The sequence below is a fragment of the Lentzea sp. NPDC036955 genome (genome assembly GCF_055608005.1).
In genome coordinates, this window is record NZ_JBVJRC010000001.1 from 447,354 (window position 1) to 502,529 (window position 55,176).

Genomic DNA, 55,176 nt, shown 5'->3' on the forward strand with positions numbered 1-55,176 from the left:
GCCGGTCGGCTCAGGAGTCGTCGGCTCAGTTTCGGCGGCCTCGGGACCAGCGGACTCGGCTTCGGCGGCTTCGGGGCCAGCGGACTCGGCTTCGGCGGCTTCGGGGCCAGCGGACTCGGCTTCGGCGGCTTCGGGGCCAGCGGACTCGGCTTCGGCGGCCTCGGACTGGATGGGCTGGGAGCCGACGGTCGCGGAGCCCGCGTCCTCGGAGCCGGCGGCCTCGGAGCCGGCGGGGCGCTCGCCGGTGGCGTCAGCGGCAGCCGCCTCGGGGCCGTCGGGCTGATCGCCTTCAGCGACCGTCCCCACCCACGCCGGGTCCTGCGGCAACGGTGCCGGTTCGCCGGACGGCGCTGCCTCCGCGCGGGCGTGCCGGGGCGGGATCGCGAGCCGCAGCACGTCGATCATGCCGCCCGCGTACCGGTCGGCGACGGCGCGGGCCAGCGCCGCGATCTCGGGCGCCAGCACCGGTTCCGACGAGATGACCTTCTCGATGAAGGCGAGCTTCTTCTCGTACTCGGTGCTGTCGACCCGCTCCAGCAGGTACCCGTCGACCACCTGCCCGGCGAACCGCACGCGCACACGACAGCCGGGGACCGCGGTGGTGTCCAGATCGGACGGAACCGCGTAGTCGAAGGGGCGGTCGAGGTGCGCCAGCGGCACGTCCACGACGATGCGCGCAACCGGCAGCGTGTCGGCGGGGACGCGCTCCCCGCGGCGTGCTCCGGTCTTCGTGCTCATGTCCACTGGTGTATCAGACGGGTCCGACACTCACGAACAGGGTGGCGAACGCCCAGGCGAGGACCGGCGCCGACCTCAGCCGGAGATCGACTCCTGGCCGTTCTCGATGTGACCGCACAGCCGCCGGCGGAACCGCGGCTCCTCCTCCACCGCGACGGTCAGGTCGTACCAGCCGGAGTTCAGCGCGGTCAGCCACGGGATCACGTGCCGGTGACCGGGGCGCACGACGACCCGCCGCCGGCCCAGCACGAACGTCAGCCGCGAGCGCCCGGTGTTCTCGAACGTCAGCGTGAGCACACGGCTGTACCCGCGCACCGACGACGACACGCGCGCGGTGTCGGACGCGGCACCGGTGAACTCGCGGCGGAACCCGTTCGGGCCCAGCAGCACCAGGTCGTGGTCTCCCGCCAGCTCCACCGACTCCGAGCGGGCGACGTCGAAGTGCTGCGGCAGCGCGAACTGGCCGGAGTACGGGTACAGCGCGAAGTGCACCGACGCCGTGCCCGCGTTCGACATCTCCAGCCGTGACCCGCGCAGTGATGCATCGGGCTGATACGGCAACGCGCGCGCACGGCGACGTCCTGCCTCCTGTTCCGGCATCTTCTGCTCGGACGGCGGCGCCGGCCGCCAGCGCGGTGTCGCGGGCGGGACCGGCGCGGGTTCGCCGACCTCCGGCCACGTCCGCCACCGGTCGAAGTCGAACGCCGAGGTCAGGTCACCGGTCACGGTCCGGCGCCAGGCGGAGACCTCCTCCGAGCGCACCCCGGTCCACTTCTCCAGGAACTGCGTCATCGAGGTGTGGTCGAACACCTGCGAGCACACGTACCCGCCGACCGACCACGGCGAGACGACGGTCATCGGCACACGGGCGCCCAGTCCGAGCGGTTTGTCGCCCACGTACTCGTCGGTGACCGACAACGGCGGGCGCGGCGGCGGCACGTGGTCGAAGAAGCCGTCGTTCTCGTCGTAGGTGATGAACAGCACCGTCGACTCCCACACGTCCTGGTTCGACGCCAGCGCGTCCAGGACCTGGTAGGTGATCGAGGCCGACGCGGCGGGCGAGGACGCGCCGGGGTGTTCGGAGTCCACTGAGGACGGCACCAGGTACGACACCGCGGGCAACCGGCCGGAGCTCACGTCCGCGCGGAACGCCTCCCCCAGCCCGCCGGGCCGCACCCGCCGCAGTCCCCTGTCGTACAACGACTTCTCCGCCGGGGTCAGCTTCGACAGGTCGATCGCGCCGATCAGCGCGGGGTCGCCGGTGCCGTAGAGCTTGTCGAGCGACTTGAACCCCGCGGGCAGCACCTTGCGCGCGATCTCCTTGAACCGCGCGAAGAACTCCAGGTTGTTGTCCTGGAAGTTGTCGTGCTCCTGGTACACCCGCCACGACTTCCCCGCCGCCTCCAGGCGTTCCGGGTAGGTCGTCCACGTGTAGCCGGCGTGCGTGTCCTCGCTGTAGGCCGCGTTCCCGGTGGCGCGCGTGCCGTTCGGCTCGAAGCCGGTGTAGCCGGACATCCAGTAGTTGCGGTTCGGCGAGGTCGAGGACGGCACCGAGCAGTGGTAGGCGTCGCACAGCGTGAACGTGTCGGCGAGCTCGTAGTGGAACGGGATGTCCTGGCGCGTGTAGAACGCCATGGTGGCGCCGGTCTTGGCGGGCACCCAGTTGTCGTTCCAGCCGCCGCGCAGCGCCGAGTGGCCGCCGTTCCAGCTGTGGTCGAGGTCGCCGATGTACTGGACGTCGCGCCCGGAGGCGGCCTCGCGGACCGGGAACGGCAGCACCCCGCTCTGGTCGAACACGCCCTTCAGCGCGTTGCGGTCGGAGAACCCGCGCACGCCCCGCAGCGACCCGTAGTAGTGGTCGAACGAGCGGTTCTCCTGCATGAGCAGGACGACGTGCTTGATCGCCCGCAGCCCTCCCGACCGGGGTTCGCGGGCGAGCGCGGCGTACACCGACGGCGGCAGCAGCGTTCCGGAGGCGGCGGCGACGGCGGCGGCCATGAACCCGCGACGAGAGAGCGACATGAACGCAGTTTGTAGCTTCCCGACGTGAAGCGGAACCGTCCCGTACATGAACAACGCCGCCGCGGCCGCCGGTCACCACGCCGAGGCAGCCCGGCCGGGAGGCGGAAGTGTGCCCGAACGGGAACGGCCCGCTTCCCCTGAGGGCAGCGGGCCGTGCTCCGTTGGACGGCTCAGGCGCCGGCGGCGGCGCGCAGGGCCTCGGCGCGGTCGGTCGACTCCCAGGGGAGGTCGACGTCGGTGCGGCCGAAGTGGCCGTACGCGGCGGTCGGGGCGTAGATCGGGCGCAGCAGGTCGAGGTCGCGGATGATCGCGGCCGGGCGCAGGTCGAAGACCTCGGTGATGGCCTGCTGGATCTTCTGCGGGTCGACGGTCTCGGTGCCGAAGGTCTCCACGAACAGGCCCACCGGGGCGGCCTTGCCGATCGCGTAGGCGACCTGGACCTCCACGCGCGTGGCCAGGCCCGCGGCGACGGTGTTCTTCGCGACCCAGCGCATGGCGTAGGCGGCGGAGCGGTCGACCTTCGACGGGTCCTTGCCGGAGAACGCGCCACCACCGTGCCGCGCCATGCCGCCGTAGGTGTCGACGATGATCTTGCGGCCGGTCAGGCCCGCGTCACCCATCGGGCCGCCGATGACGAAGCGACCGGTCGGGTTCGTCAGCAGCCGCACGTCGGCGGTGTCGATGCCCAGCTCGGCGACCTCCGGCGCGACCACGTGCGTGCGCAGGTCGACACCCAGCAGCTTCTCCAGGTCGATGCCGTCGGCGTGCTGCGTGGAGATGACCACCGTGTCCAGGCGCACCGGCTGGTCACCGGCGTACTCGATGGTGACCTGCGTCTTGCCGTCCGGGCGCAGGTACGGAACCGTGCCGTCCTTGCGGACCGCGGTCAGCCGGCGCGACAGGCGGTGCGCCAGCGCGATCGGCAGCGGCATCAGCTCGGGGGTGTCGGTGCAGGCGTAGCCGAACATCAGGCCCTGGTCGCCCGCGCCCTGCTTGTCGATCTCGTCCGCGGCGCCCTCGACGCGCTCCTCGAACGCCGTGTCCACGCCCTGCGCGATGTCCGGGGACTGCGCGCCGATCGCCACGTTCACACCGCACGAGTGGCCGTCGAAGCCCTTCGCCGACGAGTCGTAGCCGATCTCCAGGATCTTCTCCCGCACGATCGTCGGGATGTCCGCGTAAGCCTCGGTCGTGACCTCACCCGCGACGTGCACCTGACCCGTCGTCACCAGCGTCTCCACCGCGACGCGGGACCGGGGGTCCTTGGCCAGCAACGCGTCCAGGATCGAGTCGCTGATCGCGTCGCAGATCTTGTCGGGGTGTCCCTCGGTCACCGACTCACTCGTGAACAGCCTGCTGCTGTGCTGGCTCACGGACACTCCTTCGTTGCGGGTTCGACTCCGGGAAATACTACTGAGACTCAGTCAAGCGAGCGCTAACCGCGTCCCACACCGTGGCAGCCACTTGCGCTTTCGGCCCATGCGGGATAGGCGTCTCCGCGCCCTCGGCGGAGAGCAGCCACCCGGCGTTGTCGTCCTGCTCGAACGCCTTGCCGTCGCCGACCGCGTTCACCACCAGCAGGTCGCAGCCCTTGCGCCGCAGCTTGGCCCGGCCGTAGTCGAGCACGGACGTCGTCCCGTCACCGGTCTCCGCGGCGAACCCGACGATCACCTGGCCGTCCCGACGTGCGGAAACGAGCTCCACGAGGATGTCGGGGTTCTTCGCCAGCGAGATCGGGTCCGGGTCCGCGTCGGTTTTCTTGATCTTGTGTCCGGTCAGCGCGGCCGGGCGGAAATCGGCGACCGCGGCGGCCATGACGACCACGTCCGCGTCACCGGCGATCTTGTGCATGGCGTCGCGCAGCTCCACGGCGGAGCCGACCCGGACCAGGTCGACACCGGCCGGGGTGGTCAGGTCCGCGGTGTTGCCGGCGACCAACGTCACTCGCGCACCGCGTTGCGCCGCCACCCGTGCGAGCGCGTAGCCCTGCTTGCCCGACGAGCGGTTGCCGATGAACCGCACCGGGTCGAGTGGTTCGCGGGTGCCACCGGCCGAGATCGCGACGTGCACGCCCTCCAGCGTCCGCCGCAGGGCGTCGCGCCGGGTGAGCAGCAGGCGGGCCAGCTCGACGATCTCCGCGGGGTCGGGCAGCCGGCCCTTGCCGGTGTCCTTGCCGGTGAGGCGGCCGCTCGCCGGTTCCGCGACGACGACACCGCGGCTGCGCAGCAGCGCCACGTTGTGCTGGGTGGCCGGGTGCTCCCACATCTCGGTGTGCATCGCGGGCACCAACAGGACCGGGCAGCGCGCGGTCAGCAGGGTGTTCGTCAGCAGGTCGTCGGCCAGGCCGTGGGCTGCCTTCGCGATCAGGTTCGCCGTGGCGGGGGCCACGACCACCAGGTCGGCGTTCTGGCCGAGCTTGACGTGCGGCACCTCGTGCACGTCGTCGAACGGGTCCGCGGACACGACCTGCCCGGACAGCGCCTCGAACGTGGCGGCGCCGACGAACTTCAGCGCCCCCTCGGTGGGCACCACGCGCACGGAGTGCCCCGACTCGGTGAGCCGGCGCAGCACCTCACAGGCCTTGTACGCAGCGATGCCCCCGCCAACCCCGAGAACGATCCGGGGCTTTGCGGGGGCATCAGAGCCATTCACAGCGGAAGTCAAAAGCTCTCCTGAGAGGAACGACCGAGGAGGTCACGCCTCACGACGGAGGGACCCCGCTGGGGGTCCGGGGCGCAGCCCCGGCTGGGGTGTGGGGGCTCGGCCCCCACAAGACACTTCGAAGCGCGACGGCCTGCGCTTTCCGCAGGCACGCATCACCCCAGCGTCTTCGAACTCACTCGCCTTCGGTGTGCTCGAGCAAGCCGGCGTGGATCTCGCGGAGCGCGATCGACAGCGGCTTCTCACGCGGGCCCGGCTCGACGAGCGGGCCGACGTACTCGAGCAGGCCCTCGCCGAGCTGCGCGTAGTAGTCGTTGATCTGGCGGGCACGCTTCGCTGCGTAGATCACCAACGCGTACTTCGAGCTCACCTGCTCCAGCAGGTCGTCGATCGGCGGGTTGGTGATGCCCTCCGGGGAACCGGTCAGGTGACCGAGCTCGGTGTGGGTGATCACTCGTCAAACTCCTGAGATTCGTGGTCCGACCATCAAGGATAGCAAGTCGGCCGCGGCCGATTGCACGTCGGCGTTCACGACGACCTCGTCGAACTCTTTTTCGGCCGCCAGCTCCTCGCGGGCGATGGCCAGCCTGCGCTCGACGACCTCCGGGTGCTCGGTGCCCCGGCCGGTGAGCCGGTCCACCAGGTGCTCCCACGAAGGCGGGGCGAGCATCACGAGCTGGGCTTCCGGCATGGCCACGCGGACCTGCCGCGCGCCCTGCAGTTCGATCTCCAGCAGGGCCGGTCGTCCGGCGGCCAGGGCCTCCTCGACCGGCTTGCGAAGCGTTCCGTAGCAGTTGCCGGCGAACTCCGCGTGTTCGAGGAACTCACCCGCGTCGACCATCTGCTGGAACTTCTCGCGGTCGACGAAGTGGTAGTGCACCCCGTCGGTCTCGCCCGGCCTCGGCTTCCTGGTGGTCGCCGAGACGCTGAAGTAGATGTCGGGCTGCTGCCTGCGCAGCTCCGCCAAGACGCTGGACTTGCCGACGCCCGACGGCCCGGACAAGACGGTGAGCCGGGGACGGGCAACGCCCGTCCCCGGCTCGAGGCCACTCACTCGCCGCTGAACTCGGTGAGGAGCGCCTTGCGCTGGCGGTCGCCCAGGCCACGCAGACGACGGCTCGGAGCGATCTCGAGACGCTCCATGATCTGCTGCGCACGCACCTTGCCGACGCCCGGGAGGGCCTCCAGCAGGGCGGACACCTTCATCTTGCCCAGGACCTCGTCGCTCTCGGCGGCCTTGAGCACGTCCGTCAGGGTCGTGCCGCCGCGCTTGAGGCGCTCCTTGAGCTCAGCCCGAGCGCGACGAGCGGCAGCAGCCTTCTCCAGCGCTGCGGCCCGCTGCTCCTCGGTAAGCTGGGGAAGAGCCACGATTTCCTCCGTGGTGTGGATTCTTTTCGGATCGGTGCCGCGACCGTACCGACCGCAATTGCCTGAGTACAACGTGACCCAGTCAGGTAAATCTTCAGCGGCCATCTGTGATGCGGCGGGTGGTAGTAGTACCAACACCCCCCGGCCGCCTGATCACCGCCACCGGCAACTCGTCGCACACCCACAGTGTGCTATGAGGCCGGTGACCAGCGGGGCAGCCGGTGGGCTGGACCCTACCAACACAAGTTTCCCCAGGTGAGCGCGCCACACCCCAAAAGACGTGGCGCGCCCCTCCTCAGAGGCTGTCCTGGACCCTCCGTACGGCGCTGACCAGCGACGATACGTCGGGTCCATGCTTGAGAACATCTCGTGAAGAAGTCGGCAGAACGCCGCGCATGTCGGACCCGAAGAGCCGTTTTAGATCAGCGACCGAGCCGCCCTGAGCACCGAAACCGGGTGCCAGAACCGGGCCGTTGAACCCGGAGAGGTCCACGTCCGTTTCACCGATCGTGGCACCCACGACGAGACCCACATCGCCGCACGGAGAAATGCCGGAATTCCGAGCCGTGGCGAAATCGATGATCGTCTGCGCCACCGTTCGCCCGTCCGGAGCAACCGCGCGCTGGACCTGTGCACCCTCCGGGTTCGAGGTGAGCGCCAGCACGAACACGCCCCGGTCGTTCGCCCGTGCCGTGTCGAGCGCCGGCTGCAGCGAGCCGAAGCCGAGGAACGGCGACACCGTCACCGCGTCCCCGGCCAGCGGCGAGCCCTCGGCCAGGTACGCCTCGGCGTACGCGGCCATGGTGGAGCCGATGTCGCCGCGCTTGGCGTCGACGAGCACCAGCGTGCCCGAGTCGCGCAGCTCGGCGATCACGCGCTCCAGCACGGCCACCCCGCGCGACCCGCAGGCCTCGAAGAACGCCGCCTGGGGCTTGACCACCGCCACCCGCCCGCCGAAGGCCTCGACGGCCGTCAGGGCGAACCGTTCGAGGCCCTCCGCCGACCGCGAGAGGCCCCACGCGTCGAGCAGCGCCGGGTGCGGGTCGATGCCCACGCACAGCGGCCCGTGCGCCTCGACGGCCTTCGTGAGCCGTTCGCCGAAGGTCATTTCCCACCCCGCAGCGACGCCTGGAGCGCCTGCAGGGGCTGGACCCCGATGTCACCGCGGATGAGCGCCTCGATGCCGTGCACGGCCGCGGCGGCGCCCTGGATCGTGGTGACGCACGGGATGTCCTTGGCCACGGCGGCGGTGCGGATCTCGTAGCCGTCGACGCGGGGACCGCTGTTGCCGTACGGCGTGTTGAAGATCATGTCGATCTCGCCGTTGAGGATCATGTCGACGACGTTGCCCTCGCCCTCGAAGTGCTTGCGCACCTCGGTGCACGGGATTCCGTTGCGCTTCAGCACCTCCGCGGTGCCGGCCGTGGCGAGGATCTGGAAGCCCAGGTCCGCCAGGCGCTTCACCGGGAAGATCATCGCGCGCTTGTCGCGGTTGGCGAACGACACGAAGACCTTGCCCGCGGTGGGGAGGGAGCCGTAGGAGGCCGTCTGCGACTTCGCGAACGCCTTGCCGAACGACGAGTCGATGCCCATGACCTCGCCGGTGGACTTCATCTCCGGGCCCAGCAACGAGTCCACGCCGTGGCCCTCGGGGGTGCGGAAGCGGTGGAACTGCATGACCGCCTCCTTCACCGCGACCGGTGCGTGCTCGGGCAGCCGGGCGCCGTCACCGGTGGCCGGCAGGATGCCCTCCTCGCGCAGCTCCGCGATCGTGGCGCCGAGCATGACCCGTGACGCGGCCTTGGCCATCGACACGGCGGTCGCCTTGGACACGAACGGCACCGTGCGCGACGCGCGCGGGTTCGCCTCCAGCACGTACAGCACGTCGTCCTTGAGCGCGTACTGGACGTTCAGCAGGCCGCGCACGCCGATGCCGCGGGCGATGGCCTCGGTGGAGCGGCGGACGTTCTCGATGTCGGAGGCGCCCAGGGTGATCGGCGGCAGCGCGCAGGAGGAGTCACCGGAGTGCACGCCGGCCTCCTCGATGTGCTCCATCACACCGCCGATGAACACCTCGTCGCCGTCGCACAGCGCGTCGACGTCGATCTCGATGGCGTCGTCGAGGAACCGGTCGACCAGCACCGGGTGCTCTGGCGTCACCTCGGTCGCGCGGGCGATGTAGCCCGACAGCGACTCCTCGTCGTAGACGATCTCCATGCCGCGGCCGCCGAGCACGTAGGAGGGGCGCACGAGGACCGGGTAGCCGATCTCGTCCGCGATCTCCTTGGCCTCGGCGAACGACGTGGCGGTGCCGAACTTCGGCGCGGGCAGGCCGGCCTCGGTCAGCACCTTGCCGAACTGGCCGCGGTCCTCCGCGAGGTGGATCGCCTCCGGCGTGGTGCCCACGACCGGCACACCGGCGTCGGCCAGGCGCTTCGCGAGGCCCAGCGGCGTCTGGCCGCCCAGCTGCACGATCACGCCGGCGACCTCGCCGGAGCGCTGCTCGGAGTGCACGACCTCCAGCACGTCCTCGAACGTCAGCGGCTCGAAGTAGAGGCGGTCGGAGGTGTCGTAGTCGGTCGACACCGTCTCCGGGTTGCAGTTGACCATCACGGTCTCGTACCCGGCCGCCCGCAGCGCCATCGCCGCGTGCACGCAGGAGTAGTCGAACTCGATGCCCTGGCCGATGCGGTTCGGGCCGGAGCCCAGGATCAGCACCTTGGGCTTCTCGCGCTGCTCGGCGACCTCGGACTCGGCGTCCGGGTCCAGCTCGTAGGCGCTGTAGTGGTACGGCGTCTCCGACTTGAACTCGGCCGCGCACGTGTCGACCGTCTTGTAGACCGGGCGCACGCCCAGACGGTGCCGCAGCGCGCGCACGCCGTCCTCACCGGCCAGCTCCGGCCGCAGCACGGAGATCTGCCGGTCCGACAGACCGGCGCGCTTCGCCTTGCGCAGCAACGACTCGTCGAGCACCGGTGCGTCGAGCAGCTCCTGGCGCAGCGTGCCGAGCCACGCGATCTGCTCGACGAACCAGGGGTCGATGCCCGAAGCCCTGTGCACGTCCTCAATGGACGCACCGAGCCGCAGCGCGCGTTCGACGGTGTAGAGCCGGCCGTCGTGACCGCGCTCCAGCTGCTTGAGCGTGGAGTCGAGCGTGACGCCCTCGGGGTCGGGCTGCGTCCAGAAACCGACGGACTTGGTCTCCAGCGACCGCAGCGCCTTGCCCAGCGCCTCCACGAAGTTCCGGCCGATCGACATGGCCTCGCCGACGGACTTCATCGTCGTGGTCAGCGTCGGGTCGGCGCCGGGGAACTTCTCGAAGGCGAACCGCGGCGCCTTGACGACGACGTAGTCGAGCGTGGGCTCGAACGACGCCGGGGTCTCGCCGGTGATGTCGTTGGTGATCTCGTCGAGGGTGTAGCCGATGGCGAGCTTCGCGGCGATCTTGGCGATCGGGAAGCCGGTCGCCTTCGACGCCAGCGCCGAGGACCGCGACACGCGCGGGTTCATCTCGATGACGACCATGCGGCCGTTCTCGGGGTGGATGGCGAACTGGATGTTGCAGCCGCCGGTGTCGACGCCGACCTCGCGGATGACCTGGATGCCGACGTCGCGCATGTGCTGGTACTCGCGGTCGGTCAGCGTCATCGCGGGCGCGACCGTCACCGAGTCACCGGTGTGCACGCCCATCGGGTCGATGTTCTCGATCGAGCAGATGACCACGACGTTGTCGTTGCGGTCGCGCATGAGCTCGAGCTCGTACTCCTTCCACCCGAGCACGCTCTCCTCGATCAGCACCTCGGTGACCGGGGACTCCTCCAGGCCGATGGCCGCGAGGCGCTCCAGCTCCTCCGCGGTGTAGGCCATGCCGGAGCCCAGGCCGCCCATGGTGAACGACGGCCGGATGACGACCGGCAGGCCCAGCTCGGCGACGGTCTTGCGGACCTCGTCCATCGTGGTGCAGACGGCCGAGCGCGGGACCTCGGCGCCGATCTTGCGCACCAGGTCCTTGAAGATCTGCCGGTCCTCGCCGCGCTGGATGGCGTCGACGTTCGCGCCGATCAGCTCGACGTTGTACTTCTCCAGCACGCCGCGCTCGTGCAGCGCGATCGCCGTGTTCAGCGCGGTCTGGCCGCCCAGGGTCGCGAGGATCGCGTCCGGGCGTTCCTGCGCGATGACCTTCTCCACGAACTCGGCCGTGATCGGCTCGATGTAGGTGGCGTCGGCGAACTCGGGGTCGGTCATGATCGTCGCCGGGTTGGAGTTCACCAGGCTGACCCTGATGCCCTCCTCCCGCAGCACCCGGCACGCCTGGGTGCCGGAGTAGTCGAACTCGCAGGCCTGGCCGATGACGATCGGGCCGGAGCCGATGACCAGGATGTGCTTGAGATCAGTCCTCTTGGGCATGTCAGCGGCCGCCGTTCATCATGGTCACGAACTCGTCGAACAGGGGCGCGGCGTCGTGCGGACCGGCCGCGGCCTCGGGGTGGTACTGCACGGAGAACGCCGGTGCGTCGAGCAGCCGGACGCCCTCGACGGTGCCGTCGTTCGGGCAGTAGTGCGACAGCACGGCGCGGCCGAACTCCGAGGAGAACTCCTCGCCCGGCGTGCCCTCCAGCGCGAACCCGTGGTTCTGCGAGGTGATGGCGACCTTGCCGGTGGCCACGTCGATCACCGGGATGTTGATGCCGCGGTGGCCGTAGCGCATCTTGTAGGTCCCGCGGCCGACGGCGCGGCCGAGGATCTGGTTGCCGAAGCAGATGCCGAACAGCGGCAGCTCGCGGCCGAGCGCCTCCTTGGTCAGGGCGATGGCGTGGTCCTGCGTCGCCGGGTCGCCGGGGCCGTTGGAGAGGAAGAGACCGTCCGGGCTGACCTTGAGGATGTCCTCGAACGTGCTGGTCAGCGGCAGGACGTGCACCTCGATGCCGCGTGCGGCCATCATCCGCGGGGTGTTGGACTTGATGCCCAGGTCGAGCGCGGCGACGGTGAACTTCTTCTCGCCGATCGCCTCGACCACGTACGGCTTGTCGGTGGTGACGTCGACCGCGAGGTTCGCGCCGACCATCTGCGCGCTCGCCTTGACCTGCTCGACCATCGACGTGTCGTCGGTCAGCGCCGAGCCGGAGAACACACCGGCGCGCATCGCGCCCTGCTCGCGGATGTGGCGGGTCAGGGTGCGGGTGTCGAGGCCCGCGATGCCGACGACGCCCTGGTTCGCGAGCTCCTCGTCGAGACCGCGCCGGGAGCGCCAGTTCGACGGGGTGCGTGCGGGGTCGCGGACCACGTAGCCGGCCACCCAGATCTTCGTGGACTCGTCGTCCTCGTCGTTCCAGCCGGTGTTGCCGATCTGCGGCGCGGTCTGCACCACGATCTGGCGGTGGTAGGAGGGGTCGGTCAGGGTTTCCTGGTATCCGGTCATGGCCGTGGAGAACACGACCTCGCCGAGCGAGACGCCGGTCGCTCCGTACGCCTCACCGCGGAAGACGCGACCGTCTTCCAGCACCAATGCCGCGTTCGTCACGCCTTGCCCTCCGTGTTGATGGGGTCGTGGCCCAGAGCCGCGACCCACTCGTCGTAAACGTCCTTGTCGTCACCGCGGAACCCGGTGTCGAAGAGGTGGCCCTCGTTCTCCCACCGCAGCACCAGCAGGCCCTGCTCGCTGAACATGACCTTCCCGGCCAGTCCGCGGTCGGTGCGCGCGTCCCGGACGGACGCGGCGGGGATGAACAGCGGTGTGGCGCCGGTGCGTTCGATCGCGACGCCTTCCGGCACCAGGCTCAGCACGGCCTCCGCGCGGTGGCCGATGTCGCCGACCTGGATGCGGTCCTGCCAGTTGCCGGCGTTCGTCGTTCCGACGTAGACGCCCGTGGTCGTGAGCCTCGGCGTGCCGAGGGCCTGCGGCGGGGCGGGGAACGCGGGCAGGCCGGCCTGCTGGCGCTGGCGGCGCTTCCAGCCGTGCCACATGCCGTACACGCACAGCGCGAAGAACACGAGGACCGCCACGGAGAGGAGCACGCGGGTCATGGCGCAATCCTCCCCGCGAGTGCGGTCACGCGGCCACGCAAGATGGTGGCCGTCACCGCGCCGGGCAGCTCCATGCCCTCGAACGGGGTGTTGCCCGCGATGCTCGCGAGCTCCGCCCCGGTCACGGTCCACGTCGCGTCCGGGTCGACCAGCACCAGGTTCGCGGGCTCGCCGACCTCGATCGGACGGCCCTGGTCGGTCAGCCCGGCGATCTCGGCGGGCTTCTCGCTCATCACCCGCGCGACCCCGCGCCAGTCCAGCAGGCCGGTCTTCACCATCGTCTCGACGACGATGCCGAGCGCGGTCTGCAGGCCGAGCATGCCGGGGCGGGCGGCGGACCACTCGCAGTCCTTGTCCTGCACGGCGTGCGGGGCGTGGTCGGTGGCGACGCAGTCGATCGTGCCGTCGGCCAGCGCCTGGCGCAGCGCGTCCACGTCGGTCTGGGTGCGCAGCGGCGGGTTGACCTTGTTGACCGGGTCGTAGGTGCTCAGCCGGTCGTCGGTGAGGATCAGGTGGTGCGGGGTGACCTCGGCGCTGACCCTGGTGCCGCGGGCCTTGGCCCACTTCAGCACGTCGGCGGTGCCGGTGGTGCTGACGTGGCAGACGTGCAGCCTCGCGCCGACCTGCTGCGCGAGGATGCAGTCGCGCGCCACGATCGACTCCTCGGCGGCGGCGGGCCAGCCCTGCAGGCCGAGCCTGCTCGCGTTCTCGCCCTCGTGCGCCTGCGCGCCGACGGTGAGCTTCGGCTCCTCGGCGTGCTGGGCGATGACGGCACCGAGCGCCTTCGAGTACTCCAGCGCCCTGCGCATGATCAGCGGGTCGTGCACGCAGTGGCCGTCGTCGGAGAAGACGCGGACGTTCGCCTTGGACTTGGCCATCGTGCCGAGCTCAGCGAGCTTCTCGCCCCTGAGGCCGACGGTGACGGCGCCGACCGGGTGGACGTCGACCAGGCCGACCTCCTGGCCGCGGCGGGCGACGTGCTCGACGATGACGGCGTTGTCGGCGACCGGGTCGGTGTTGGCCATGGCGAAGACCGCCGTGTAGCCACCGAGAGCGGCGGCCCTGGAGCCCGTCTCGATGGTCTCGGTGTCCTCGCGGCCGGGTTCGCGCAGGTGGGTGTGCAGGTCGACGAAGCCGGGCAGCAGGACGGCGCCGTTGCCTTCGACGACCTCCGCGTTCTCGTCCGTGCCCTCGGCGATGACACCGTCACGGATCAAGACGTCACGCGGTTCCCCCTCGCCGTAGGGACGCACTCCCTTGAGCAGCAGGGGTTTCACGCGGTTTCCTCCTCGTGGGCAAGCAGGTGGTACAGCACGGCCATGCGCACGTGGACACCGTTGCGGACCTGCTCGGTGATGGCGGCCTGCGGGCTGTCGGCGACGACGGAGGCGATCTCCATGCCGCGCAGCATCGGGCCGGGGTGCAGCACGACGGCGTGCTCGGGCAGCAGCTTCAGGCGCCGCTCGTTGAGGCCGTAGGCGATCGAGTACTCGCGGGAGCTCGGGAAGAACCCGCCGGTCATGCGTTCGGCCTGCACGCGCAGCAGCATCACGGCGTCCTGCGAGGGCAGCTCGGCGTCGATCTCGTGCGACACCGCGACCGGCCACTTCTCCACGCCCGTGGGCAGCAGCGTGGGCGGGGCGACCAGCGTGACCTCGGCGCCGAGCGTGGTCAGCAGGTGCACGTTCGAGCGGGCGACCCGGCTGTGCAGCACGTCGCCGACGATCGCGACCCGGCGGCCGTCGAGGCTGCCGAGGCGGTCGCGCAACGTCGCCGCGTCGAGCAGCGCCTGCGTCGGGTGCTCGTGCATGCCGTCACCGGCGTTCACCACGGACGTGCCGGTGTGCTTGAGCCAGCCCGCGAGCCGGTGCGCCGCGCCGGAGGCCGGGTGCCGCACGATCACGCAGTCGGCACCCGCGGCCTGCAACGTCAGGGCGGTGTCGCGCAACGACTCGCCCTTGTTGACGCTGGAGCCGGAGCTGCTGACGTTGATCACGTCGGCGGACATCCACTTGCCGGCGATCTCGAAGCTCACGCGGGTGCGGGTGCTGTTCTCGTAGAACATCGTGATCACGGTGCGGCCGCGCAGCGTCGGCAGCTTGCGGACCTCGCGGCCGAGCAGCGCCTGCTTCAGCCGGTCCGCGGTGTCGAGGATCGCGATCGCCTGGTCGCGGTCGAGGCCGTCGGTGGAGAGCAGGTGCTTCACTTCAGCACCACTCCGTCGCGGCCGTCGAACTCCTCGAGCATCACGACGACGTCCTCGGTCTTCGACGTGGGCAGGTTCTTGCCGACGTAGTCCGCCCGGATCGGCAGCTCGCGGTGGCCGCGGTCGACCAGCACGGCGAGCTGCACCGCACGGGGGCGGCCGTGGTCGCGCAGGGCGTCGAGCGCGGCGCGGATGGTGCGGCCGGAGAACAGGACGTCGTCCACGAGCACGACGAGCTTGTCGTCGATGCCGCCGTCGGGCAGCTTCGTCGTCTCCAGCGGCCGCGTGGGGCCGCGGCGCAGGTCGTCGCGGTAGAGCGTGATGTCGAGGGTGCCCTCGCCGACCGACTTGCCGCAGAACTCGGTGATCTTGGCGGCCAGCCGACGGGCGAGAGGGGCTCCCCTGGAGGGAATACCCATCAAGACGACATCGGGTGCGCTGGGTGCATCGAGAGCGGTCTTCTCGATGATCTGATGGGCCATTCGGGCGACAGTGCGCGCGACATCACCGGCCGAAAGGATCTCGCGATCCCCGGCCGGATCCGTCGCGCCACGTTGACGTGACGCCACGGCTGGACCTCCTTCCCCGCCTCACTGGACGGGTCCTTAAAGGACGTCGGACACCTAGTGACAACTAGGCTGACCTGCACCGTATCACCTGTGGACGGTCAACCATCCGAGTGGTGTCGCACGCGTGGCGAGCGTCTCGTCCTGAGATCAGCTTGACCTGCCGACCACGGCGAGTAATCATTACTCTGCGTATCGATCTAAGCCTCCCCGCAGCACCGCCGTACTGCTGACGGGGCGAATGAACGGAGAACCGCCACATGGGCGACTACGCCAAGGCGCTGGGGGCCAAGCTCCGCGCTATCCGCCAGCAGCAGGGCCTGTCCCTGCACGGCGTCGAGCAGAAGTCCGGCGGTCGCTGGAAGGCCGTGGTCGTCGGCTCCTACGAGCGCGGTGACCGCGCGGTGACCGTGCAGAAGCTGGCCGAGCTGGCCGACTTCTACGGGGTCCCCGTCGCCGAGCTCCTGCCGGAGGGCCGCGTGCCCTCGGGTGCCGAGCCGGCCACCAAGATCGTGATCAACCTCGAACGGCTGCAGCAGCTGCCGGTCGAGAAGGTCGGCCCGCTGGCCCGCTACGCCGCGACGATCCAGTCGCAGCGCGGCGACTACAACGGCAAGGTCCTCTCGATCCGCACCGAGGACCTCCGCTCGCTGGCGATCATCTACGACATGACCCCCGGCGAGCTCACCGAGCAGCTCATCGACTGGGGCGTGCTGCCTCCCGAGGCCCGTCCGGCCAAGGAAGACTGAGCACCCCCAGGTCTTCACGCACAGTGGCTCCCGTGCCGTCCTGCTGGTCGCCCTCAGGACGGCGCGGGAGCCACTGCTGTTACTCCATCACTCGTTCGGGTGACAACGGCACCCGGTTCCGTCTCCGGTGCGTGATCACGCCGGGGGCACCAGCGCGGCGAGCTGCGCGCGGTCCTGGATGACGTGGATCGCGACGATCCGGTCGTTCTGGACCGTGAAGGCCATGAGCGAGAACAGCTCGCCGTCCACCCACGTCGCGAAGCCGGCCTCGCCGCCGATGAGCACCTCGCGGATTCGCGCGGTGGCCGCGAGCCTGCGGAACGCGCTCGCCCGTCCCGCCACGGCACGCGCGCCGACCACGTCGAGACGGCCGGCCCGCAGCGTGACCTCGGGGTGCAGCACCGCGATCAGGCCTTCGAGGTCCCCCTCCGACGACGCCCGCAGGAACGCGTTCACGACCTCGCGCTGCCTGGGCACGTCGACGTCGGGCCGCGGCTTGCCCTGCACGCGCTTGCGCGCCCTGCTCGCCAGCTGCCGCGTGGCGGCGGGCGTCTTGCCGATCAACGGCGCGATGTCGTCGAACGGCACCGCGAACATGTCGTGCAGCACGAACGCGAGCCGTTCGTCGGGCTTGAGGGTGTCCAGCACGATCAGCATCGCGAGCCCGACCTGGTCCTTCGCGACCGCCCGCTGCTCCGGCCCCTCGGCGGCGTCGACCACCGGGTCCGGCATCTCGTGCGCGTGCTCGCGGCGGTCCCGCAGCATGTTCAGGCACACGCGGGCGACGACCGTGGTGAGCCAGCCCCGCGGGTTCTCGACCTCGGCGGTGTCGGCCCGCTGCACGCGCAGCCACGCCTCCTGCACCGCGTCGTCGGCCTCGGCGAACGACCCCAGCACCCGGTGGGCGACGGCCCGCAGCCGGGCGCGCTCCTGCTCGAACTGCGCGATCACGACTTCCCCCTGTGGCCGGTCCCCCGAGCGTAGTCCGGAAGATCCTCCCGGCGGGGCCCGTCCCGGCCGATGACATGCTGGTCCGGTGACCGCCGCTGACGCAGACCTCCTCACCGACCGCACGCCGCTGCCGGAAGGCCTCGACGCCCGGCTGCGCGACCACCTCACGTTCCTCGTCGAGGTGGACCGGCTGAAGACGGTGCTGCGCGCCTCCCCGCTCGCCGCGGCGGACCGGCGCGAGAACGACGCCGAGCACTCCTGGCACCTCGCGCTCATGGTGTTGGTGCTCGCCGAGTACGCCGACGAGCCGATCGACGTCGGGCACACGATCAAGCTCGTGGTGGTGCACGACCTCGTCGAGGTCTACGCGGGCGACACCCCGCTCTACGACACGGCGGCGGGCACCACCCAGGTCGAACGCGAGGAGGCCGCCGCCGACCGCCTGTTCGGCCTGCTGCCGGCGGACACGGGCACGGCGCTGCGGGCGTTGTGGGACGAGTTCGAGGCGCGGGCGACCCCGGAGGCCCGGTTCGCGAAGGCCATGGACCGACTCCAACCCCTGTTGCTGAACTGGATGGCGCGGGGCGGCACCTGGCGCACCCCCGGCGTCACGGCGGACGACGTCCGGGCGCGCAAGGCGGTCATCGGTGAGGCGTCGACGGCGCTGTGGGACGCGGGGAAGCACATGATCGACGAGGGCGAGCGGCGCGGGTGGGCGCGCCGCAGCTCATGACGAGACGGCCGCCACGAACGCGCGCCAGGCCGAGGTGCTGAACGCCAGCACCTCGTCGGCGACGTTCTTCGAGTCGCGTATGCGCGCGTCGTGGGCGAACGAGACCTCCACGCACGCCCCCTCCGGCGTGCCGTTGCTGTAGGTGCTCTTACGCCAGGAGCGGTCCTGAGCCATCGAAGTCCCCTCGCGGTCGGCTGACGTACTCCGCCAGCTTGCTCCGCGATTGTTCCGCATCCAAGGCAACCTTTCCCAGGCGGTGGAAGGTGAGCCTGGTCCGGGCGATGGCAGCCGGGTCCTGGACGAACAGCTGCGCGAGATCGGTCTCGTTGTAGGCGAGCGGCGTGGCCTTCTCGAACTCGAACAGCCAGAGCCCCGCCGAGTTGGCCAGCACCTCCTCCGGCACGATCCGGATCAGCTGCGCGTTGAAGAGGAGCTGCAGGTACTGGTCCTCCATGACCTGGTCGTCGCCGACCTGCTGCTTCAACGCCAATTCATGGATGTAGAACATGCAAGTCGGCCGATCGTGGCGGCGCAGGACCGTCTGCCTGTCCTGTCGCACCTGCACGAGCCCGGCGATCTGCTGCTCGGTCGCGATCCCGGTCGCCCGGTACAGGTGCTCGGAGTAGGCCTCGGTCTGCAGAAGCCCCGGAACCGTCAGCAGGTCATAGGTGGTGATCGCGGTGGCCATCGCCTCCGCCATCGCGACCGTGCGCAGGTTCTCCGGCACTTGCACGATGTACTCGTCGAAGGCCGTGCGATAGCGCCGTTTGAAGTCCTCGTAGAAGTCGACGTCCTTGCGGCACAGCGTGAGGAACTGGACCAGGTCGATCTCGCTGGGCCGCGACTTGCCGTGCTCGATGGTGGACACCTTGCTGGGGTCCCAGCCGAGGCGCACGGCGAACGCGGCGGCGTTCAGCTTCGTCGAGGACTCGCGCAGCCGGCGCAGCTCGTCACCGAGGTCCCTGCTGTACGCGGTGGAAGTGGTGCTGTAAGCCATGCCGGGGACGCTATGGCGTGTTTTCCGGCCACGAAACTGGCTCGTTCGGGTGGAAATGAACGGCCGTCCTCGGGAGGACGGCCGTTCGCACGACTGCGAGTCCTAGAGAACCGCGCGCAACTGGTCGGCGATGACCGCGATCCGGCCGAGCACACCGTTCACGAACCGCGGCGAGTCGTCGGTGGACAGGCCCTTGGCGAGCTCGACGGCCTCGTCGATCGCCACCGCGTCCGGCACGTCGGCCGCCCACAGCAGCTCGTACAGGCCGATCCGCAGCACCGCGCGGTCGACGGCGGGCATGCGCTGCAGCGTCCAGCCCTCGGCGTGTTCCGAGATCAGGTCGTCGATGCGCGTCCGGTGGGCGGTGACGCCCTCGACGAGCGTGACCGTGTAGTCGTTGACCGGGGGGACGTCCGGTGAGCCGACGCGTTCGGCCAGCAGCGTCACCGGGTCGGTGCCCAGCAGGTCGGCTTCGTAGAGGAAGTCGACCGCGCGCTTGCGGGCCTTGCTCCGAGCACCCATCAGGACTTGTCGCTGATGCGGCCGAGGTAGCGGCCGTCGCGGGTGTCGACCTTGATCTTCTCGCCGGTCGTGACGAACAGCGGGACCTGGATCTCGGCGCCGGTCTCCAGGCGAGCGGGCTTGGTGCCGCCGGTGGAGCGGTCGCCCTGCAGGCCGGGGTCGGTGTGCTCGATGACGAGCTCGACCGAGGTCGGGAGCTCGATGAACAGCGGCACGCCCTCGTGGACGGCCACGACCGCCTCCTGGTTCTCCAGCAGGAAGTCGGCGGCGTCGCCCACCGTCTCAGCCGGGACCGGGATCTGGTCGTAGGTGTCACCGTCCATGAAGATGAAGTCGGTGCCCTCCTTGTACAGGTAGGTCATGCCGCGCTTGTCCACGGTGGCCGTGTCGACCTTCGTGCCCGCGTTGAAGGTCTTGTCGACGACCTTCCCGGTCAGCACGTGCTTGAGGGTCGTGCGCACGAAGGCGCCACCCTTGCCGGGCTTGACGTGCTGGAACGCGGTGACGGTCCAGAGCTGGCCGTCGAGGTTCAGCACCAGGCCGTTCTTCAGGTCGTTCGTGGTGGCCACGGTGGGATTTCTCCTGTGTTGGGCTGGGCGTCAGACGACCACGAGTTCCTTCGTGGTCAGGGTGAGGAGCTCCGGTCCGCTTTCGCGCACCACGAGGGTGTCCTCGATGCGGACCCCGCCCTTCCCCGGCAAGTAGACGCCAGGCTCGACGGTGACCGCCATACCGGCCGAAAGTGTACCGGCACCCACCTTCGACAACGCCGGTGCCTCGTGGATCTCCAGCCCGACGCCGTGCCCGAGGCCGTGCAGGAAGTCCTCCCCGTGCCCGGCCTTCTCGATGACCTCCCGCGACGCGTGGTCGACCTCGCTGACCTCCGCACCCGGCTTGAGCGCGGTGCGCCCGGCCGCCTGCGAGCGCGCGACCAGGTCGTACAGGTCGCGCTGCCAGTCGGCGGGCTTGCCGAGCACCAGGGTGCGGGTCATGTCCGAGTGGTAGCCGTCGACGAGCGCGCCGAAGTCGAGCTTGATGAAGTCGCCCACGTGCAGCGTCGCGTCCGTCGGCGAGTGGTGCGGCACCGCCGAGTTCGCGCCGAACGCCACGATCGACGAGAACGACGGCCCCTCCGCACCGTGGTCGAGCATGCGGCTCTCCAGCTCACGCGCGACGTCGCGCTCGGTCCGCCCGGCCCGCAGCCCGCCGTGCCCGATCAACGCCGCCAGCGCCCGGTCCGCCGCCGCGCACGCCATCCGCAGCGCCTCGACCTCGGCGTCGTCCTTGACCAGCCGCAGCTTCTCGACCAGCCCGCCCGCCTTGACGAGCTCCGCCTTCTCCGCCGCCTGCGCGAGCCCGTCCAGCCCGTCGACCGTGACGTGGTGGCTCTCGAACCCGAGCCTGCCCTTCGCCCGCTTCGCGAGCGCGAGGTCGCACGGCCGTTCGGTCGACCGCTCCAGGTCCGGCACCTGCTTCGCCGACTGCGTGAGATAACGCCCATCGGTGCAGAAGACGGTCTTGTCGTCGCCGCTCGCGTCGACCAGGAGGGCGGCGTTCGACCCGGTGAACCCCGTCAGGTAGCGGACGTTGAGCAGGTTCGTCACGAGGAGCGCGTCCAGCTCCGCGTCCTGGAGCTGTCGGCGCAGTGCGGTTCGGCGAGCGGCGTAGGACGACATGCCTCGCAGCGTACGGCCAGTCCTAAGCTGTCCGCATGCGTCCTTGGATCGCCCGTGCGTTGTGGATGGGTCTGCTGCACGGAGCCGTGCAGACCGGCGTCGCCGCCGTCGCGGTCCGCAGCCCCGAGGCGACGGCGGTGGGCCCGATCGCCCTCGGTCTCCTGATCGTCGCGGCGGTCCTGTGGGGCGCGGTCGACGCGCTGCGCGAGCTCCCTTCACCCGGCATGCAGTGGTTCATCGCGGCACTGGTCGCCGGGCCGTTCGCCGGTGCCCTGGGCGTGATCGGGTCGGCGGTGCTGGTCGACCAGACCGGGCAGGAGGCGCTGTGGGTGGCGCTGACGGGTGGCGCCGCCTTCACGGCGCTGCTGATCCTGGCGCCGGCCGGGCTCGGGATGCTGCTGGGCGGGGTGCTGGCGCGGCGGTCCTCAGTCAGCGACTAGCTCGACCTCGAAGCCGTCCGTGTTTTCGAGGAACGCCGCGTAGTGGCCGGGGCCGCCGGCGTGGGGGTGCCGGTCCTCGAACAGGAGGTGCCAGCCGTGGTGCCGGGCTTCCTCGGTGAGGCGGTCGACGTTCGCCCTGTCGCCCGCGTGCAGGGCCAGGTGGTTGAGGCCGGCTTTCATCCGATCGTGTGGCCCGGTGAGGGCCGGGGACTGCTCGGTGACCACGTAGGTGCGGCCGAGTTTCCAGCTCACGCCCGCTGACCAGCGTTGGTGCTCGGTCCAGCCGAGCTGCTGGAGGAGCCACCCGATCGTGGACTCGGCGCGGGCCAGGTCAGGGACCCAGAGCTCGACGTGGTGCAGCATCGGTGGTCCTTCCGGGATCATGTGGACACATGCGCAACGACGTCACGGGCGATGTCCGCGACAACGGCGTGGTCTTGCAGGTTCGCGATGTCGGCGGGGACATCTTCATCGGTGTGCGCCGGCCGCGCCGGAGGCGGGTCGCGTGGGCGCAGGTGCTGCTGGTGATCTTGCTGGTCGCCGGGGAGCAGTACGCGTGGCAGGCCGCCGCCGACACGACGTTCCTCGCGGGAGAGGACATCCGGCCGCCCTGGGCTGCTGACGACCTGGTCTTCTCGCTGGTCGCGGACAAGCTCGCGACGTGCGCGGAAGAGGTGGTGGCCCGGCCGGCGAACTGCCCGCAACGCTCTGCCGCACCGATCACCGGCACCGTGGTGTGGACGCTGGTCGGCGACCCCCGCGACGGGATGCGGACCGTCTGGCACGACGGCGTGCTGAAGGTCTTCGGCGCCGCCGTGATGACGCTGTGGTTTCACGACGACCTGGACGTGGTGACCGTCGACTTCGTCACCGAGGTGCGCTGGCATGGACGCGAGACCACGGCCGAGGACGTGGGACCGGTCGAGCCGGGCGTGTCCCCGGTCCCGCCCAGGCACGGGTTCGAGCTGGAACGCGGGCAGGTCGTCGCCGCCGTCGGGCGCAAGTTCGACCTGTGCACGGCCCCGCGGACCCTGCCGATGGAGGTGACCTGCCCCCGCGCAGCCGGCCCGACCCGCACACCGCCGCGCCACGACATCAGGTGGGTGCGCAACTCCGATCCCGTGGACAACGTGGACGTCCGCTACGACCACAGGTTCGGCCTCGTGATCGCGACGGGCGACTACTCCCTCTCCGCGCTGCCCCGCGACCTCGCCGGGCAGGCCGATCCCCAGCTCCCGCAGCTGCACAGCGGGAACTACGTGGCCTACCTGATGCGTGGACCTGACGGCACGGCGGTGGTGCTCGACCTGGAGCACCAGCCGTGAGCGGTCACCCCTGCTTGAGCGACAGCCAGCGCAGGGCCAGCAGGTAGCCCTCCACGCCGAGGCCCGCGATCACGCCGTTCGCCACCGCCGAGACCACGCTGTGGTGGCGGAACTCCTCGCGCTGGTGGATGTTCGAGATGTGCACCTCGACCAGGGGTGCGGTGAGCTGGGAGCAGGCGTCGCGGAGCGCGATGGAGTAGTGGGTCCAGGCGGCGCCGTTGAGGACGACCGGGGTGGCGGCGTCGGCGGCCTCGTGGAGCCACTCGACCATCTGGCCCTCGTGGTTGGTCTGGCGGACCTCGACGTCGAGGCCGAGGGTCTTGCCCTCGGTCTCGCACATCTCCACCAGGTCGGCGTGGGTGGTGCTGCCGTAGATCAGCGGCTCGCGGGTGCCCAGGCGGTTGAGGTTCGGGCCGTTGAGTACGAGGACCTTCACAGCAGCACCGTTCCGCCGGACTTGGGCTTCGGTTCCGCGGCGACCGCGGAGTAGGCGGCGGCGATCAGGGCCGGGTCCGGGCCTTCGAGGCGGCCGGGTTTCGCGAGGCCGTCGAGGACGACGAAGCGCAGGACGCCGGCCTTGTTCTTCTTGTCGACCTTCATGCCCTCCATGAGCTGCGGGAGGGCGTCGGGGTCGTAGGAGGTCGGGAGGCCGAGGGACTGCAGCACGGCGCGGTGGCGGTCGGCGGTCGCGTCGTCGAGGCGGCCGGCCAGGCGGGCCAGTTCGGCGGCGAAGACGAGGCCCACGCTGATGGCGGCGCCGTGGCGCCAGCGGTAGCGCTCGCGGCGTTCGATGGCGTGGCCGAGGGTGTGGCCGTAGTTCAGGATCTCGCGCAGGGAGGACTCGTGCAGGTCCGCGGAGACGACGTCGGCCTTGATCTGGATCTTGCGGCGGATCAGCTCGGCCAGCACGTCGCCGGTGGGGTCCAGGGCGGCCTGCGGGTCGGCCTCGATCAGGTCGAGGATGACCGGGTCGGCGATGAAGCCGCCCTTCACGATCTCGGCCATGCCCGCGATGAGCTCGTTGCGCGGCAACGTCTCCAGGGTGGCCAGGTCGACGAAGACGACCTCGGGCTCGTAGAACGTGCCCACCAGGTTCTTGCCGGCGTCGGTGTTGATGCCGGTCTTGCCGCCGACGGCGGCGTCGACCATGCCCAGCAGGGTGGTCGGGATGTTCACCAGGCGCACGCCGCGCATCCACGTGGAGGCGACGAAGCCCGCGAGGTCGGTGACGGCGCCGCCGCCGAGGCCGACCACGACGTCGTTGCGGGACAGGCCGATCTTGCCCAGCACGTCCCAGCAGAAGCCGGCGACGGCGAGGTCCTTGCCGTCCTCGGCGTCGGGCACCTCGACGCGGTGCGCGTCGATGCCGGTCGCCTTCAGCTCGTCCACCAGCACCTCGGCCGTGGCGGCCAGGGTCGGCTGGTGCACGATCGCGACCTTGGCGGTGCCCTCCAGGTGCAGGACGATCTCGCCCAGCAGACCGCGGCCGATCACCACGAGGTACGGCTTCTCGGCGTTGACCTCGACGGTCAGCGGCTCGGTCATTCCCCAACTCCCTTGATCACCGCGTCGGCCACCTGCTCCGGGTCGAGGGCGTCGGTGGCCACCTCGATCGTCGCGACCTCGCGGTACAGCGGCAGGCGCGCGTCGAGCAGCGCCTTGAACGTCGCGCGCGGGTTCACGCCGGACAGCAGCGGCCGCGCGGACGACAGCCCGGTGCGGCGCACCCCCTCGGCCATGCCCACGTTCAGGAACACGACGGTGTGCTCGCGCAGCCGCTCGCGGGTCGCGGCGGACAGCACCGCTCCCCCGCCCAGCGCCAGCACGCCCTCGTGCTCGGCCAGCGCCTTGGCGACCGCTTCCTCTTCGAGTGCGCGGAAGGCGGGCTCGCCGTCGCCGGTGAAGATGTCCGAGATCGGCTTGCCGGCCGAGGCCACGATGTCGGCGTCGACGTCGCGGAACGGCAGGCCGAGACGGGCGGCGAGCAGCTCGCTGATCGTGGTCTTGCCGGCACCTGGCGGCCCGACCACGACGAACCTCGGGCTCACATGCCCTCCCAGCGGGCTTCCAGCGCCTTGAGGTAGGCGTGCGCGTTGCGGCGCGTCTCGTCGAGCGAGTCGCCGCCGAACTTCTCCAGCGCGGCCTCGGCCAGCACGAGCGCCATCACGGACTCCAGCACGACACCGGCCCGCGGCACCGCGCACACGTCCGAGCGCTGGTGGATCGCGACGGCGGGCTCACCGGTCCGCACGTCCACGGTGGACAGTGCACGCGGGACGGTCGAGATGGGCTTCATGGCCACGCGCGCCCGCAGGACCTCGCCGTTGGTGATGCCGCCTTCGAGGCCACCGGCCCGGTTCGACCGCCGCGTGACACCGACCGGTCCGCTGCCGCGGTCGATCTCGTCGTGCGCCTGCGAGCCCCAGCGCCGGGCGGAGGTGAAGCCGTCGCCGATCTCCACGCCCTTCATGGCCTGCACGCCCATCAGCGCGGCGGCGAGCCGCGCGTCGAGGCGGCGGTCCCAGTGCACGTGCGAGCCCAGACCGGGTGGCAACCCGTACGCGAGCACCTCGATGACGCCGCCGACGGTGTCACCGGCCTCCTTGACGGCCTCGACCTCGGCCACCATCGCCTCGGTCCCGCGCGGGTCGAAGCACCGCGTCGGCGACTCGTCGATCGCCGCCAGGTCGTCCGGCGTCGGCAGCGCCGCGTCCGCGGGCGTCTCGGCCGTGCCGATGGACACCACGTGGCTGAGGACCTGCACGCCCAGCATCTGCTGCAGGAACTGCCGCGCCACCGTGCCGAGCGCCGTGCGCGCCGCGGTCTCCCGCGCGCTCGCCCGCTCCAGCACCGGCCGGGCCTCGTCGAAGCCGAACTTCTGCATGCCGGGCAGGTCAGCGTGCCCCGGTCGCGGCCGGGTCAGGGCCTCGTTGCGGCCGGTGGGCTTGAGCAGGCTCTGGTCGACGGGGTCCGGGGACATGACCGTCTGCCACTTGGGCCACTCGGTGTTGCCGATGGTGACGGCGATCGGCCCGCCCTGGGTCCTGCCGTGGCGCACGCCGCCGAGGATCTCGACCTCGTCCTGCTCGAACCCCATCCGCGGCGAGCGACCGAACCCGAGCCTGCGCCGGCCCAGCTGGGCGACGAGGTCCTCGGTGGTCACCTCCACCCCGGCGGGCATGCCCTCCAGCACGGCGACGAGGGCGGGGCCGTGTGACTCTCCAGCGGTGATCCAGCGCAGCACGTTCACAATCCTTTCACAGCGTCGTCAACACCCAGGTGGCAGCCAGCAGTCCGGGCCCATGCGGCACCCACCGGCTGCGGCGCACCGCCGCGAGCCCGAGCGTGATCGCGCAGGCCAGGATCGCCGCAGGTAAGAGCCCCGCCGGGCCGAGGGCCGCCCCGAGCCCGAACGCGAGCTTGACGTCGCCGCCGCCCATCACCGCCGGGCGCAGCCGCCGCACCGCGAGATGAGCGCCACCGAAGAGCACCGCTCCGAGCGCCGCCGCTCCCAGCCCGTGGAACTGCAGGGCGAGCAACGCGACGGCGAGCGGCACCGTCAGCACGTCCGGCAGCCGCTGACACCTGAGGTCGACCGCGGCGAGCACGACGCCGAACGCCGCGAGGACGTACGAGGCGGGCGGCGCGTCGCTGAGATCGGCGACCGTCCACAGCACCCCGAGGACGAACGCGAGCAGGACCGTGGGCATGAGTCCACGGTCCTGCTCGTACGACCCGGCACCAAATCACGCCCGTCGTGAACGGTCCATCCACACCCCTGTTCTCAGGTCACGCGGGGGCCCCGCGTTCCCCTGTGGGTCACGCGGGGCCCCCGCGTGACCCACAGCAGGGGAGGTCAGCGGGACCAGTCGAACAGGGTGTCGTTCTCCACCACGTCGACGTCCACCGCCGGGTCGCCCAGCGCTTCCGCCGCCGCGTCCAGCGCGATGACCGGGCAGATCGGCGCGAACCCGGCGGCCTCGACCTCCGCCGGGTTCCACGTCACGATCCGCTGGCCGGCCCGCACCTGCTCGCCCTTGACGACGTGCAGCTCGAAGCCCTCGCCCTTGCGCTTGACGGTGTCGATCCCGAGGTGCACCAGCACCGCGGCACCGTCCGCACCGGCGACCACGAACGCGTGCGGGTGCAGCGTCACGACGGTGCCGTCGAGGGGTGACACGACGTCCGCGACACCGCGGACCGGTTCGACGGCCACGCCGGGGCCGACCATCGCCTGCGAGAAGACCGGGTCGGGGACGGCGGAGAGCGCGACCACGCGACCGGCGACGGGGCTGCCGACGCGGACGCTCACAGGAGGTCCTCGATGTCCGACGCGATGGTGTCCGCCTCGGGGCCGACGATGACCTGGACGACGTCGCCGGACTTGATCACGCCGTGGGCGCCGGTGGCCTTCAGGGCCGCCTCGTCGACGAGGGACCCGTCTTTGACCTCACAGCGGAGCCGGGTGATGCAGGGCTCGATCTCGATGATGTTGTCGGCTCCGCCCAGTGCGGCAAGGATCGCTTCCGGCCTGTTGTCAGCCACGTTCGTACCTCTCGTTCCCGTAACAGCGGTTGACACCAACTCTGTGCGCGGAGCATTCTCCCGCACCAACTGGTCTAGACCGGAAAGTACCACTAGCGAGGAGGTGAGCGGGTGCACGAGATCGTGGACGGGCCCAAGCCCAAGCACGCACAGCTGCGCGAGATCCTGCGTCGCCTCGCCGAGCACGACCTCGCGCCGGGCTCGCCCATCCCGTCCGAGCGCGACCTCGCCGACCGGTTCGGGGTCTCCCGCATCACGGTGCGGGCCGCGGTGGGGCAGCTGGTCGCGGAAGGCCTGCTCACGCGGGCGAAGGGGCGCGGCACGTTCACCGCTCAGCGGCGCTACGACCTGCAGCTGCACCTGACCTCGTTCACCTCGGACATGGTCACGCGCGGGCTGGAGCCGAGCACCGAGGTCATCAGCTGCGGTGAGGGCGTGCCCGGTGGCAAGGCGGCGCTCGGGCTCGACGCCGACGAGACCGCCTACCGGATCGTCCGGCTCCGCAGGGCCGACGGGGCGCCGCTGGCGCTCGAACGCGGCTGGTACAGCCCGCACGTGCTGCCCGAGCTCGACCGGTGCGACCTGTCCGGGTCGCTCTACGAGATCATCGCGGCCCGCTACGGGGTCCAGCTCGACCACGCGCGGCAGACCGTGTGGGCCGAGACCGCCGACGGGGACACCGCGAAGGCGCTCGAGGTCCGCAAGGGCAGCCCGCTGCTCGTGTTCCGCAGGGTCGCCAGCTCGCAGGGCCGGCCGACCGAAGACGTGACGTCCTGGTACCGGGGCGATCTCTACCAGGTGACCATGCAACTGGACCGGACCGTCCCGGGTTCCGGACCGAACTCCGCCAAGGGAGGTACCACATGAGCGCCAGCGCCCCAGAGGCGACCGGCGGTCGCGGGATCAAGGGCCTGGCGGGTGTGCAACGGTTCGGTCGCAGCCTCATGCTGCCGATCGCCTCGCTGCCCGCCGCCGCACTTCTCCTGCGTCTCGGCCAGCCCGACCTGCTCGGCAAGGACGGTCTGGGCTGGAACCAGGTCGCCGCCGTGATCGGCAACGCGGGCGACGCCCTGTTCGCCAACCTGCCGCTGCTGTTCGCGGTGGGTGTCGCCATCGGGTTCGCCCGTCGTGGTGACGGTTCGACCGCGCTCGCCGCCGTCGTCGGCTTCGTGGTCACCCAGGCCGTCTTCAAGGCGATGTCGCCGTTGGTGCTGGAGGTCGCGGCAGACCCCGCCAAGCAGCAGCAGATCAACTACTCGGTGCTGACCGGCATCGTGGTCGGTCTGATCTCCGCCGTGCTGTGGCAGAAGTACCACCGCATCAAGCTGCCCCCGTACCTCGCGTTCTTCGGTGGCCGCCGGTTCGTGCCGATCATCGTCGCGGGCGTCATGATCCCGGTCGCGGTCGTCATGGGCCTCATCTACCCGTGGTTCAACAAGGGCTTGCTCGCCATCGGCGAGTTCGTCTCCGGCAGCACGATCGTCGGTGCCGGCATCTACGGCACGGTCAACCGCCTGCTGATCCCGCTGGGCCTGCACCACATCCCGAACACGTTCGTGTGGCAGGTCTTCGGCGAGTACAAGGTCGGCGACGCCACCAAGACCGGTGACATCCAGCGGTTCTTCGCCGGTGACCCGACCGCGGGCACGTTCATGTCCGGCTTCTTCCCGATCTTCATGTTCGCGCTCCCCGCCGCGGCGCTGGCGATCATCCACACCGCACGGCCGTCGCAGAAGAAGATCATCGCCGGCATCATGGGCTCCGCGGCCCTCACCTCGTTCATCACGGGTGTCACCGAGCCGCTCGAGTTCGCGTTCATGTTCGTCGCCTGGCCGCTGTACGTCATCCACGCGGTCCTCACGGGCACCTCGCTCGCGATCACCAACGCGCTGGGTGTGAAGGACGGCTTCGGCTTCTCCGCCGGTGCGATCGACTACCTGCTCAACTTCAACATCGCGACGAGGCCGTTGCTGATCATCCCGATCGGTCTCGTGTACGCGGCGATCTACTACTTCCTGTTCCGGTGGGTCATCACCAAGTGGAACCTGAAGACGCCGGGACGCGATGATGACGAGTCGCCGGAGGCCGACGAGAGCGTCGTCGGCGGCAGCGGCGACACCGCGGTGCGCGAGAACGCGGCGGTGCGCGAGAGTGCGGCGGCGCGGGAGAACGCGGCGGCGCGGGAGAGCACGGCGGTGCGCGAGAAGCGCGCCCAGCGCGAGCAGTAACCAGGACAACCAGCTCTACCGGGAGGAACCATCATGGCCGAGCGACGGGTCACCGTGGCCAGCAAGGTCGGACTGCACGCCCGACCGGCCGCCCTGCTGGCGAAGGCCGCCGCCGACCAGCCGGTGCCGGTCACCATCCGCAAGGACGGCGGCGAAGCCGTGGAAGCGGCGAGTGTGCTGGGACTCATGACCCTCGGCGCCATGCACGGTGACGAGGTGGTGCTCAGCGCCGAGGGGGACGGAGCGGACGCTGCTCTGGACGCCATCGCGGAGCTGATCGCCACCGACCACGACGACTGAGCCGGCCGCGTCGGCCAGGTCGGAGGACCCGGGCCGTGAGCGGTCTGCCGGCAGCACCGGCAGGCCGCTCACGGCCCATCCGAAGTGCAGCACCACGAGCGCGGTGACCACGCCCGAGAGCGTCGAGGGCGTGGCCGCCGTCGCCACCAGCAGCCAGGCCCCGCCCGCGGCGACGGCGGGCGGCACGAGCAGTCCCGCGGTCCACCTGCGCAGCACCAGGAAGCCCAGGGTCGTGACCAGCAGCGTCGCACCGAGCGTGTCGCTGAACCGGTGCCAGCCCAGCGACACCGTCTCCGCGGCCACCGCTCCCGCGCCCAGCGCTCCCGGCACCGCCACGAGCAGCGCGAACCTCTTCGGCACCGCGAGCACGACCGCGACCACCGCCGCCACCGCCGCCGTCGTGTGCCCGCTCGGGAAGCTGTTGTGCACCAGCACCGCCTCGTCGTCCAGCGGCGGCCTGACCAGCACGTGCAGCTTCAGCACCTGCGCCAGCAGCACCGACCCGCCCAGCACGAGCAGCGGCGGGAACGACCTCCTGCGGGCGACGAGCACCACGAGCACGGCGGCCACGACGATCGCGATGTCCACGTCGGACGCCCACGACCGCTGCAGCGACAGTTCGGGCAACGCCGCGTTCTCCGCCTTCTGCCCGGACGACGTCCACACGAGCGCGAAGTACGTGATGAGGAATCCCAGCAAACTTCCGGCCATGCGTCCGATGCTGCGCAGGCCGGGCGATGGGAACGTCCCCGCAATGTCATGGTTGCGCTACAGAAGCGGCGCGGAACCCCCTGACCCGCGGATAATGGCGTCCGTGGCGATGGTCTTGCTGGTCGAGGACGACCCCGCGGTGCGCGAAGGGCTCGGTTTGGCGCTGCGCCGCCAGGGACACGACGTCCGCGCGGCCGTTACGGGCGAGGAGGGCGTGGAACGGCTCCGCGAGACCCGCCCCGACATCGTGGTCCTCGACATCATGCTGCCGGGCATCGACGGCTTCGAGACGTGCCGCCGGATGCGCGGCCAGGCCGAGGTCCCGATCATCGTGCTCACCGCGCGCGGCGACGACTTCGACGTGGTCGCGGGCCTGGAGGCGGGTGCGGACGACTACGTCGTGAAACCGGTCGAGCCGCGGGTGCTGGAGGCGCGGATCCGGGCGGTGCTGCGGCGGACGGTCTCCGAGCCGGCCAACGCCGAACGGCACGGCTCGCTGGTGATCGATCGGGCAGGCCTGGAGGTGCGCAAGGACGACGTGAAGGTCGCGCTGACGCCCACCGAGCTGAAGCTGGTGCTGGAGCTGTCCCGCACGCCCGGCCGGGTGCTGACCCGCCAGCAGATCCTCGAAGCCGTCTGGGAGCACGACTACCTCGGTGACTCGCGGCTGGTCGACGCGTGCGTGCAGCGGGTCAGGGCCAAGATCGAGGACGTGCCCTCCGAGCCCGCCTACATCCACACCGTCCGCGGCTTCGGCTACCGCTTCGGCCCTCGTTGACGTCGTGCGCGTGAAGTTCCTCCGCGGCCTCAAACCGCGCTTGATGGCCGCGTTCGCACTGCTGACGCTGCTGGGTGCGGTCGCCGCCGCCGGGTTGTCGTACGCCAACGCCCGCAGCCTGCTGCTCTCGGACGCGCAGGACGGGTTCATGAACCCGCTGGTCGAGGAGGTCCGCGACTACGCGCCCCGCGTGGCCGTGCCGCCGACCCAGCAGGACCTCGACGACATGGCGACGTACCTGCGCAGCTCCTCCGTGGTCGTGTACCAGGGGATGCGGTCGCGGTCCGGGAGCGCGCTGGACTTCGTGCCCGCCGAGCTGCGCGAGACGCTCAAGACCAGCAGGACCGTGCAGTGGCAACGGCGGACGGACCGCGCCGACCCGTACGTGGTGATCGGCATCCCGCTGCTGCAACCGTCCGGCGAACCCACGGGGGTCGAGGTGTGGGCGTACAGCTCGCTGGGCGGCCCGGCACGCGCGATCGACAGCTTCGCCCAGGCGGCGTGGCTCGGCGTGGCCCTGGTGCTGCCGCTGGCGCTCGGCCTGGCCCTGCTGACCGCCCAGGGGGTGCTGCGGCCGGTGCGGCGGCTGGGCGCGGCGGCACGGGCCCTGGGCGCGGGGCGGCTGGACACGCGCGTCGAGGAACGCGGCGCCGACGAGCTGACCGAGCTCGCGCGGACGTTCAACAGGGCAGCCGAACAGCTGGAGGCTTCCCAGGCGGCGTCCCGGCGGTTCGTGGCGGACGTGTCGCACGAGCTGCGCACACCGCTGACCGCGATGAACGCCGTGACGGGCGTGCTCGACGAGGACGCCGACGCGCTGCCGGAGGACACGGCGGTCGCGGCGCGGCTGGTGTCCGCGGAGACCCGCAAGCTGACCAGGCTGGTCAACGACCTGATGGAGATCTCCCGCTTCGACGAGGGCCGCAACGTGCTGGAGCTCGACGAGTGGGACATCGGCACCGCCGTCTCCGACAGCCTGGCCGCACGGGGCTGGACCTCGTCGGTGGAGGCGTCGCTGCCCGCCGGCGTGACGGGACGGGTGGACCGCCGTCGGCTCGACGTCGTCGTGGCCAACCTCGTCGGCAACGCCCTCAGGCACGGCAGCGCCCCCGTGACGGTGTCCGTGCGCCCCGGCGTGATCGAGGTGGCCGACAGCGGCCCCGGCATCCCACCGGATGCACTCCCCCACATCTTCGACCGCTTCTACAAGGCAGACACGGCCCGCTCCCGTTCCGAGGGCAGCGGGCTGGGATTGGCGATCGCATGGGAGAACGCGCGCCTGCACGGCGGCACGATCGAGGCCGCCAACGCGCCGTCCGGTGGCGCGGTCTTCACGTTGCGGCTGCCCTGGTGACGCTGGCCGGGTGCGGGGTGCGGCCGACGCCGGTGCTGCCGGGCCCGGCGGCACCGACGGTGTCCGTGCGCGAGATGACGGTCTACTTCGTGTCCTCCGACGGCACGGACCTGGTGCGGCGCACGCGGTCGCACACCGGGCACGTGGACAACACGACGGCGATCACGACGCTGATCGCGGGGCTGACCGACGAGGAGGCGAAGCTCGGGCTGCGGACGGAGGTGCCGAAGACGGCGCAGCCGGTGCTGACCGTCTCGAACCTCATCCTGCTGCCCACCGACATGCTGCCGTTGACGAGGCTGGCGGCCTACCAGCTGTTCTGCACGGCGTACGCGAACGGGGCGTCGGTGAACGGGCTGCCCAGCGGGTTCGACTGCCCCTAGGACCTAGGTCAGGTGGCCGTCGTACGGACCGGCCTTGGTGACCTCGGTGCCGCCGCGGAACACCAGCTGCAGGCCGTGCTCCGGTTCCCAGGCGCACTCGGCCTCGATCGACACGTACACCGGCCCGTCCTCGTCGTCGCGCAGCACGGTCGGCACGCTCCGGCTGAGGTCGACGTGCGCCCAGACGTCCGCGGGCTCGTCGATCGGCAGCAGGTCCTCCTCGGCCACGGCCTCGGCCCGCTCCCGGTAGTACTCGAACACCGCCGCTGCCGCCGCGTCCCTGGCGCGCTCGTCCAGTGCGAGGAAGGCGCGGACGGCCGCGTGCCACTCGTCCTTGCCGGGGTCGTCCTCGTACCACCCGTCGAGCCGCACCGGCGCCGTCGTTCCCAGCACCCGCACCGCGACCGGTGCGCTGATCAGGCCGTAGCCTTCGGTGTCCGCGGTGACCGGACCGAGACCGGGGATGTCCACCCCGTCGATGCTAGCGGTCAGGAACGGGCCGCGAGCTCCGCTGCCAGCGCCTTGCGCATCACGTCCCGCGGCGCCACCTCGCCGGTGAACTGCTCCACCTGCCCGAAGGCCTGGTGCAGCAACATGTCCAGGCCCGTCGCCAACGCCGTTCCGGCCCGTTCCACGGCCACCGCGACGGGCGTCGGCCACGGGTGGTAGATCACGTCCAGCACGAACGGCGCCTGTGCCAGCTCCGCCGCCAGCGCCGCGGTCGCCTCGGCCGGCACCGTCGACACCAGCACGTCCGACGCCGCCGCCAGCCCGCCCAGGTCCACTTCGGACAGCCGCAGCACGTCGACCGCCACACCGAGCCGGGCGGCGCACGCGACGGCCTCCCCCGCACGCGAAGGATCGCGCACCACCAGGGAGACCGACCGCACGCCCAGGTCGGACAGGCCCGCCAGCGCGGCCGTGGCCGTGCCGCCTGCACCGAGCACGACACCGCGCGTGCCGCCGGGGAAACCCTTCTCCCGCAACGCTCCCACGACACCGTCCACGTCGGTGCAGTCGGCGTGCCAGCCGGAGCCGGTGCGCACCAGCGTGTTCGCGGCACCGACGGCCACCGCGCGGTCGGTCACCGAGGACGCGAAGGCCAGCGCCGCGCGCTTCGTCGGCATCGTGCACGACAGGCCCACCCACTCCGGGCCCAGCGAGGACACCAGCGCGGGCACCCCGGCCTCGTCGCACTCGACACGGCCGTACTCCAGGTCGAGCCCGAGGAACGCATACGCCGCGTTGTGCAGGACCGGGGACAGCGAGTGGGTGATCGGAGACCCGATCACGGCCGCCCTGCGCACTAGTAGACGCCCTCTGCTCGCGCCTTCTGGTCCTTCACCTGGTGCTCCTGGTAGGTGACCGAGAAGCACGAGTCACCGTTCTTGTCGCACTTCACGAAGTACTCGAAGTTGCCGGGCTCCGGCTTGATCGCCGCCTGGACCGCCTCGACGCTCGGCGAGCCGATCGGGGTCGGCGGCAGACCGGGCGTGACGTAGGTGTTGTACGGGCCCGAGGCGTTGCGGTCGGAGTCCGACGTGCGGATGTGCGGCTGGTTGAGCTTGTAGTTGACCGTCGAGTCGAACTGCAGGGGCATCGGCTTCTTCAGCCGGTTGTAGATCACCTGCGACACCTTGCCGAAGTCCTTCTCGATGGCTTCCTTCTCGATCAGGGAGGCCATGACCAGCACCTGGTACGGGCGGAAGCCGGTGTTGACGGTGCCGCCGGGGATGCCGATGCTCTGGAGCTTCTGGGCGGAGGCGACGACGACGCTGCGGATCAGCTCGACCGCGGACGAACCGGGCTTGACCTGGTAGACGCCGCGCATGATCAGGCCTTCGAGGCGGAAGGCGGGCTCCGCGCGCTTCACATCGGTGACCGCCCAGTCGGGCACGCCCAGCGCGACCGGGTCGGTGGTCTCGGCGGCGGCGCGGATCTCCTCGGGCGTGAGGCACTTCTTCACGCCGTCCTTCTCCGTGCAGCTCGCGTCGGCGAGCTGGGAGAAGATGCCCTTGACGGTCTTGTCGCCGACCTTGATGTCCGCGAGCTTCACGCCGCCGATGATCTGCACGGCGGGCACGCGGGTCTTCGGGTCGATCATCTTCGCGACCGCGGTGGCGCCCGACATCTTCGTCTTCATCAGGTAGAAGCCGGGCTGGATGGTCGTCACGCGGGCGTCGTTCTTGCTGGCCTCGGTGAACGCGCGCGGCGAGGCGACGACGCCGCCCTCGTAGAGGCTCGTGGCGATGACGCTCACCACGTCACCGTCCTTCACCTCGACGATGGCGTCGGCCTCACCCGCGCCGGGGTAGTCCTCGAACGAGCCGATGCCGCGCAGCTCCCTGTAGCCGTAGTAGGCACCGCCCATGCCCACGGCGAGGATCAGCGCGACGACCAGCCACAGCACGGTCTTCTTGCGCTTCTTCACCTTGCGGGCCGCGCTGTTGTCCCTCTTCGCGGCACGTCGTTCGTCGACGTCGCGATCGAACAACCCGAGATCGTCGCTCACGCCTCATCCTTTCGGGCGGATACCGCTCGTGCCCGTGCGTCCAGCCAAGACTGCAGGATCTCGACCGCGGCGGCCTGGTCGACCACGGCACGCTGCTTCTTGCCCTTCACACCGCGCTGCGCCAGCACCCGGCTCACCACGACGGTCGTCAGCCGTTCGTCGCTCAACCGGACCGGCACCGGGGCCACGCGCGCGGCCAAGGCGGCAGCGTACGCGGTCGCCGCTTCGGCTGCCGGACCGTGCCGACCGGCGAGGGTCTTCGGCAGGCCGACCACGACCTCGACCACGTCATGCTCGGCCACGAGACGTACGAGCTCCGTGAGGTCGGAGCCGCGCTTCTCGTCCCGCTGCAGGGTGACCAGCGGAGTCGCCAGGAACGCACCCGGATCGCTCAGGGACACTCCCACGCGAACCGATCCGACGTCGACGCCGAGCCTGCGACCCAGGCCCGGATCGTCGACGCCGACGACGTCAGCGCTGCTCAAGCACCTTGTCCAGTTCGCCGGTGAGGGCCGCGATGGCCTCCTGGACGCCGGCCGGGTTCGTGCCGCCGCCCTGGGCGAGGTCCGGCTTGCCGCCACCGCGGGCGGCGATGGCCGGGCCGAACACCGGGACGAGCTTGCCGGCGGCCAGGCCCAGGTCACGGGCGGCGGCCGTCGTGGCCACCACGAAGCTGACCTTGTCGCCGTCGACCGAGAACAGGGCCACCACACCGGGCTTGGCGCCCAGCCGGTTGCGGACCTCGCCACCGAGGGTGCGCAGGTCGTTGCCCGACACGCCCTCCAGGCCGAGGGCCACCAGCGACAGCCCGCGCACGTCGAGGGCCTTGTCGGCCAGCGACCCGGCGTTGCCGAGCAGCTGGGCGGCGCGCACCTTCTCGAGCTCCTTCTCGGCGGTCTTCAGCCGCTCGACCAGGGACTCGATCCGCTCGGGCAGGCCGTCGGAGCCGACCTTCAGCATGTCGGCGAGGTTCTGCACGATGGCGCGTTCCTTGGCCAGGAACCGCATGGCCTCGATGCCGACGTAGGCCTCCAGGCGGCGCACGCCGGACCCGACCGAGGACTCGCCCAGCAGGGTGATCGGGCCGATCTGCGACGAGTGCTCGACGTGGGTGCCACCGCACAGCTCGCGCGACCAGGGGCCGCCGATCTCGACGACGCGGACCGTCTCGTCGTAGGTCTCGCCGAACAGGGCCACGGCACCCATGTCCTGGGCGCCCTGCATGTCGGTGTAGACCACGGCGACGGGCAGGTCCTTGCGCACGGCGAGGTTCGAGACCTCCTCGATCTCGCTGCGGGCCTCGGCGGACAGGCCACCGGTCCAGGCGAAGTCCAGGCGCAGGTAGCCGGGCTTGTTGTACGAACCGCTCTGCAGGGCCGACGGGCCGAGCACCTGGCGCAGGGCGGCGTGCACGACGTGCGTGCCCGAGTGGCCCTGGCGGGCGCCGACGCGCCACTCCGGGTCGACGCGGGCCTCGACGTGCTCGCCCTCGCTGACCTCGCCGTTCACGACGCGCACCTGGTGCACCCACAGCTTGCGGGCGACCTTCTGCACGTCGAGCACCTCGAGCTCGGCGTTGCCGGTGACGATCGTGCCGGCGTCGGACTCCTGGCCACCGGACTCGGCGTAGAGCGGCGTGCGGTCGAGGACGACCTCGACGATGTCGCCCTCCTTGGCGCTCTTGACCCGCTGGCCGTTGAGGACGATGCCGCGCAGCGTGGCCTCGGAGGCCAGCTCGGAGTAACCGGTGAACTCGGTCGGGCCCTGTTCCAGCAGCTCGCGGTACACCGTCTGGTCGCCGTGGCCGGTCTTCTTGCCGGCGGCGTCGGCCTTGGCGCGGGCGCGCTGCTCGGCCATCAGCTTGCGGAACCCGTCCTCGTCCACGGACAGGCCGGCCTCGGCGGCCATCTCCAGGGTGAGGTCGATCGGGAAACCGTACGTGTCGTGCAGCTGGAAGGCGCGGTCGCCGGGCAGCGTGGCGCGGCCGTCGGACTTCACCTCGGCGGCGGCGTTCTCGAAGATCCGCGAGCCGGCGTCGAGGGTGCGCAGGAACGTGTCCTCCTCGGCCTTCACCACCTGCTGGATGCGGGCGAACCCGCTGACCAGCTCGGGGTAGGCCGGGCCCATCGAGTCGCGGACGACCTCGGCGTACTGCTGCAGCACCGGCTCCGTGACGCCGAGGAGCCGGCTGCTGCGGATGATGCGGCGCAGCAGGCGGCGCAGCACGTAGCCGCGGGCCTCGTTGCCGGGCGTGACGCCGTCGCCGACCAGCAGCACACCGCTGCGGGCGTGGTCGGCGATGACGCGGAAGCGCACGTCGTCGACCTCGTTGGCACCGTATTTGCGGCCCGACAGCTCCTCGGCCTTGTTGATGACGGCGCGCACGAGGTCGGTCTCGTAGACGTTGTCGACGCCCTGCAGCAGGTAGGCGACGCGCTCGACGCCCATGCCGGTGTCGATGTTCTTGTTCGGCAGCGACCCGACCGGCTTGTGGCCCTCCTTGGGGCTCAGCTCGCCGCGGACGTCCTGCATGAAGACCAGGTTCCAGATCTCCAGGTAGCGGTCCTCGTCGACGACGGGCCCGCCCTCCTGCCCGTACTCGGGACCGCGGTCGAAGTAGATCTCCGAGCAGGGGCCGCCGGGACCGGGCACGCCCATGTCCCAGTAGTTGTCCTTGCCGTCACGGCGCTGGATGCGCTCGGTCGGCAGGCCGGCGATCTTCTGCCACAGCTCGATGGCCTCGTCGTCGTCCTGGTAGACCGTGACCCAGATGCGCTCGGGGTCGAAGCCGTAGCCGCCCTCGTCGACCGAGCCGGTGACGAGGGTCCAGGCGAGGCGGATGGCCTCTTCCTTGAAGTAGTCGGCGATCGAGAAGTTGCCGGCCATCTGGAAGAACGTCAGGTGGCGCGTGGTCTTGCCGACCTCGTCGATGTCCGGCGTGCGCACGCACTTCTGGATGCTCGTCATCCGCGAGGCGGGCGGTGGGGCCTCGCCGAGGAAGTACGGCTTGAACGGCACCATGCCGGCGTTGACGAACAGCAGGTTCGGGTCGTCGAGCAGCAGCGAGGACGACGGGATGTACTTGTGCCCGTTGCGTTCGAAGTGCTCGCGGAAACGCTTGATGATCTCGTGGGTCTGCACGGGAGTTCCTCGGTGTGTCGCGGGGAGTGGTCAGGGCGCGCTTCGGAGGCGAACGGTCAGTGCTTCCCGTTCGCCCTGGGCGCTCGACGCCCCGGCGTGAACCCCGTCTGCCGCTCCACGGTCTCCTGCAACTCCTGCTCCCGTTCGGCCATGCCCGCCCGCACCTCGGCCCCGAAGGACCCGATGGCGCCGGCGAGCTCGCGCAGGCCTTCACCCACGTTAGCCCCGATACCAGCGGGAGTCGCCTGCTTTGTGACCTCGGCGGCCTTCTTCGCGGCGAAGAGCCCGGCCGCGGCACCCAGCCCGAACCAGAAGAGGCGGCTCACCTCGCACCTCGCTTCAGGCGGCGCTTGGTGTGCTTGTTCGGCTGCTCGGCGGCCCGGCGGCGCGCCTTGACGGCCTTGCTCACGCCGTAGGACAGCGCGGCGGCCTTGACCAGCGGACCGCCCAGCGTGGCGGTGAACAGGCTGGTGAGCGCCGAGACGTTGCCGGTGACCGCGCGGGCGTTGGCCGTGATCCCGTCGACCCGCTCCAGCTGCGTGTTCACGTGCGTCAACGTCGTGTTGGCCTCGGTGAACAACGGGTCGGTGTTCTCGTGCGCCTTGCGCATCGCGACCGTGGCCTCGTCGAAGAACCGCGCTGCCTTGACCGCCACGATCGCCAGCACGAGCACGAGCAGCACGAACGCACCGGCGGCGACCAGCGCTGCGATCTGCCCTGGCGACACGGATCCTCCTGGTGACCGGCGTTTGGCTTGGTTGGCGAGGAGATTACCGGGTGGGTCCGACACCTGATCGGGCGGCACCTTTTGTTGATCTTCATGGGGTGGCGGGGAGAAGGGGCGGGCGAGGCGGACCGCGGGCAGGAGCGGCGCGGCGTCCACGGTCGGTTCGACCCAAATGAGATGCTGGGACCACATTGACGCGCGCCGTCACTGCCTGTGAAATTGCGGTCACACAGGGCTTGACACGGCGACCCTGCGCGGATGAAGTAAGGCAACCCTTAGTTGGTTATCGCTGGAGGCCCTGTGAAGCCGGTGTCCCACCTCGACTCGTACCGGCGGCAGGCCACGGCGGGCGCGCCGCCGGTTCCCGGGCTGAGCGCGCCCTGGGAGGTGCGGCTCGTCCGGCCCGACGGGTACGACCTGCACCTCGTGCACCGCTGGCACCAGGCGCCGCACGTGGCGGCCTACTGGCGCAAGGCGTGGTCGTTGCCGGGGTGGGAGGAGGAGCTGCGCGGGCAGCTCGCCGGGGACGACGTGCGGCCCGTGCTGGTCGGGTGGCACGGACGGCCGGTGATCTACGCGGAGGTCTACCGCGCGGCGCGGGACGTGGTGGGCAGCTGCTACCCGGTGCGGCCGCACGACCTCGGGTTGCGGCTGGCGGTGGGAGAGCTCGCGATGACCGACCGCGGGCTCGTGCGCGCGTTGCTCCCCCACCTGGCCGATGCGTTGTTCGAGGCCGATCCGCACTGCACGCGCATCGTGATGGAGCCGGACATCAGCAACACGCGTGCCATCCGCTCGTTCGAGGCCGGCGGGTTCGTCGTCAAGGACGAGGTCATGATGCCGAACAAGGTCGCGGTGCTGATGGTGTGCAAGCGCTGAGCCCCTGGCCAGCAGTCTCGCCCGCCCCCTCCTTGCAGACGCCAGTAGCCAGGGGCGGGACCTCGGGGCGTTGAAGGCACAGCATCGGGCAACCTGCTCAGAACGCGGTGATGTCCTGCGGGGCGCGTTCCCCGCGGCTGAACGCGCGCACGATGTCGATGCCCCTGTGGCGGTTCAGGGCCAGGCGCGACAACAGGTCGATGACGGTCTCGTGCACGTGGCGCGGGAACTCCGGGGTGTCCACGCCGACGCTCACGGCCAGGTCGTCCGCGTGCACGACGAACTCCATCACGCGGCTGGGCAGGTAGTCGTCCAGCAGCACGGCCCACGGGCCCCAGTGCGGCATGCGGACGGGGCGGTTGCCGGCCGCCGCCAGCAGTTCTGGCAGTGCCGCCACGGTCCGCTCGAAGCGGTCGCACAGGTCGGCGTGGCCGCCGGAGGCCACGTGCTCGCCGCCGTCGCGGATGCGCGTGTGGAAATCGGAGTCGACGTCGAGCTCGGTCCAGCCCGCGCGCGCGTAGTGCTCCATCAGCGGGACGGTGGGCACGTCCTCCGCCGGCGCCTCCAGCATGCCCGGCAACGGCAGGACCTGGTAGGCGATGTGGCCGGCGAGACCGCTGACGCCGAACTCCGGCAGCGCGCTCGGGTCGTTCCAGTGGTCGGCGACCTGAGGGGTGCGCAGCAACGTCAGCACCTGGCGCGCGGTGGCCAGGAAGTCGTCGGTGATCGTCATGCGTCCGACGCTACCGCCGGATCCCGTTGGCGGGCACCGGTTCCGCCGCACTCGCGGATCACCCGCCCCGCACGACCCTGCGCAGCTTGGGCAGGCGGTCGGCGACGGCGCGTTCGGCGCCGCGGCCGGTCGGCTCGTAGTAGTCGCGGCCCACCAGGTCGTCCGGCGCGTACTGCTGCTGGAGCACGCCTTCCGGCACGTCGTGGGGATAGCGGTAGCCCTGGGCGTTGCCGAGCTTGGCCGCACCCGCGTAGTGGCCGTCGCGCAGGTGCGCGGGCACCGCACCGGTGGCGCCCTTGCGGACGTCCTCTATCGCGGCGTAGATCGCGGTGGTCACGGCGTTGGACTTCGGCGCGGTCGCCAGGTGGATGGTGGCCTGGGCGAGGTTCAGGGCGCACTCGGGCAGGCCGATCAGCTGCACGGCCTGGGCGGCGGCGACGCACGTCTGCAGTGCGGTCGGGTCGGCCATGCCGACATCCTCGCTGGCGTGGATCACCAGGCGGCGCGCGATGAACCGCGGGTCCTCGCCCGCCTCGATCATGCGGGCCAGGTAGTGCAGCGCGGCGTCCACGTCCGAGCCGCGGATCGACTTGATGAACGCCGACGTCACGTCGTAGTGCTGGTCGCCGTCGCGGTCGTAGCGCACCGCAGCCTTGTCCACAGTGGACTCCAGCAGCGACAGGGTGATCACGCCGTCGTTGGACGCGAGCGCCGAGTCCGCCGCGGCCTCCAGCGCGGTCAGCGACCGGCGGGCGTCACCGCCGGCCAGCCGGACCAGGTGTGCCAGCGCGTCGGGTTCCACGACGACCGAACCGCCCAGGCCGCGTTCGTCGGCCACCGCGCGTTCCACGACCGTGCGCACGTGCTCGTCGGTCAGCGACCTGAGCTGCAGCACCAGCGACCGCGACAGCAGCGGGGACACCACGGAGAAGAACGGGTTCTCGGTGGTGGCCGCGACGAGCAGCACGATCCGGTCCTCGACCGCGCCGAGCAGGGCGTCCTGCTGGGTCTTGGAGAACCGGTGCACCTCGTCGATGAACAGCACGGTCGACTCGCGCGAGCGGACCAGCCGGCGCCGGGCCTCGTCGATGACCGCGCGGACCTCCTTCACGCCCGCGGACAACGCCGACAGTGCGACGAACCGGCGGCCGGTCGCCCTCGACACCAGCGTGGCGAGCGTCGTCTTGCCGGTGCCGGGCGGGCCGTAGAGCATCACCGACGCGGGCGTGGCGCCCTCGACCAGGCGGCGCAGCGGTGCGCCGGGACCGAGCAGGTGGTCCTGTCCGACGACCTCGTCGAGTGAGGCGGGGCGCATCCGCACGGCCAGCGGGGCGTTGGCCGCGATGCGCTCGGCCTTCTCCTCGTCGGTCGCGCCGAACAGGCCCTCGTCGAACAGACCTTCGCTCATGCGTTCGAGCCTAACCCGTGTGCGAGGATTGCCCCTCGTGCCCATCCCAGTGCCCGCTCCCAGGGCCGTCCTGCTGGCCGGCCCGTCCGGCTCCGGCAAGTCGACGCTGGCCGCCCACCTCGGCTGGCCGGTGCTGCGCCTCGACGACTTCTACCGCGACGGCGACGACCCGCTGCTCCCCCGCGACGACCACGGCCGTGCCGACTGGGACGACGTCGGGTCGTGGAACGCCGGCGCCGCACTGGCCGCCGTGGTCGAGCTCTCCACGACCGGCACGGTCCAGGCGCCGGTGTACTCCATCGGCGAGGACCGCAGAACGGGCTGGCAGACGATCGAGCTGGGCGACGCGCCCGCGTTCGTCGCGGAAGGACTGTTCGCCGACCTGCTGGTCGACGGCGCGCGGAAGGCCGGGGTGCTCAGGGACGCGATCGTGCTCGCGCCCAGCGCGCCGGTGACGTTCGCCCGGCGGTTCGCCAGGGACGTGGCCGAGGCCCGCAAGCCGGTGCCGGTGCTGGTCCGCCGCGGGTTGCGGCTCCTGCGTCAACAACCGGTGGTGGTGCGCCGTTGCACTGACGCGGGCATGCGCGCGATGAGCCCTCACCGCGCCCGTGCCGAGCTCGGGACCACTGCCAATTCGTGATCGACTCGCTCCGCGGTCCGCCTGTACCGCGAGCGCGCTTCTGGCAGGATTCCGCCAACACCACGACCGGGGGTAAGCCGCGATGTCCGACACGCCCGGCTGGTCTTCACCCGACCAGCCCCACCAGCAACCGCACCAGCCTCCGCACGGCTACAACGCGCCGCCGCCGCCGGGCGCGCAGCCGTCGATGAAGCCCGGTGTGATCCCGCTGCGCCCGCTCGCGATCGGCGAGATCGTCGACGGTGCCGTCAGCACCATGCGCAAGCACCCGAAGCTCATCATCGGCGCGGCCGTCGTCGTCGCCGCTGTGACGCAGGTCCTCGGCCTGCTGGTGCAGCTGCCGTTCCTCGACGACCTCACCTCGGTCGCCACGCTCGACCCGAACACCATGACCCAGCAGGAGGCGGTGGACCAGCTCACCAGCGGTCTCGTCGGCTTCTTCACCGGCACGCTGCTCAGCGTGCTGCTGCTGGTGGTCGGCACGGTGTTCCTCTCCGGCTTCGTGACCGTGGTCGTCGGCCGCGCCGTGCTGGGCCAGCCGGTCACGTTCGCCGAGGCCTGGGACGAGTTCAAGCCGCGGCTGCTGCCGTTGCTGGGCGCGACGCTGCTCTACGGCCTGGCCGTCACCGCCGGCGCGATCCTCTGCGTCGTCCCCGGCGTCTGGCTGTGGGTGCTGTTCGGCCTCGTCACCCCGGCGCTGGTGCTGGAGCGCTGCGGCGTGGGCACCGCGTTCGGCCGCTCGCGGACCCTCGTGCGGGGCGCGTGGTGGCGGACGTTCGGCGTCCTGCTGCTCGCCGCGCTGATCAGCGCGATCATCAACTGGATCATCAGCATCCCGTTCACCCTGCTCGGGTCGGCCACGACCGGTTTCTCCGGCGACCCCACGGCCGCGCTGAGCATCGGGTCGCTGGTGTTCACGACCATCGGCGCGATCATCGCCTCGACGATCACGCTGCCGTTCACCGCGGCGGTGACCGTGCTGGTCTACGTCGACCGGCGGATGCGCGCCGAGGGCATGGACATCGAGCTCCAGCGGGCCGCGGGGCATGGCGGTCTCTGACGTACCCGTCGACCTCGACCGCGACGAGGCCCGCGAGGCCGCCGTCCGGGAGCTGAGCGACCCGGCGTACGTCTCCGACGACCCGAACCCGGTCGAACGCGCCCTGCGGTGGGTGCTGGAGCAGCTGGACGAGCTGTTCGCGGGTGCCGGGGGCATGAGCGGCATCACCGCCGTCACGATCATCGTGGCGGTGGTGGTGCTCGTCGTGGTCGTCGTCCGGTTGCGCACCGGGCGCACCGGCCGCGCGCTGCGGTCGGGTGCGCAGGTCTTCGGCGACGCGGTCATGACCGCGGCCGAGCACCGGGCCGCGGCCGACCGCGCGGCCGCCGCCGGCGACTTGGCCGAGGCGGTCCGCGAACGGTTCCGCGCCGTGGTGCGGGAGCTGGAACAACGGGGAGTGCTCGACGCGCGGGCCGGTCGCACCGTCGCCGAGGTGGCCGCCGAGGCGGGTCGCTCGCTGCCGGGCCTCGCCGACGACCTGCGCGGCGCGGCGGTGCAGTTCGACGACGTCCGGTACGGCGGCCGGACCGCCACGGACCAGGGCTACCGGCAGCTGGTCTCCGTCGACGACCGGGTGCGCGGATGACCGCGGTCTCCCCCGACGCGGGGCGGATCTGGTCCGCCGCCAGAGGACCACTGCTCATCGGCGTGATCATCCTCGCGACGGCCGTCGTGATCACGGTGCTGCGCGGCAGCGGCGAGGGCGGCTCGCTCGACCCCCGCTCGTTCCAGCCGCAGGGCAGCCACGCGCTGGCGGAGCTGTTGCGGCAGAACGGGGTGCGCGTCGAGCTCACCGACGACGTGTCCACGGTGGACGGTGCGACGCTGTTCGTCGCGCAGCCGAACCTGATCGACCCGGCACGGCTGGCCGGCCTGAGCGAGGCGGCCGCGGCGACCGTGCTCGTGGCACCGGCGAGCGACCTGGGCCGCGTGGAGGTCGAGACCCGCCAGCCGGGTTGCCCGCTCGCGGACCGGGCCGGTGCGGTCACGACCGGCGGGTTCACCTACACCGGCGAGCAGAGCTGCTACGACTCGACGCTGGTGCGCACCGGCACGGTCACGATGATCGGGTTCGGCGGCGTCTTCACCAACGACGACCTCGACGAGGAGGGCAACGCCGCGCTCGCGCTCGCGTTGCTCGGCCAGCACGAACGGCTGGTCTGGTACCTGCCGGCCGCGGCGGACCGCTCGCAGCAGAAGGCGCTGTCCGACCTCGTCCCGGCCGGATGGCTGTTCGCGGCGCTGCAGCTGGGGATCGCGGCCGTGGTGGTCGCGCTGTGGCGGGCCCGCAGGCTCGGCCGGGTGGTGCCAGAACGGCTGCCGGTCGTGGTGCGCGCCGCCGAGACCGTGGAGGGCAGGGCCCGGCTGTACCGGTCCTCGCACGCGGCGGGCCACGCGGCGGCGGTGCTGCGGCAGGCAACCCGCGACCGGCTGGCACCGCTGCTGGGCGTGCCGGTGGGTGCGGACCCGTCCGAGGAGATCGCCCGCAGGACTTCGCGTCCGGTGCCGCAGGTGCGGACGCTGCTCTACGACGACGGGCCGGTGGACGACCGGGGGCTGGTCGCGCTGGCCGACGAGCTGGACGCTCTGGAGAACGAGGTGCGCAAGGGATGACGGCAGTGGTCACCACCGAGGAAGCACGCACGGCGCTGGTGGCGTTGCGCACGGAGATCGGCAAGGCCGTGGTGGGCAACGACGCCGCGGTGACGTCGCTGATCCTCGCGTTGCTGTGCAAGGGGCACGTGCTGCTCGAAGGCGTGCCCGGCGTGGCGAAGACGCTGCTCGTGCGGGCCATGGCGAAGGCACTGGACCTGGAGACGACGCGGGTGCAGTTCACGCCGGACCTGATGCCGGGCGACCTGACCGGGTCGCTGGTCCACGACGCGCACAACGCCACGTTCTCGTTCCGCGAGGGCCCGGTGTTCACGAACCTGCTGCTGGCCGACGAGATCAACCGCACGCCGCCGAAGACGCAGTCGGCGCTGCTGGAGGCGATGGAGGAACGGCAGGTGTCCGCGGACGGCAAGACCCGGCCGCTGCCGGCGCCGTTCATCGTCGTGGCCACCCAGAACCCGGTGGAGTACGAGGGCACCTACCCGTTGCCCGAGGCGCAGCTCGACCGGTTCCTGCTCAAGGTCACCATGCCGGTGCCAGGGCGGGAGCAGGAGATCGACGTGCTGACCCGGCACGCGTCCGGGTTCGACCCGCGCGACCTCTCGCACCTGTCGGCGGTGGCCGGAGCGGAGCACCTGGAGGCTGGTTCCGCGGCCGTGCGCGCGTTGACCGTCGCGCCCGAGGTGATCGCGTACGTCGTGGACGTGTGCCGTGCGACGCGCCAGTCCCCCGCGGTGCGCCTGGGCGTTTCTCCGCGTGGCGCAACGGCTCTGCTCGCTGCCGCACGGGCGTGGGCGTGGTTGTCCGGGCGTGACTACGTGACGCCGGACGACGTGAAGTCGCTGGCGAGGCCCGCGTTGCGGCACCGGCTGGAGCTGCGCCCGGAGGCCGAGCTGGAGGGCGTGACGGCGGACGGCGTGCTGGACGGCGTGCTCGGGGCCGTTCCGGTGCCGCGCTGACGTGGCGCTCACGGGCCGCGCGGCGCTGCTCGCGCTCATCGGGGTGTTCGTCGTCGGGCTGGTCTTGCCGTCGTGGCAAGGAATTCTCGTCGTGCTCGCGGTGCTGGTCGTGTGTGTGGCGGCCGATCTCGTGCTGGCGGCGGGCGTCCGGCGGTTGACGTTCTCCCGCGCGGGAGCGACGTCTGTGCGCACGGGCGAGCTGTGCTCGGTGCAGTTGACGGTGCACAACCCCGGTCGTCGGTTGCGCGGTGTTCTCCGGGACGCGTGGGCGCCTTCGGCGGGGGTGGTGGCCGACCGGGTGGCCGTGGACGTGCCCGCCGGCGGGTCGCGGACGCTGACGTTCGAGCTCCGGCCGGTGCGCCGAGGGGACCGCACGGCGGATCGCGTGACCGTGCGTTCTCCGGGGCCGCTGGGGATCGCGGCCCGGCAGGGGTCGCACGAGGTGCCGTGGACCGTGCGCGCGTTGCCGCCGTTCCACAGCCGCAAGCACCTGCCGCCGTTGCTGGAACGCCTGCGGGAGCTCGACGGCCGCCGGGCGTCGCTGATCCGCGGCGCGGGCACGGAGTTCGACTCGCTGCGGACGTACGTGATCGGCGACGACGTGCGGTCGATCGACTGGCGTGCGTCGGCGCGGTCATCGGACGTCGTGGTGCGCACGTGGCGGCCGGAACGCGACCGGCAGGTGCTGATCGTGCTGGACACCGCGCGCACGGCGGCCGGTCGGGTCGAGGGCTCGCTGGGTGGCCTGCCCCGGCTGGACACGGCCATGGACGCGGCGCTGCTGTTGTCCGCGCTCGCCGTTCAGGCGCGCGACCAGGTCGGCTTCCTGGCCCACAGCGGCAAGGTGCGGGCCTCGGTGCCGCGCGCGACGCTGCCGGCCCTGGTCGCCGCGATGGCACCGCTGGAGGCCGAGCTGGTCGAGTTCGACGCCCGCGGCGCGGTCGCGGAGGTGCTGCGGCGTGCCGCGCGCCGGTCGCTGGTCGTGCTGCTCACTTCGCTGGAACCGTCGATCGAGCACGGCCTGCTGCCGCTGCTGCCGGCTCTGGCCGCGCGGCACCGGTTGCTCATCGCGTCGGTGTCCGACCCGGCGGTGCACGCGATGGCCGCCGGACGCGGTGACCTGGAAGCCGTCTACAACGCCGCCGCCGCGGAACGCACGTTGGCCGAACGCCGCCGTCTCACCGCTTTGCTCGCACGGCACGGTGTCGAGGTCGTGGACGCGTTGCCCGACGACCTGCCTCGCGCGCTCGCGGACCGCTACCTGTCGCTGAAGGCGGCAGGCAAACTCTAAGCACCTGTCCAGCAGTCTCGCCCGCCCCTCTCTGCTGCCCAGGCGTCTGCAAGTACCACCAACACTTGATCGAATCGCCGCTGACTACCACCAACTCGCGCCGCCACCGGCCGGACCACGAACGGCCGGCGGCGCTGTTGGTAGTGGAAAAGTGCCTGTTGATGTTGAGTTGGTAGTACTTGCAGACGCTGGCGACCTGCTCAGACGGACGTGGGCACGACGTCCTCGCGCTCGCCCGCGTCCACGTCCCCGGTCTCGCCCTCCAGCGCCGCCCGCCGCCCGATCACGAAGACGTACAGCAGGAACAGCACCTCGGCGGCCACGCCGATGCCGACCCGCGCCCACGTCGGCCACCCCGACGGCGTCACGAACCCCTCCAGCACACCGGACACCAGCAGCACCACGACCAGCCCGAGCGCCACGGCCACCACCGCGCGGCCCTCGGTGGCGAGCGCGGCAGCACGGGTGCGCGGGCCGGGGTCGATGACCTGCCAGCCCAGCCGCATGCCGATGCCCGCCGCGACGAACACCGCCGTCAGCTCCAGCAGGCCGTGCGGTGCCAGCAGCCCCAGGAACACCTCACCGCGGCCGGCGCCGAACATCAGGCCGACGCCGACGGCGAGGTTCACGGCGTTGGTGAAGAGCAGGTAGACCGGCGGGAGCGCGAACAGCACGCCGAGCAGCAGGCACGCGGCGGCCACCCAGGCGTTGTTCGTCCACACCTTGGCCGCGAACGAGCCCGCCGGGTCGCTGGAGTAGTACGCCTCGTAACCGCCGCCAGCCCTGGTCATCTCGCGCAGCTCGTCGGGTGCGGCGATCAGCGCCTGCACGTCCGGGTTCGTCGCGATCCAGGCCGCCATGACACCGGTGAGCAGGTAGGACGCCACCCCGGCCGGAACCCACCAGCGCCATCCGCGGTAGACGGCAGCCGGGAACCGGTGTGTGAAGAAACGGGTGAAGACGCGCCATGCGGGCGTGTGCGTGCCCGTCACCGCAGCGCGCGCACGCGCGACCAAAGTGGAGAGACGTTCCACGGTGGCCACGTCCGGTGTCTGGCTGCGCACGGTCGACAGGTGCGTGGTGACGCGCTGGTAGAGCTCGATCAGCTCGTCGGCCTCGGGCCCGGTCAACCGGCCGGACCTGCCGACCAGCTGGTCGAGCCGCTCCCACGACGCGCGGTTGCGCTCGATGAACACGTCCAGATCCACGATGGGTCACACTATCCGCGTGGGGGATCTCGTCACCGGTGAAGCGGTAGTTCTGGACCTGCGCGTGGCGCGGCTGGCCAGCAGGGCGGTCGCGTTCGCGTTCGACGTGCTCGTGCAGTTCCTGTTGTTGCTCGGCGTGTTCCTGTTGTCGCCGATCGGCTTCGACGACGCGCTGCAGTCGGCGCTCGCGTTGTCGCTCACGATCGCCGTGCTGGTCGGGTACCCGGCCGCGGTGGAGTCGTTGACGCGCGGCCGGTCGCTGGGCAAGCTCGTCATGGGACTGCGGGTGGTGCGCGACGACGGCGGCTCGATCCGCTTCCGCCACGCCCTGGTGCGCGCGCTCACCGGGTTCTTCGTCGACTTCTGGGCGCTGGGCCTCGGCGGCGCGGTGGCGTTGTTCGTGTCGCTGTTCTCCGCGCAGGGCAAGCGGGTCGGCGACTACCTCGCGGGCACCGTCGTGGTGCACACGCGGGTGCCGGAGCAGGCGGTGACGCCGGTGGAGATGCCGGCACCGCTGGCCGAGTGGGCCCAGGGCCTCGACCTGTCGCAGCTGCCGGAGGAGCTGGTGCTCGCGGCGCGGCAGTACCTGGGCCGCTACCACGAGCTCGGCGAGAGGGCGCAGCTGGAGCTCGGGGCGCGGCTCGCGGACGACGTGGGTGCCGCCGTCCGGTCGCCGCGCGCCGAGCACGTCCACCCGTACCCGTACCTGGCCGCCGTGCTGGCCGAGCGGCGCGGCCGGGCGTCAGGCGCCCAGCAGTTCGGTCAGCAGTAGCGGGTTCATGTAGTCGTCGTAGCGGGCGATCTCGCCGTCGCGCAGGTGGATGACCGCGATGGCGGTGAAGGTGTAGTGGTCCTGCTTCACCTTCGACCACCCCCTGTGCGTGATCTCGGCGACGACCACGTCCGGGTCGTCGGTGAGCCGGGTGATCGCCTCGACGTGCTGGACCTCGATCTTCTCGCGGACCCGCGCGCTCCTCATCTTGTCGAAGTAAGCGCGGATCTCGTTGCGGCCCTTGATCTCCGGCTGCTGGAACGGTGCCGGGAACCGGTAGGCCATCACGCCGTCCTCGGTGAACAGGTCCGCGAACGAGTCGTGGCCCTGCTCCCCCGCGACCTGCCTGCGGACGTGCTCGACGATCTCCGCCGGTGTGCGTGCCATCTGTCCTGCCCCCATCTCTAGAATCGGAACGGTGACCCCGGTTATGACGATACGGAACGCACGCCCCGGTTGGCAACGATGAGGGCCGACGCGGCGCGGAACCGCGAGAAGGTGCTGGCGGCAGCACGGGAGCTGTTCGCGTCGAAGGGCATCGACGTGCCGCTCGACGAGATCGCCGCGCACGCCGGGGTCGGGCCCGGCACCGTCTACCGGCACTTCCCGACCAAGCAGGCGCTGTTCCAGGCCGTCACGGACGCGCGCGTCTCGGCGATGGTCGAGTCGGCCGCCGCCCCCGCCGGCGATCCGGGCGCGGCGCTGTTCGCGTTCCTCGGGCGGATGGCGGACGAGGCGGCGGCGAAGCGGGACCTGTCCGACGCGATCACCGTGCCGTCCGAGCTGCGGGACCGGCTGCACGCGGCGCTCGGCGGGCTGCTGGAACGGGCTCAGGCCGCCGGTGCGGTGCGCGCGGACGTGACGACGAAGGACCTGGTGGCGCTGATGAAGGGGATGCTGCAGAGCCTGCACGAGGGGGCGAACCCCGCGCTGCTGCTGGAGATCGTGACCAGCGGGCTTCAGTCGAGCCGGAAGCCGTAGGGCAGTTCGAGGCGGTGGCGGGCGAGCAGGTCGGCGTCGGCGAGGAGCTCGCGGGTGGGTCCGTCCGCGACGACCACGCCGTCGTCGACCAGGACGCTGCGCGGGCAGGTCTGCAGCGCGAACGGCAGGTCGTGGGTGACCACGAGCATCGTGCGGCCCAGGCCGAGCAGCAGTTCGGCGAGCTCGCGGCGGGCCACGGGTTCCAGGTTCGCGGACGGCTCGTCCAGCACCAGGACCTCCGGGTCGCACGCGAGCACCGTGGCGAGCGCGACGCGGCGGCGCTGACCGCCGGACAGGTGCAGGGGTGAGCGGTCGGCGACCGCCTCCATCCCGACCGCCCGCAACGCCCCCAGCACCCGTTCGTCCACATCGGACATGCCGAAGTTCTGCGGGCCGAACGCGACGTCCTCGCGCACGGTCGGGCAGAACAGCTGGTCGTCCGGGTCCTGGAAGACCAGGCCGACGCGGCGGCGGATCTCGCGCAGGTTCGCCCTGCTGACTTCGAGGCCCGCGATCGCAACCGTGCCGGAGCCGCCGGAGTGGACGCCGTTGAGGTGCAGTGCCAGCGTGGTCTTGCCGGCGCCGTTCGGGCCGAGCACCGCGACCCGTTCGCCGCGCTCGACCCGCAGGTTCACGCCGAAGAGCGCCTGGTGGCCGTCCGGGTAGGCGAAGGCGAGCTTGGAGACCTGCACCGCCGCGGCGGCCGGGGTCTCGGGGACGATCGTGGCCGAACCTCCCGGCCGGCCGGTCCAGCCGCGCGACACCATGGCGAGGTGCACCCTCTCTCCGCGTTCGTAGGACCGGATGAACAGCGTGCCGACCGAGCGGGCCAGCGCACCGGCCTGCCACAGGAACCGCGGGTCGTCGCCGCGGGAGATGCGGGCGACGCGCATCCGCTTCGCCTCGCCGGCCACGACCTCGCCGTAGCGCAGCATCAGCGTGGCGATCATGATCATCGACGCGGGCACGCGCAACCGCTGCAGGCCCTTGAGCAGGTCACCGGGTGCGGTGGTGGCGGCCAGCGTGAGGCTGACCAGCACGCCGAGCGTGCCCTTGGCCAGGATGTTCCACCCGGCGAGCGCGCCCTCGACCGAGACCGAGACGCCGAGGAGGTCGGTGCGCGGGCCCGTGCCGAAGATCGGCAGCAGGAACGCGAGCACCACGAACGGCACCTCGATCACCGCGCGCTTGAGGAACCACCACGGCGAGACGCGTGCTACCGCCCAGACGGCGACGAGCACGAGGAGGTAGAGCCCGAAGGCGGGGAACCACGTGCGCGGGGTGGCCACGACGCCCAGCACCGCCGCGAACGCCACGAGGATCTTCACGTGGGGTGCGAGGCGGTGCACCGGTGAGTCACCGGCGTGGTGCAGGACGTGGTGGCTCCCGCTCATGCCTTCGTCTTCTTGCGCAGCAGCCAGAACAGCCCGAACGACAGTCCGAGCACGACCACCACGCCGAGCACGCCCGCGAGGCCGGTGAACCGGTCGTCACCGCCGAGCGCGTAGTCGGCGAAGGCGCTGCCCGCGAACGGGTGCTCCTGCGCGTGCTCGGCGATGCCGGTGTCCTCGACCGTCTTGTCCAGGCCGTCCGGGTCGCCGGAGGCGAAGTACGACAGCACGCCCGCGATCAGCAGCGACACCACCGCGAACCCGAGGAAGAACCTCTTCACGACCGGACCTCCAGCGGCGAGCGGGTGCCCTTGAGCAGGTGCACGAGGTCAGGCCGGATCGCGGCGACCGACGTGACGGTCGCGGCGGTGATCAGACCCTCACCGACGCCGATCAGCGCGTGGAAGCCGAGCATGAGGAGTGCGACCTGGCCGATCTCCACCCCGCCCTGCCCGCCGATCGCGTACTCGACGACGAACCCCGTCGCGGCGAGCAGCGTGTTGACCAGCGCCGACACGAACGCGACGACCGCGAGCCCGTCCTTGCCCCGGTTCGCGAGCCCCCGCAGCGCCACCGCCACCGCGAACCCGGCCGCGGTGCCGATCAGGGCCATGTTGGTGACGTTGGCGCCCAGCGCCGTGAGCCCGCCGTCGGCGAACAGCAGCGCCTGCACCACCAGCACGATCGTCACGCACAGCGCACCGACCCAGGGGCCGACCAGGATCGCCGCGAGCGCACCGCCGAGCAGGTGCCCGGACGCACCCGGCAGGATCGGGAAGTTGATCATCTGGACGGCGAAGATGAAGGTCGCGACGAGCCCGGCCATCGGGGCGGTCCGGTCGTCCAGGTCGGCGCGGGCCTTCACCAGCGCGACCCCGACGCCCACCGCGGCGATGGCCAGGAACGCGACCGACGTCGGCGCGTTCAGCAGGCCGTCGCTCATGTGCATGGCAATGGCTGACATGTGCGGTCACGCTAATTGCCGGACCTCTGCTGTGGCTAGGACTGTGCAACAACGATTTGGGGGCAACAGCGCGGTGATCGTCACAGCGTCGCTAGTCATCGGATGACTTCTGCGGTTAGATCCGTTCCGCCGCCGCCACGGCACGGAGGGACCAACAGTGACAGAGCTGTCGCGTAGAACCTTTCTGTACGGAACAGGCGCAGCCGTGGGTGCGTCGGCACTGGGCTCGGGCACCTCGGTCGCAGCGCCGACCGCCCCTGAGACATCGGGTCACAACGTCCACCGGGACGTGGTCCGCGACGCCCGGATGGAGTGGCGGCGGCTGCCGCAGAACTGGGGCGACAGCCCGTTCCTCGCGAACGGCTTCCTGGGCGTGCAGGTCTACGCCGGGCGCACGCCGGACGAGCTGAAGCTGATGCTCAGCCACTCCGAGGTGCAGGACCAGCGCGAGCACTGGGAGGCCGCGATCGGGCTGTCCCGATTGCCGATCGGGTACCTGACACTGCGGTTCGCCGGCGCGATCACGGCCGTGGACTGGACGCTCGACCTGTGGAACGCGGAGCTGACCGGCTCGGTGACCACCACGCAGGGCAGTGCCACCTTCACGATGCTGGTGCACAACGCGCGCAGCACGTTCCTCGCGTCCGTGCGCGGTGACGTGACCTGGGGGTTCCAGCCGCTGGAGTCCTCGACGACCCGCCAGGTCCGCAGGCCGGCCGACTACACCGCGAACCCCGTGCCGGCGCTGGGCACCGCGAACGGCGTCTCGTACGCCGCGCAGCCGTTGCACGCGGGCGGTGGCTACACGACGGCCTGGTCGGCCCGCGGCGGCCGGTTCGCGGCCCATGTGGCGTACACGCATCCCGCGGACACGCACACGTCTGACGCGATCCGTGAGGTGCGCACGGCGCTGGCGATCCCGTTCGAGGTACTGCTGCTGCAGCACCGCCGTTGGTGGAACGCGTACTTCGCCAAGTCGCTGGTGTCGGTGCCGGACAAGCTCGTGCAGCGCTTCTACTGGTTGCAGCTCTACAAGATGGCCGCCGCCACCCGCGCCGACGCGCCGGTCATCAGCGAGTGGGGGCCGTGGTTCCCCGAGCAGGGCAACAGCTGGACGGCCGTGTGGTGGAACCTCAACGTCCAGATCTCGTACCCGCTGGTCAACGGCTCGAACCACCACGAGCTCGACGCCGTGACGACCACGCTGAAGCGCTACGAGCACAACCTCGAACGCAACATCAACCCCGCCTACCGGGACGGGGACTCGTACGCGATCTGCCACCCCGGCGACCGCACGTTGCGCTCCGGGCCGCGCTACTGCGGTGTGCCCGGCGTGGCGCCGAATGACCACACGGGCAATCTTCTGTGGGCGTGCCACAACGTGTGGCTGGGCTACCGGCACACGATGGACGAGAAGATCCTCAGGGACGTCCTCTTCCCGATCCTCACCAAGGCCGTCAACTACTACGCGCGGTTCCTCGTCGAGGGCACCGACGGCAGGCTGCACCTGCCGGAGACGCGGTCACCGGAGTACGCCAACGCCACGGACACGACCTACGACCTCTCGCTGATCCGCTGGGGCGTGCGCACGCTGCTGTCGATCGAGGAGAACCCGCGCT

The 55,176-nt window shown here is 71.1% G+C and carries 61 protein-coding genes and 3 pseudogenes (1 of these 64 cut by a window edge); 20 read left to right on the top strand and 44 right to left on the bottom strand.

The genetic code is table 11. The features are described 5' to 3' along the window. The 14 genes from ACZ7CF_RS02155 to pyrR form a co-directional block, all read right to left on the bottom strand. Window positions 1-738 (bottom strand): primosomal protein N' family DNA-binding protein (locus tag ACZ7CF_RS02155; RefSeq protein ID WP_470368597.1); only part of this gene is annotated, 738 nt, incomplete at its 3' end. 75 nt (window positions 739-813) lie between these two features. Next, window positions 814-2,760, bottom strand: coding sequence for a phosphocholine-specific phospholipase C (locus tag ACZ7CF_RS02160; RefSeq protein WP_470368598.1), 1,947 nt, complete (start codon window positions 2,758-2,760; stop codon window positions 814-816). Window positions 2,761-2,930: 170 nt separating this feature from the next. Next, window positions 2,931-4,133, bottom strand: a complete 1,203-nt coding sequence (gene metK, locus ACZ7CF_RS02165; RefSeq protein WP_360387093.1) for a methionine adenosyltransferase — start codon at window positions 4,131-4,133, stop codon at window positions 2,931-2,933. A 37-nt stretch (window positions 4,134-4,170) separates the two neighbouring features. Continuing rightward, the gene (coaBC, locus tag ACZ7CF_RS02170) at window positions 4,171-5,424 is read right to left on the bottom strand and encodes a bifunctional phosphopantothenoylcysteine decarboxylase/phosphopantothenate--cysteine ligase CoaBC (RefSeq protein ID WP_470368599.1); all 1,254 of its coding nucleotides are present in this window, start codon (window positions 5,422-5,424) and stop codon (window positions 4,171-4,173) included. 172 nt (window positions 5,425-5,596) lie between these two features. Next, on the bottom strand, window positions 5,597-5,875 hold the full coding sequence (gene rpoZ / locus ACZ7CF_RS02175; protein WP_045313812.1) for a DNA-directed RNA polymerase subunit omega: 279 nt from the start codon (window positions 5,873-5,875) through the stop codon (window positions 5,597-5,599). Between the two features lie 3 nt (window positions 5,876-5,878). Then, window positions 5,879-6,475: a guanylate kinase gene (gene gmk / locus ACZ7CF_RS02180; protein WP_360387088.1), complete on the bottom strand. Its 597-nt coding sequence runs from the start codon at window positions 6,473-6,475 to the stop codon at window positions 5,879-5,881. Then, complete coding sequence (gene mihF / locus ACZ7CF_RS02185) at window positions 6,472-6,789, bottom strand: integration host factor, actinobacterial type (RefSeq protein WP_053733390.1); 318 nt, start codon at window positions 6,787-6,789, stop codon at window positions 6,472-6,474. Before mihF ends, gmk begins: the two co-directional genes overlap by 4 nt. Before the next feature lie 295 nt (window positions 6,790-7,084). Beyond that, window positions 7,085-7,897 carry an orotidine-5'-phosphate decarboxylase gene (pyrF, locus tag ACZ7CF_RS02190; RefSeq protein ID WP_360387085.1) on the bottom strand — a complete coding sequence of 271 codons (813 nt, stop codon included), beginning with the start codon at window positions 7,895-7,897 and terminating at the stop codon, window positions 7,085-7,087. Then, entirely contained in the window at window positions 7,894-11,196 is a 3,303-nt protein-coding gene (gene carB / locus ACZ7CF_RS02195; protein WP_458433340.1) for a carbamoyl-phosphate synthase large subunit, read from the bottom strand. The genes pyrF and carB overlap by 4 nt, the downstream gene beginning before the upstream one ends. Before the next feature lies 1 nt (window position 11,197). Then, a complete protein-coding gene (gene carA / locus ACZ7CF_RS02200; RefSeq protein ID WP_360387079.1) occupies window positions 11,198-12,310 on the bottom strand; it encodes a glutamine-hydrolyzing carbamoyl-phosphate synthase small subunit in 1,113 nt (370 codons plus the stop codon). Further along, window positions 12,307-12,813, bottom strand: a complete 507-nt coding sequence (locus ACZ7CF_RS02205) for a PH-like domain-containing protein (RefSeq protein ID WP_360387076.1) — start codon at window positions 12,811-12,813, stop codon at window positions 12,307-12,309. Before ACZ7CF_RS02205 ends, carA begins: the two co-directional genes overlap by 4 nt. Then, window positions 12,810-14,090 carry a dihydroorotase gene (locus ACZ7CF_RS02210; protein WP_458433341.1) on the bottom strand — a complete coding sequence of 427 codons (1,281 nt, stop codon included), beginning with the start codon at window positions 14,088-14,090 and terminating at the stop codon, window positions 12,810-12,812. Before ACZ7CF_RS02210 ends, ACZ7CF_RS02205 begins: the two co-directional genes overlap by 4 nt. After that, complete coding sequence (locus ACZ7CF_RS02215; protein WP_360387070.1) at window positions 14,087-15,019, bottom strand: aspartate carbamoyltransferase catalytic subunit; 933 nt, start codon at window positions 15,017-15,019, stop codon at window positions 14,087-14,089. Before ACZ7CF_RS02215 ends, ACZ7CF_RS02210 begins: the two co-directional genes overlap by 4 nt. Next, entirely contained in the window at window positions 15,016-15,588 is a 573-nt protein-coding gene (pyrR, locus tag ACZ7CF_RS02220; RefSeq protein WP_360387067.1) for a bifunctional pyr operon transcriptional regulator/uracil phosphoribosyltransferase PyrR, read from the bottom strand. Before pyrR ends, ACZ7CF_RS02215 begins: the two co-directional genes overlap by 4 nt. A gap of 257 nt (window positions 15,589-15,845) precedes the next feature. Between pyrR and bldD the strand changes: the two genes are divergently transcribed. Beyond that, a complete protein-coding gene (gene bldD, locus ACZ7CF_RS02225; RefSeq protein WP_030471611.1) occupies window positions 15,846-16,334 on the top strand; it encodes a transcriptional regulator BldD in 489 nt (162 codons plus the stop codon). 135 nt (window positions 16,335-16,469) lie between these two features. Here bldD and ACZ7CF_RS02230 read toward each other — a convergent pair whose 3' ends face one another. Then, a complete protein-coding gene (locus ACZ7CF_RS02230) occupies window positions 16,470-17,285 on the bottom strand; it encodes a sigma-70 family RNA polymerase sigma factor (protein WP_470368600.1) in 816 nt (271 codons plus the stop codon). An 85-nt stretch (window positions 17,286-17,370) separates the two neighbouring features. Here ACZ7CF_RS02230 and ACZ7CF_RS02235 point away from each other — a divergent pair, with 85 nt between their 5' ends. Further along, complete coding sequence (locus tag ACZ7CF_RS02235; protein WP_360387061.1) at window positions 17,371-18,018, top strand: HD domain-containing protein; 648 nt, start codon at window positions 17,371-17,373, stop codon at window positions 18,016-18,018. Here ACZ7CF_RS02235 and ACZ7CF_RS02240 read toward each other — a convergent pair. From ACZ7CF_RS02240 to ACZ7CF_RS02260, 5 genes are all read right to left on the bottom strand, one after another. Continuing rightward, a complete protein-coding gene (locus tag ACZ7CF_RS02240) occupies window positions 18,013-18,192 on the bottom strand; it encodes a DUF397 domain-containing protein (protein WP_470368601.1) in 180 nt (59 codons plus the stop codon). The two genes, ACZ7CF_RS02235 and ACZ7CF_RS02240, sit on opposite strands and share 6 nt — an antisense overlap. Beyond that, the gene (locus ACZ7CF_RS02245; protein ID WP_360387056.1) at window positions 18,167-19,015 is read right to left on the bottom strand and encodes a helix-turn-helix domain-containing protein; all 849 of its coding nucleotides are present in this window, start codon (window positions 19,013-19,015) and stop codon (window positions 18,167-18,169) included. Before ACZ7CF_RS02245 ends, ACZ7CF_RS02240 begins: the two co-directional genes overlap by 26 nt. Window positions 19,016-19,117: 102 nt before the next feature. Further along, complete coding sequence (gene nusB, locus ACZ7CF_RS02250; RefSeq protein ID WP_360387054.1) at window positions 19,118-19,537, bottom strand: transcription antitermination factor NusB; 420 nt, start codon at window positions 19,535-19,537, stop codon at window positions 19,118-19,120. Then, window positions 19,537-20,106: an elongation factor P gene (gene efp, locus ACZ7CF_RS02255; protein WP_360387052.1), complete on the bottom strand. Its 570-nt coding sequence runs from the start codon at window positions 20,104-20,106 to the stop codon at window positions 19,537-19,539. The genes nusB and efp overlap by 1 nt, the downstream gene beginning before the upstream one ends. Before the next feature lie 30 nt (window positions 20,107-20,136). After that, window positions 20,137-21,213, bottom strand: coding sequence for a M24 family metallopeptidase (locus ACZ7CF_RS02260; protein ID WP_470368602.1), 1,077 nt, complete (start codon window positions 21,211-21,213; stop codon window positions 20,137-20,139). A 35-nt stretch (window positions 21,214-21,248) separates the two neighbouring features. On the opposite strand from ACZ7CF_RS02260, the gene ACZ7CF_RS02265 reads away from it, so the two are divergent. Then, window positions 21,249-21,653: a B-4DMT family transporter gene (locus ACZ7CF_RS02265; protein WP_458433346.1), complete on the top strand. Its 405-nt coding sequence runs from the start codon at window positions 21,249-21,251 to the stop codon at window positions 21,651-21,653. Here ACZ7CF_RS02265 and ACZ7CF_RS02270 read toward each other — a convergent pair. Then, window positions 21,639-22,016 (bottom strand): VOC family protein, encoded by a 378-nt coding sequence (locus ACZ7CF_RS02270; RefSeq protein WP_470368603.1) that lies wholly within the window; start codon window positions 22,014-22,016, stop codon window positions 21,639-21,641. The genes ACZ7CF_RS02265 and ACZ7CF_RS02270 overlap by 15 nt on opposite strands. A 29-nt stretch (window positions 22,017-22,045) precedes the next feature. Here ACZ7CF_RS02270 and ACZ7CF_RS02275 point away from each other — a divergent pair, with 29 nt between their 5' ends. Further along, the gene (locus tag ACZ7CF_RS02275) at window positions 22,046-22,978 is read left to right on the top strand and encodes a hypothetical protein (protein ID WP_470368604.1); all 933 of its coding nucleotides are present in this window, start codon (window positions 22,046-22,048) and stop codon (window positions 22,976-22,978) included. Window positions 22,979-22,982: 4 nt separating this feature from the next. Here the strand turns inward: ACZ7CF_RS02275 and aroQ are convergent, their stop codons facing one another. From aroQ to ACZ7CF_RS02310, 7 genes and pseudogenes are all read right to left on the bottom strand, one after another. Then, on the bottom strand, window positions 22,983-23,414 hold the full coding sequence (gene aroQ / locus ACZ7CF_RS02280) for a type II 3-dehydroquinate dehydratase (protein WP_360387040.1): 432 nt from the start codon (window positions 23,412-23,414) through the stop codon (window positions 22,983-22,985). Then, window positions 23,411-24,475 (bottom strand): 3-dehydroquinate synthase, encoded by a 1,065-nt coding sequence (aroB, locus tag ACZ7CF_RS02285; RefSeq protein ID WP_470368886.1) that lies wholly within the window; start codon window positions 24,473-24,475, stop codon window positions 23,411-23,413. Before aroB ends, aroQ begins: the two co-directional genes overlap by 4 nt. Window positions 24,476-24,500: 25 nt before the next feature. Then, a pseudogene (locus ACZ7CF_RS02290) lies at window positions 24,501-25,026 on the bottom strand (shikimate kinase); the annotation flags it as partial. Continuing rightward, window positions 25,023-26,222: a chorismate synthase gene (gene aroC, locus ACZ7CF_RS02295; protein ID WP_470368605.1), complete on the bottom strand. Its 1,200-nt coding sequence runs from the start codon at window positions 26,220-26,222 to the stop codon at window positions 25,023-25,025. The gene aroC and the pseudogene ACZ7CF_RS02290, both read right to left, overlap by 4 nt. Window positions 26,223-26,235: 13 nt before the next feature. Further along, a complete protein-coding gene (locus ACZ7CF_RS02300) occupies window positions 26,236-26,688 on the bottom strand; it encodes a prepilin peptidase (protein WP_470368606.1) in 453 nt (150 codons plus the stop codon). A gap of 146 nt (window positions 26,689-26,834) precedes the next feature. Then, window positions 26,835-27,290 (bottom strand): PTS sugar transporter subunit IIA, encoded by a 456-nt coding sequence (locus ACZ7CF_RS02305; RefSeq protein ID WP_470368607.1) that lies wholly within the window; start codon window positions 27,288-27,290, stop codon window positions 26,835-26,837. Beyond that, window positions 27,287-27,523, bottom strand: coding sequence for a PTS sugar transporter subunit IIB (locus tag ACZ7CF_RS02310; protein ID WP_360387022.1), 237 nt, complete (start codon window positions 27,521-27,523; stop codon window positions 27,287-27,289). Before ACZ7CF_RS02310 ends, ACZ7CF_RS02305 begins: the two co-directional genes overlap by 4 nt. Before the next feature lie 111 nt (window positions 27,524-27,634). On the opposite strand from ACZ7CF_RS02310, the gene ACZ7CF_RS02315 reads away from it, so the two are divergent. The 3 genes from ACZ7CF_RS02315 to ACZ7CF_RS02325 are packed head-to-tail and all read left to right on the top strand — an operon-like array spanning window position 27,635 to window position 30,051. Then, on the top strand, window positions 27,635-28,390 hold the full coding sequence (locus ACZ7CF_RS02315; RefSeq protein WP_470368608.1) for a GntR family transcriptional regulator: 756 nt from the start codon (window positions 27,635-27,637) through the stop codon (window positions 28,388-28,390). Then, entirely contained in the window at window positions 28,387-29,751 is a 1,365-nt protein-coding gene (locus ACZ7CF_RS02320; protein WP_458433352.1) for a PTS transporter subunit EIIC, read from the top strand. Before ACZ7CF_RS02315 ends, ACZ7CF_RS02320 begins: the two co-directional genes overlap by 4 nt. Window positions 29,752-29,784: 33 nt before the next feature. Next, window positions 29,785-30,051, top strand: coding sequence for an HPr family phosphocarrier protein (locus ACZ7CF_RS02325; protein WP_360388343.1), 267 nt, complete (start codon window positions 29,785-29,787; stop codon window positions 30,049-30,051). Between the two features lie 219 nt (window positions 30,052-30,270). Here the strand turns inward: ACZ7CF_RS02325 and ACZ7CF_RS02330 are convergent. Then, window positions 30,271-30,762, bottom strand: a pseudogene (locus tag ACZ7CF_RS02330) (phosphatase PAP2 family protein); the annotation flags it as partial. Window positions 30,763-30,865: 103 nt separating this feature from the next. On the opposite strand from ACZ7CF_RS02330, the gene ACZ7CF_RS02335 reads away from it, so the two are divergent. Genes ACZ7CF_RS02335 through ACZ7CF_RS02345 form a run of 3 tightly spaced genes read left to right on the top strand, consistent with a single transcriptional unit; the run spans window position 30,866 to window position 33,277 of the window. Next, a complete protein-coding gene (locus ACZ7CF_RS02335) occupies window positions 30,866-31,540 on the top strand; it encodes a response regulator transcription factor (RefSeq protein ID WP_458433353.1) in 675 nt (224 codons plus the stop codon). Between the two features lie 10 nt (window positions 31,541-31,550). Continuing rightward, window positions 31,551-32,894, top strand: a complete 1,344-nt coding sequence (locus ACZ7CF_RS02340) for a sensor histidine kinase (protein WP_470368609.1) — start codon at window positions 31,551-31,553, stop codon at window positions 32,892-32,894. Beyond that, entirely contained in the window at window positions 32,891-33,277 is a 387-nt protein-coding gene (locus tag ACZ7CF_RS02345; RefSeq protein ID WP_360387007.1) for a hypothetical protein, read from the top strand. Before ACZ7CF_RS02340 ends, ACZ7CF_RS02345 begins: the two co-directional genes overlap by 4 nt. A gap of 3 nt (window positions 33,278-33,280) precedes the next feature. Here the strand turns inward: ACZ7CF_RS02345 and ACZ7CF_RS02350 are convergent, their stop codons facing one another. Genes ACZ7CF_RS02350 through ACZ7CF_RS02380 form a run of 7 tightly spaced genes read right to left on the bottom strand, consistent with a single transcriptional unit; the run spans window position 33,281 to window position 39,657 of the window. Next, window positions 33,281-33,748, bottom strand: a complete 468-nt coding sequence (locus ACZ7CF_RS02350; RefSeq protein WP_458433355.1) for a DUF6985 domain-containing protein — start codon at window positions 33,746-33,748, stop codon at window positions 33,281-33,283. Window positions 33,749-33,765: 17 nt separating this feature from the next. Next, the gene (locus ACZ7CF_RS02355; RefSeq protein WP_470368610.1) at window positions 33,766-34,584 is read right to left on the bottom strand and encodes a shikimate dehydrogenase; all 819 of its coding nucleotides are present in this window, start codon (window positions 34,582-34,584) and stop codon (window positions 33,766-33,768) included. After that, window positions 34,584-35,789 carry an endolytic transglycosylase MltG gene (gene mltG, locus ACZ7CF_RS02360; protein WP_470368611.1) on the bottom strand — a complete coding sequence of 402 codons (1,206 nt, stop codon included), beginning with the start codon at window positions 35,787-35,789 and terminating at the stop codon, window positions 34,584-34,586. The genes ACZ7CF_RS02355 and mltG overlap by 1 nt, the downstream gene beginning before the upstream one ends. Beyond that, window positions 35,786-36,274, bottom strand: coding sequence for a Holliday junction resolvase RuvX (gene ruvX, locus ACZ7CF_RS02365; RefSeq protein WP_360386995.1), 489 nt, complete (start codon window positions 36,272-36,274; stop codon window positions 35,786-35,788). The genes mltG and ruvX overlap by 4 nt, the downstream gene beginning before the upstream one ends. Further along, complete coding sequence (gene alaS / locus ACZ7CF_RS02370) at window positions 36,261-38,930, bottom strand: alanine--tRNA ligase (RefSeq protein WP_360386992.1); 2,670 nt, start codon at window positions 38,928-38,930, stop codon at window positions 36,261-36,263. Before alaS ends, ruvX begins: the two co-directional genes overlap by 14 nt. A 56-nt stretch (window positions 38,931-38,986) precedes the next feature. Next, on the bottom strand, window positions 38,987-39,256 hold the full coding sequence (locus ACZ7CF_RS02375) for a hypothetical protein (protein WP_166046713.1): 270 nt from the start codon (window positions 39,254-39,256) through the stop codon (window positions 38,987-38,989). Next, entirely contained in the window at window positions 39,253-39,657 is a 405-nt protein-coding gene (locus ACZ7CF_RS02380; protein ID WP_360386989.1) for a DUF948 domain-containing protein, read from the bottom strand. Before ACZ7CF_RS02380 ends, ACZ7CF_RS02375 begins: the two co-directional genes overlap by 4 nt. 300 nt (window positions 39,658-39,957) lie before the next feature. Between ACZ7CF_RS02380 and ACZ7CF_RS02385 the strand changes: the two genes are divergently transcribed. Then, a complete protein-coding gene (locus tag ACZ7CF_RS02385) occupies window positions 39,958-40,536 on the top strand; it encodes a GNAT family N-acetyltransferase (protein WP_360386986.1) in 579 nt (192 codons plus the stop codon). A 97-nt stretch (window positions 40,537-40,633) separates the two neighbouring features. Here the strand turns inward: ACZ7CF_RS02385 and ACZ7CF_RS02390 are convergent, their stop codons facing one another. Beyond that, window positions 40,634-41,269 (bottom strand): maleylpyruvate isomerase N-terminal domain-containing protein, encoded by a 636-nt coding sequence (locus ACZ7CF_RS02390; RefSeq protein ID WP_470368612.1) that lies wholly within the window; start codon window positions 41,267-41,269, stop codon window positions 40,634-40,636. A 58-nt stretch (window positions 41,270-41,327) separates the two neighbouring features. Then, window positions 41,328-42,677, bottom strand: a complete 1,350-nt coding sequence (locus tag ACZ7CF_RS02395) for a replication-associated recombination protein A (RefSeq protein ID WP_360386981.1) — start codon at window positions 42,675-42,677, stop codon at window positions 41,328-41,330. Between the two features lie 37 nt (window positions 42,678-42,714). Here ACZ7CF_RS02395 and ACZ7CF_RS02400 point away from each other — a divergent pair, with 37 nt between their 5' ends. From ACZ7CF_RS02400 to ACZ7CF_RS02425, 6 genes are all read left to right on the top strand, one after another. Beyond that, a complete protein-coding gene (locus ACZ7CF_RS02400; protein ID WP_360386979.1) occupies window positions 42,715-43,317 on the top strand; it encodes a uridine kinase family protein in 603 nt (200 codons plus the stop codon). An 82-nt stretch (window positions 43,318-43,399) separates the two neighbouring features. Then, window positions 43,400-44,377 (top strand): DUF7847 domain-containing protein, encoded by a 978-nt coding sequence (locus ACZ7CF_RS02405; RefSeq protein WP_470368613.1) that lies wholly within the window; start codon window positions 43,400-43,402, stop codon window positions 44,375-44,377. Beyond that, window positions 44,364-44,963, top strand: a complete 600-nt coding sequence (locus ACZ7CF_RS02410) for a DUF4129 domain-containing protein (protein WP_360386973.1) — start codon at window positions 44,364-44,366, stop codon at window positions 44,961-44,963. Before ACZ7CF_RS02405 ends, ACZ7CF_RS02410 begins: the two co-directional genes overlap by 14 nt. Beyond that, window positions 44,960-45,991, top strand: a complete 1,032-nt coding sequence (locus tag ACZ7CF_RS02415) for a DUF4350 domain-containing protein (protein ID WP_470368614.1) — start codon at window positions 44,960-44,962, stop codon at window positions 45,989-45,991. The genes ACZ7CF_RS02410 and ACZ7CF_RS02415 overlap by 4 nt, the downstream gene beginning before the upstream one ends. Next, window positions 45,988-46,950, top strand: coding sequence for an AAA family ATPase (locus ACZ7CF_RS02420; RefSeq protein WP_470368615.1), 963 nt, complete (start codon window positions 45,988-45,990; stop codon window positions 46,948-46,950). The genes ACZ7CF_RS02415 and ACZ7CF_RS02420 overlap by 4 nt, the downstream gene beginning before the upstream one ends. 1 nt (window position 46,951) lies before the next feature. Continuing rightward, window positions 46,952-48,241 carry a DUF58 domain-containing protein gene (locus ACZ7CF_RS02425; protein WP_470368616.1) on the top strand — a complete coding sequence of 430 codons (1,290 nt, stop codon included), beginning with the start codon at window positions 46,952-46,954 and terminating at the stop codon, window positions 48,239-48,241. 200 nt (window positions 48,242-48,441) lie between these two features. Here ACZ7CF_RS02425 and ACZ7CF_RS02430 read toward each other — a convergent pair whose 3' ends face one another. Then, complete coding sequence (locus tag ACZ7CF_RS02430) at window positions 48,442-49,449, bottom strand: stage II sporulation protein M (RefSeq protein WP_470368617.1); 1,008 nt, start codon at window positions 49,447-49,449, stop codon at window positions 48,442-48,444. Window positions 49,450-49,468: 19 nt separating this feature from the next. On the opposite strand from ACZ7CF_RS02430, the gene ACZ7CF_RS02435 reads away from it, so the two are divergent. Beyond that, a complete protein-coding gene (locus ACZ7CF_RS02435) occupies window positions 49,469-50,221 on the top strand; it encodes an RDD family protein (protein WP_360386959.1) in 753 nt (250 codons plus the stop codon). On the opposite strand, the gene ACZ7CF_RS02440 is transcribed toward ACZ7CF_RS02435, so the two are convergent. Next, entirely contained in the window at window positions 50,192-50,608 is a 417-nt protein-coding gene (locus ACZ7CF_RS02440) for a nuclear transport factor 2 family protein (protein WP_470368618.1), read from the bottom strand. The two genes, ACZ7CF_RS02435 and ACZ7CF_RS02440, sit on opposite strands and share 30 nt — an antisense overlap. Window positions 50,609-50,686: 78 nt before the next feature. On the opposite strand from ACZ7CF_RS02440, the gene ACZ7CF_RS02445 reads away from it, so the two are divergent. Then, window positions 50,687-51,202, top strand: a complete 516-nt coding sequence (locus ACZ7CF_RS02445; RefSeq protein WP_360386953.1) for a TetR/AcrR family transcriptional regulator — start codon at window positions 50,687-50,689, stop codon at window positions 51,200-51,202. Here ACZ7CF_RS02445 and ACZ7CF_RS02450 read toward each other — a convergent pair. The 4 genes and pseudogenes from ACZ7CF_RS02450 to ACZ7CF_RS02465 form a co-directional block, all read right to left on the bottom strand. Next, window positions 51,181-51,969, bottom strand: a complete 789-nt coding sequence (locus tag ACZ7CF_RS02450; protein ID WP_360388340.1) for an energy-coupling factor ABC transporter ATP-binding protein — start codon at window positions 51,967-51,969, stop codon at window positions 51,181-51,183. The genes ACZ7CF_RS02445 and ACZ7CF_RS02450 overlap by 22 nt on opposite strands. Then, window positions 51,958-52,596 (bottom strand): annotated as a pseudogene (gene cbiQ / locus ACZ7CF_RS02455) (cobalt ECF transporter T component CbiQ); the annotation flags it as partial. The pseudogene cbiQ and the gene ACZ7CF_RS02450, both read right to left, overlap by 12 nt. Then, window positions 52,593-52,874, bottom strand: coding sequence for a PDGLE domain-containing protein (locus ACZ7CF_RS02460; protein WP_360386950.1), 282 nt, complete (start codon window positions 52,872-52,874; stop codon window positions 52,593-52,595). The pseudogene cbiQ and the gene ACZ7CF_RS02460, both read right to left, overlap by 4 nt. Continuing rightward, the gene (locus tag ACZ7CF_RS02465; protein ID WP_470368619.1) at window positions 52,871-53,557 is read right to left on the bottom strand and encodes an energy-coupling factor ABC transporter permease; all 687 of its coding nucleotides are present in this window, start codon (window positions 53,555-53,557) and stop codon (window positions 52,871-52,873) included. The genes ACZ7CF_RS02460 and ACZ7CF_RS02465 overlap by 4 nt, the downstream gene beginning before the upstream one ends. Window positions 53,558-53,846: 289 nt before the next feature. Here ACZ7CF_RS02465 and ACZ7CF_RS02470 point away from each other — a divergent pair, with 289 nt between their 5' ends. Beyond that, window positions 53,847-55,176, top strand: partial view of a glycosyl hydrolase family 95 catalytic domain-containing protein gene (locus tag ACZ7CF_RS02470; protein WP_470368620.1) — the 5' portion only. Its footprint extends 785 nt past the window's final position; only the first 1,330 of its 2,115 coding nucleotides appear in the window; it begins with the start codon at window positions 53,847-53,849; its stop codon lies off the right edge, out of view.

Coding starts and splice junctions, on each gene's coding strand:
- ACZ7CF_RS02160 (WP_470368598.1), bottom strand. CDS start 2,760: ATGTCGCTCTCTCGTCGCGGGTTCATGGCCGCCGCCGTCGCCGCCGCC.
- pyrF (WP_360387085.1), bottom strand. CDS start 7,897: ATGACCTTCGGCGAACGGCTCACGAAGGCCGTCGAGGCGCACGGGCCG.
- carB (WP_458433340.1), bottom strand. CDS start 11,196: ATGCCCAAGAGGACTGATCTCAAGCACATCCTGGTCATCGGCTCCGGC.
- ACZ7CF_RS02205 (WP_360387076.1), bottom strand. CDS start 12,813: ATGACCCGCGTGCTCCTCTCCGTGGCGGTCCTCGTGTTCTTCGCGCTG.
- bldD (WP_030471611.1), top strand. CDS start 15,846: ATGGGCGACTACGCCAAGGCGCTGGGGGCCAAGCTCCGCGCTATCCGC.
- ACZ7CF_RS02240 (WP_470368601.1), bottom strand. CDS start 18,192: ATGGCTCAGGACCGCTCCTGGCGTAAGAGCACCTACAGCAACGGCACG.
- ACZ7CF_RS02245 (WP_360387056.1), bottom strand. CDS start 19,015: ATGGCTTACAGCACCACTTCCACCGCGTACAGCAGGGACCTCGGTGAC.
- nusB (WP_360387054.1), bottom strand. CDS start 19,537: ATGGGTGCTCGGAGCAAGGCCCGCAAGCGCGCGGTCGACTTCCTCTAC.
- ACZ7CF_RS02260 (WP_470368602.1), bottom strand. CDS start 21,213: ATGTCGTCCTACGCCGCTCGCCGAACCGCACTGCGCCGACAGCTCCAG.
- ACZ7CF_RS02265 (WP_458433346.1), top strand. CDS start 21,249: ATGCGTCCTTGGATCGCCCGTGCGTTGTGGATGGGTCTGCTGCACGGA.
- ACZ7CF_RS02270 (WP_470368603.1), bottom strand. CDS start 22,016: ATGCTGCACCACGTCGAGCTCTGGGTCCCTGACCTGGCCCGCGCCGAG.
- ACZ7CF_RS02275 (WP_470368604.1), top strand. CDS start 22,046: ATGCGCAACGACGTCACGGGCGATGTCCGCGACAACGGCGTGGTCTTG.
- ACZ7CF_RS02300 (WP_470368606.1), bottom strand. CDS start 26,688: ATGCCCACGGTCCTGCTCGCGTTCGTCCTCGGGGTGCTGTGGACGGTC.
- ACZ7CF_RS02320 (WP_458433352.1), top strand. CDS start 28,387: ATGAGCGCCAGCGCCCCAGAGGCGACCGGCGGTCGCGGGATCAAGGGC.
- ACZ7CF_RS02325 (WP_360388343.1), top strand. CDS start 29,785: ATGGCCGAGCGACGGGTCACCGTGGCCAGCAAGGTCGGACTGCACGCC.
- ACZ7CF_RS02390 (WP_470368612.1), bottom strand. CDS start 41,269: ATGACGATCACCGACGACTTCCTGGCCACCGCGCGCCAGGTGCTGACG.
- ACZ7CF_RS02395 (WP_360386981.1), bottom strand. CDS start 42,677: ATGAGCGAAGGTCTGTTCGACGAGGGCCTGTTCGGCGCGACCGACGAG.
- ACZ7CF_RS02405 (WP_470368613.1), top strand. CDS start 43,400: ATGTCCGACACGCCCGGCTGGTCTTCACCCGACCAGCCCCACCAGCAA.
- ACZ7CF_RS02410 (WP_360386973.1), top strand. CDS start 44,364: ATGGCGGTCTCTGACGTACCCGTCGACCTCGACCGCGACGAGGCCCGC.
- ACZ7CF_RS02415 (WP_470368614.1), top strand. CDS start 44,960: ATGACCGCGGTCTCCCCCGACGCGGGGCGGATCTGGTCCGCCGCCAGA.
- ACZ7CF_RS02420 (WP_470368615.1), top strand. CDS start 45,988: ATGACGGCAGTGGTCACCACCGAGGAAGCACGCACGGCGCTGGTGGCG.
- ACZ7CF_RS02440 (WP_470368618.1), bottom strand. CDS start 50,608: ATGGCACGCACACCGGCGGAGATCGTCGAGCACGTCCGCAGGCAGGTC.
- ACZ7CF_RS02445 (WP_360386953.1), top strand. CDS start 50,687: ATGAGGGCCGACGCGGCGCGGAACCGCGAGAAGGTGCTGGCGGCAGCA.
- ACZ7CF_RS02450 (WP_360388340.1), bottom strand. CDS start 51,969: ATGGTGTCGCGCGGCTGGACCGGCCGGCCGGGAGGTTCGGCCACGATC.
- ACZ7CF_RS02465 (WP_470368619.1), bottom strand. CDS start 53,557: ATGTCAGCCATTGCCATGCACATGAGCGACGGCCTGCTGAACGCGCCG.